This is a genomic window from Microcoleus sp. N9_A2, from assembly GCF_036701775.1.
Taxonomy (GTDB): domain Bacteria; phylum Cyanobacteriota; class Cyanobacteriia; order Cyanobacteriales; family Microcoleaceae; genus Microcoleus.
Genome location: NZ_JAUBRH010000053.1, coordinates 1 through 48,171, shown reverse-complemented (window position 1 = coordinate 48,171; position 48,171 = coordinate 1). Strand labels below are relative to the sequence as shown.

The following is a 48,171-nucleotide window of genomic DNA, read 5'->3' as shown; positions in this document are numbered from 1 at the left end:
ATTTAACAATTATTTGCAATAAGTGGAAATTAAAGCCGTCCTAGAAGGACGGGGCTTTAGACCCAATTTTTTGGTAATTACAATTTCCGCTTGTTGCTCCATCAAGTCTTTAGCAGTAAGTTGGTACAAAGGACTGCTATCGTCAATTGCGTGCATAACCGTCCAAGTTAAGGCAAAAATCGGAGAGTGACTCCGCACCAATTGCAAATCGTAAAAACGCCGCATAAATTCTCCTTCCGGTGTTACCTCGTCGCGGATCAAAGTAGCTCGCTGCTGCGCTTCTAAAATTTGGTTGAAACGCTGATTTGCCGTGCGGTACATCAGAGTCGGAACGCCGTTGAAAGGAACGATCACAGCTACGCGGCTGAAGATCACTCTAGCTGTTGGTCGAGAAAATCTCGAAAAAGCCAGTCCCGTCACCATCGCGACTCCCCACAAACCAAAAAGCGCTTGGATCGCGACTATAGTATTAGCGTAATCCGTGCGCGGATACATAGCGCCGTAGCCGATCGTCGCCATTGTTTGTACGCTGAAATAAAAGGCATCTTGGAAAGAACCCGGCCGTGCGTTAGCAATGCAATCTCCTCCCGCCAAGTAAGCTAAGGCAAATAAAGAATTTGTGACTGTATACGAAATAAAAATCAGCATGAAAAATCGCGGCCAAGAAAGAGTTAGCAGCCTGTGGTAGAGGTCGGCAAAATGCAGGCGAGGTACTCCCAACTTGACAATATTTAAGGGAAATTGTCCTTGGCGGCTGACTAAACGTGCCTGTTCCTGGCGGTTGCGGTGAATTTTCATTGCGATTTGTAACTCCGGCTGTTTCAATTTGTAACTATTGCTTTGAGCGGGAAAACTTATCCTTTAGACTGATGTTTGATTCCAAAAATTCGGATAAAAGCGGAGTTTAGAAATGGTTGAGCTTAACTGGCATGACTATCTCGTTATGGTTTCTTTTGTGGCTTCTATTGCGGGTCTAGTCCTGCTGGGTGATAATCGCAACTCGCAGCCAACGGACGATCGCACTTTGAGCGAAGAAATCCTAATCAAGATGAGCTTTACTTACTGGATAGTGTACTGCATCTCTTTTTTCGGGCTGAAACTTCACCTACCAGAGGATAGCTGGTTATTGCTCAGTTTGAAGCTGACTACGGTTCTTTCTTACTTGTTGACTGCTTCTAGCATACTCAGCCTGCCGCTGCAACGCATGGCTGTCCGACGAGTTGAAGATTAACAAAAGGTGTTTGTAGTGAGGACTTCAGTTCTTTCGATCGCGGTGAAGAAAAACTAAAGTCCTGACTGCAAAGCTATTTGAGTTATAACCGGGCAATAAGCTCACAGCTAGCTGTGAGCTTGTTTAATGGTTTATTATCTGAGGGATGCAGATTAACGCGCCCAAAATGGCTAGGGTCGATCGCACTCATGCTTGAAATTGCCACTCTGTTTCTGTTGTCCCTGGGCTGCGGCCATCTCATCGAGTATCCGTTGGCGAAGCCCACGCTGTACTGGCTTCCAGTCAGCGTGTGGAGTTGTCACCTAGTTAGGATTTAAAGCCTTTAGAGCTTTTCTTTTTCTCCTGCGGTTTGGACTTTGACTTATTAACTTCGCCTAAAGCTTCCTGAAATAAGTTGTGCAGGTGCTGGGGAACGCTGGCAATTTCCGGGAGTTCGGGTTCTAAGGGTTTTTTAAACTCTTGCAGCAGGGCATCTAAATCGCGATCGATCTGAAAGTCTGTACGTTCCAATACAGTTTGCAAAATTTGTTCTAATTTCGCTGGATTAACTTTAGCTAACTGTTGCCAAATCCAGACATTAATTGCAGGATCTTCTAGATAGTTACGCACCAGCTTTTCGTAACCGGGAACGGTTGAAAAGTCTTCGGCTGCTAGCAGCGCAGTAAATTGAGCGTAAGTAGACAAAAAGGTTTGTCCCCAGCGAGGATGAGAAAGTGCTGTCACCTGTTCGGCTTTCTTGAAGCGATCGGGCAATTCAACTTTCGGCATTACCATTTTTGAATTAGCATTGCTGTCGAGCATTACCTCAACTGCCTTAGCATCGGTACCTGCCGCCGCGATTGCTGCTGCTTTGACTTCTTCTCGATCGACTCCGGCATCTTCAACGATATCCGCCAGAGATTTACTTCCATCAACGCCGATATCAGCTAGGCGTTTTTTAGTGATGAATTCCTGAAATTCAGCCAACTGTTTATTCAGGTGATATCCCGATAGCGTTACTTCCTCACTGCCAAAAAATTCGGTAAAATCTTCATGGTAGTGTTCTACCGACTGCCAAGCTTGCTCTAACAATTCCGGGGCATCGCTGTACAGGTTCTTTTTGTGATGTTGCTTAAAATTGCCGATCGCCACCGCCAACTTCGGCTTGCCCAATTTCCCCATCGGTATCGGAGGGCCCGAGAGTATCCACCAGTCATCGGTGAGGGGAGCAATCCGAGCCCGCAAGATTTCTCCTAACTTAAAGCGAGACATTTCTGCAAGAAAATTAGGACTATTGGGTTTGACAATGTAGTGCTTTGCCGTCAGCCAGTTCATCAGTTCAAACCTGTCGGGGGAAAGCTGAGTGATTTCAAATAAGCCAGTGAAGCTTCTGTGCCCCCAACTTTCTAGCAAGCTGCGATCACTCTCGGTTAAATCCGGCTGACTTTCCGCAAATAGGTCGATCGGCGTTTTCTCTCCGACTTTACCTTCGATGGTAAAACTGTCAATCACTTGATTTTGCTGAGCAATGTCGTAGCGCTCACCAGTCGATCGAGCTGCAGCATAAGCTTCCAAAGCTACCGCCAACTCTCCCTCAGCATCCAGCACAAAGTCAATTAAATTTTGCTTGAGTGTCCAAGCTGTTTCCAACATTTCATTCACAATTTATACCAATTTTAGATGATACGGTTTGGGATTTTTAACAATTATCGGACTTAACACAACCGACGCTTTCACGCTCCGGCTGCGATTGAAGAAAGCGCATCGCGAATAAGGACTGAAATATGCGATCGATGCCTCAGTCCTGAATTAGTTTAATTTTAAGGCTTATAGTCAAAAAAAAATGCCAATTTTAAACCGGAGCATCCCGATGAGTGTAAAAAGCGTTTTTTAGGAGTGTGAACGTCCCGCACAGCAAAGCCTATACCTCTGTAGCGAGCAAGATGCTCGCACTCCTGTGAAAAAAAAATCTTGTTGAAAAATGCGATTTCAACTTAACCTAAAAATGCCCCTCTCGGATGTAGAGAGGGGCTCAAAATCCCCAAAAACTTCGCTAAACTCGCGTTAAAAACTGTGCCACCTATCAACAACAGTCCAAGACGCACCAACCGGATTTTTTTATCACAACACTTGGCGGCATTCCCGAACCAGGGTAAAAAACCCGGAACGATCGAGTTTATGTGCGTCCTAGACTGAAAAATACTTGCGATCAGCCCTTAGCGGCCGTCTTTGTCGATGTCGCCAGGAACAGCGCGTTCCACCCGATCCCAAGCGTCGCGCGTGGCGTGCTTGGCTTTTTCCCACTTCACATTAGACTTACCGCGATTTGTTTCGTAGTCACGCTGCAAATCGGGTTCGATCTCGTCGAATTTCTTACCACTACCGCCATAGCGGCTGTATCCCTCATAACCGGTGCGGTATGCAGGCTGATAGTCGTCGTAAGTCGCGCTCGTGTCAGCGTAAGGACGGGAATTGTAGTTGCTTTGCCAGTAAGCATCTTCTACCGTGGGGTCGATCGCCTCGGCCACACCTTTCCCCGCCAAACCGCCACTAAACGCACCCACAACAGCGCCGACAACTGCTCCTACAGGCCCGCCGATGGCACCGCCGATCGCAGCACCCGCAGCACCGGCACTCGCCGCACCAATACCCGTTCCCACTGGATGAGCCCCTGTTTCCCCCGACAGCGGGTCGAGGTTAGCATCAGGTTCATGTACCGTTTTTTTGTCATCGCTCATGATATTTTTTTCCTTTTATCTAACTGTAACTCTTAGTTAAATTTACCTTTGAAATTCATATCTATTCATCTGCCTTAAGGATGAAGCTGCTAGCTTAAAAACGAGGGAAATGAGAAAATACTTCTCCACTCACAAAGTAGTTTTATACGCTACTCTCAAACGATAAGGTGCGCCGAGGCGCACCCTAGATCATTATGTTCAAGTGAGTTCTGATCTCGGATCAATTGTGTACTCACGGAAGCTGTGTATTTACCAGCAACTTGAGTTAGATATAAATCTCTTGATTGATTTATTAGTTGCCCGTGACCTTTTCGATCAACTCTTCAGCTTTTTGAACTATGCCTTCTTGTGCGTGTTCTCCCTTGTACTCCTTTAAGCTTTCGTCGTAAGCTTTCTCAACCTTTGCAGGATTTTGAGAGGTTTTGACTATTTCTTCGTAAGCTGCTTGGGGATTGAGATCCTCGAAACTTTCTGCGGGGTCAGTAATTTTAGCTTCTGGCTGCGCTTGACTCCTGTCTTGACCTGCGTAAGCAGCCTGACTGGGTACTACCGCTAGACTTAGCAGACCAATGAAAGCCAGGGTACAGACCAGCAAAATGCTTTGGCTCAATCTTTGTCCTAGAGCTTTTAAAACCCGCTTCATATCAACTTCTCCTCGTATTTTTCCGCAAAAATTATGGTGTTTGTCGCTTCTTCACTGCGATCGCACATTGACAACCTTGTTTCAAGCGCAATCTTTGTCGCAGCTACCGCATCTAGAGCGAGCCAAAAGGGATGTTTCCCGTGACATCCCATATCTTAAGCGCCTGCTTGTTACTATTACTTCTACCAAAAGATAGATTAGTTAGACAAGCGGAACTCATCTCCTATGAGGGGCGATCGCAATTCCTGCGAGGAACCCTATCTCGGGGTTTTCCCATCATCAATTACGAAGCCCCTGACTCTTCTCTTGCGGCGCGTCTTTCGCGTCTTAGCAGTTCGGGCAAAAATCCCATTACCCAACATTTTAAAGTGCTATAAATAACCTAAGTGACTACAAAACAACCTGCTCTATGTCTAGGTTTCTGTTCTGCATAGCTCGTTCAAATAGCTCAGTAGAAAGAGCTTGTTCTACCGACCAAATCCCCGGTTTTTCCAGTTTACCTTCTAACATTAATTGAGCGATGCTGCCAGTACCAATGCCAGTAGCGACGGCAGCATTTGGGTGTACCGCTGTCGAGCAAACTTTAGCCGGTTGACCGTTTTTGAGACCGGTCACTTGCGATCGCACTGCCACACCAACCCCACTAAAACTATTAGTAACACTGGTCATCCCATAACTGACGTAGGAGAGAAATTCAATCACGGAGTTATTTTTTAGCCAGCTAGCAGGCCAATACTTAGCAACAAACCAGGTAAGGTGATTGTAAAGGTCGGGAGACGTACCGAATTTAGTCACAACTTTTTTTACTGGGAAAGTTTCGGGCAAAGTAATTGCTTCCGGCATATCGAACCAGTAAACCCCTGTTTTGCCGTAGGGTTCGGGAAATTCTATCGTTTCGCGATCGCTGTAGGGTTTTACTTGCTGCCACTTGCGATCGGCCCAAACCTCAAAAGGGGTTTGCAAACCTAAAAAAGTAGTTCTCATGACGGTAACGCCAGCCCCGCCAGAACCTCCGACTACATAACTCAAATGGATGTGTTCTGCTTCATCTAATTGTTCCACATCTCGGCGCACCATGCTGTTAGAAACACCGGGGAAAATGCCCGTATTAATAATAGCAGTAATCCCAGCATTTTTAGCAGTTTCACGCAATTCTAAAGCTCTGCGAGTAAAACTGCGGCTGTCGCTAACATCAGTATAATTAACACCTGCCTCGATGCAATTTTTCAGCACGCTGGCGTCTCGGTAGTGAAATGGCCCGGCACAGTGAACCACCAGGTTAGAGGATGAAACAGCTTTTTGCAGGGCAGCACTGTCTGCTAAATCTAAAGCTTGATAGTGCACCCTATCCGGCGGCAATCCCGGCCCAATAGAGCCTTCAGGGTTGCGCCCAGTAAGAGTAATTTCTGCGTCGGTATGGGTAACAAGGTCTTGGGCAACACTGCTGCCAATTCGTCCTCGGCCCCCGACAATCAAAACTCGGTTTGCCATCGCTAAAAAAAGGGTAACGCCATTTCCCATTTTCTCAACTTGGGGCCGGCGTTTTCATCCGCATAAAGTATGAATTGAGGAGAATGCGAGATGCAGGGGGATCGGCGGCGATCGCCCTGATCCAGAGAGGGGAAGCGACTTCTACCAGCGACTTGCCGTTCTGCTTTCATTAAAGGTTTGGCTGCGATACTAAGTTCAAAAATGCCTTCAGCGTTAACCCGTTCCTCTAATATTGAGGATTTGATCGAGGGAATATTTCCTCTAAATATAAGCTAATCCGCCTTTAAATTGCATGGTAAAAGAAATTTTCACTCTTGTGGAGTGGGCATCCTGCCCGCCCTCAAAATACAATTTAAATGCACAACAGCTTACAATATTTTAACTGATTTGATGGAACGCGAACCACCGCCACCGAGCGCGAAAGATGCACAGATTTAGAAAGGGTATTGAGGGCGATCGCAAATCGTTTTCCCTTCACAGGGAATCAACCAGAAAAAATTCTCGCACTCACAGACTGATAAATCAATACAAACAAACGCAGATAACGCTCCCATCTGCGTTTATCTGCGTTCATCTGCGGTTGCTAAAAATCTTACTTCTCATTACTCCGAAATACCGATTTAGCCGTAGATTTCAGAGAATTAGCCGCATCTGCTAAAGTCTGGGCGAAAGGCTGCTGGGAGTGCATAAAAACGCGAGCGGTATTGCGTCCCGGCATCCCGGAAATCGAGCCACCCGGATGCGTTCCCGCCCCCGTGAGATACAAACCCTCGATCGGCGTTTTGTAATTCGCCAACTCGGGCAAAGGACGGAAAAATATCATCTGATCCAGCGTCATGTCAACATGGTAATAATTCCCCTTCAAAGCCCCCAAACGCTCTCCCAATTCTGCTGGACTTTCGACCCGGCGGCCGATTATTGACTTCTTGATATTCGGCGCGTATTCTGCTAATTTATCGATGCAGCGATCGGCAACTTTGTTTTTGAGATCATCCGTCCAACCCGTACCGTGCTGGCCTGTTCCTTCAGCATTTTCGATCTGGTAAGGAGCAAAAAATTCAATCCAAGCCGTATGGTGTCCTGGGGGAGCCATTGACGGGTCTCTTACCGTCGGAAACACCACATACATCGATGGATCGGAGTCGGGAATTTTGCCGATTGAAGGCTCGCTGTGAGCAATTTCAACGTGTTTCACCGAGTCGGCAATCAACACAGAACCCATTAAATACTCGTCTCGATGGTTCCAGCGATCGAACTTTGGTATTTCATTGAGAGCTAAGTCTATTTTGAGAATAGTCTCGTTATTATTAACAATTTTTCGCTCCAATCTTTCCCGCAAATTCGGGTCAGCAGCATCGACATCGCTGTCATCCATTAAATGCAGAAACAAGCGCTTAGCATCAATATTAGAAATGACACCTTTTGTAGCGCGGTATTCCGTACCACCGGCAACTCGAACTCCTACTGCGCGACCGTTATCAACTAATATTTTTTCGACGTGCTGGTCGGTAAGTACGACACCCGAGTATTTTTTCACCACATTAAGCAGCGCTTGCACTAATGCACCCGTCCCTCCGCGCGGTCTTGCCATGCCGGGATTGTGCCTCATTGCCAGCATAATTGCGCCTACAGCCAGGGTTTTTTGCGAAGGAGGCGCGCCCAGTTCTGATGCTAATCTTGCGAGGGGTGCTTTGATAAATTCCTCGTCAAACCACTCATTGAGAATGTCCTCAGCGCTGGTGAGCATCGTGCGAATAAAGTCCAGCGTTTTGTCGGGGGAACCGATGACTGACAATAAATCTTTGATCTTTGAAATATCGTAGTTGCCCAGAATATCTATGATGGATTTTGGTGGCGCATTAAACATCGGAACCATTGCACCTAAAGCCCGCTGCCAAAAGTCTGTATATTCGGCATATTTTTTAGCATCGCGCTCGTTGTAGCGGGCAATTTCTGCACAAGTTTTTTCTACAGATTTGTGCGCTAAGAAATATTTGCCGTCGGGATGCGGACAAAAGGCAACTGGATCGCAGAAAAGATATTCTAAACCGTGTTTTTCCAGTTCTAATTCTTCTACAACTGGCCCTAAATGGATAAATTCATGGTCTATCGCGCAAAGATTGAATTTAAAATCCGGCAATTCGGGAATGGCAGCTTCGGTAGTTGCCGCGCCGCCGGGAACTGAACGTTTTTCTAACAAGAGGACAGTATATCCAGCTTTCAGCAGATAAGATGCACAGACGAGTCCGTTGTGACCTGCGCCTATGATAATCACGTCATACGTTTGCATAGATGAAGTTCTAGGGAGAGGATATTTTGCTTATTTTACAAATGTCAACAAGTTTGCTGTCTCTACCAATAGAAATAGATTCATTGTCAGTAAGCTGTTCTAGCATATTACAAAAGATGGAGCTTTGACAAACTACTGTTGTGCGATCGCCCTTATTTCTTCTTAACTTTACCAGAAAGAATTGGTTTAAAGCCTCTCCCTTTTAGGGATAAATTAAAAGAAGACTATTCATTACTTCAATCCTCTTCCTTCCAGGTAAAGGTCAACAGTCAACTGTCAACTGTCAATAAGTGACCGCCGTTCTCAAATCGCGCCAATATTCTACTCTATTTAGCCATTTTTATCTGCATTCACTTAAAAACTTAAGCAAAGGAAGTAAGAAGGAAGAAGCAACAGGAAAGGGAGCATAGGGAATAGGGAATAGAAACAGTTTTGAGATTGCTTTTTTCCTTGCAACACGGCGAGTGGAAGGAGTTAAGTCCTAGGAAAATTACTTACTCCACACTCAAAACTGCTAGCCAATTACCTATTAGTACATTGAGAGATATTACTTTAGTTGCTGGAGCGCCGCCTCAGCTTTTTGTACACCATCATTGTTGCCTTGCTGACGGTAAGTATCAATGGCTTGTTTAAAAGCTTCAATTGCTTCCGATTTGCGATCGCGCGCTTTGAGTGCCTTACCCATATTGTAATAAGCTTCTGCCCGGTTTGGATCAAGCTTAATCACTCGCCGAAAAGTGGTAATTGCTCCTAAAAAATCTTGTTTTTCCAGTTGAATTTCCCCAATTCCTGCGTGTGCTTCCACTAAATTAGGTCGCACCTCAATAGCCCGCTGATAAGCTATAAGCGCTCCGTCGAAGTCGTTTTGAGTCTGGAGAAGTTCGCCAATTTCTAGCTGCACTTCTGGGTTCCTGGGCTCCAATTTGGCAGCTTCTTCAAAAGCTACTAGCCCTTCGGAAGTATAGCCCGCACGCAGCAAAGCAGTGCCTAATTTTAACTGGACACCTGCTTGTTTGGGAGCGAGTTCGGCTGCTTGTTGGAGTACGGTGACAGCACTGGCAAAACTTCCCTGCTGGATCAATACTAAACCCATTGAAGAATAAGCTTGCCAACTTTTCGGATCGAGGGCGATCGCCTCTTGGTATGCTTTAAAAGAACCGACGTAATCTTTTTGCTGAAAGAGTACCACTCCGAGACCGATCCGGGCATTGACATTTTTGCGATCGAGCGCAGCGGCGCGGCGGTAAGCTGTGGCTGCTGCGGGATAGTTTTGCAAATTCGCCATAGCATATCCTAATGCGTATTGGAAGTCAGCATTGTTCGGTTCCAGACCGATCGCTTGTTGGTAAAATTCCACTGAGGCTTGATAGTTACCTTGACGCGCTTCTAAATAGCCAATACCAGAAAAAATGCGGGGGTTTTCCGTATCTAAACGTGCCGCTTCCTGATAAATGGTGATCGCCTTACTGTAGTCTCCTAAATCTACGAACTCGCGCCCTTGTCGCAGCAGAGCATCTAAATTTGAATTATTTTGAGGGTTGACTTGAACCGATGTTTCTGCTGAGAGCGCTATCTGCGGCGCTGCGACAGCGAATCCCGCTACTAGCAACGTACTGAATACCAAGAGACTTTGTTTGTGCACGGCCATTTGTTTCAAAGAGTGTGTGGAATGAAAGAGCGAGTTGCTGTCAGCTTGCCAAGCTGACAACTTATGGTTTACCAGGAATCTTTGAGCGGCGAGATGTAGTAAATCTACAGAACAAGACCCACTCAAAATTTTCGCGATTGAGGCCAACTGATGATTGTAACAACAACTGATATCATCCAAGGAGCAGAAATTCAATCTTACCTGGGAATAGTAACTGCTGAGGTTGTCTACGGCACCAACGCCCTGCGAGATTTCTTCGCGGGCATTCGCGACATCATCGGCGGGCGCACCGGCAGTTACGAGGAAGTGTTTCTCAAAGGACAGCGAGATGCCCTCGCGGAACTGGAAAAACGAGCCCAGCGCCTCGGCGCCAATGCCGTAATCGGGGTGGAAGTTGACACCGGCACGATTAATGTAGACTCGAGCGGGGCTTTGCTGCTGATTACTGCCGTTGGAACGGCTGTAAGATTGCGTTAAGCTGTATTTTCTGTATACGTCCGCATTTCCTGTATACATCCGGGAACTTTTCTAACTGGATAAAATAGTCCTGAGTCATCAGTCATCAGTCATCAGTCATTAGCTAATAGCGACTGGCTGAGGGCTGATGACTTTTTCGTTTCTTTCTTCAGACATAGAGACTGGTTATTTCCCCAGGCAGATATAGTTTTTATCAATCTCAGCCACAATCAATGCTTAGGTGAAAGATTGTTAAAAATTAAAGCAACTCTCAGAGGAAAAAAAAACCTATGTCATACGTAAATAGACCTGTGGATAACGTTGGTACCGAACCCGTGGTGGTAAATTCAGTGATGGAATACCATGATCGAGTACGTTGGGGCCCGATTTTTTCTGGTTTGGTAATTGCGATCGGCACACAACTGGTGTTAAGTGCATTGGGCGCTGCGATCGGGTTGAGCAACATTGCTAATTCAGGAGCTCCGCGCACTATTTCAGGGGACGTGGGTGCCGGCGTCGGAATTTGGTCAATTATCAGTTTGTTAATTAGCTTAGCCGTTGGCGGTTGGGTAACTGCTCGCGCTTGCGGCCCGATGAACCGCAACACAGCGCTTTTGAACGGAGCAATTTTGTGGGCAACTACCTTAACAATTGGCTCTTGGCTGTTAGCAAATGGCGTAGCCGGTACTTTTGGTGTCATCGCTGCCAATGCGGGAGAAGCAATTAATCAAGCGCAGCAGGGCGGGGTCGATTTGCCGAACCAAGCGCCTAACGTAACTGCTCAGGATACTCGCAATATTGCTGGTAATGCTGCGAAAGCTGGTTGGTCGTTCTTGTTCGGCTCGCTATTGGGTTTAGTTGCTTCGATGGTAGGAGCATCTGCCGGCGCGCGCACTCCCCGGAATTACTCGTAAGATGGAGTTTGGGCATTGGGCATTGGGCATTGGGCATTGGGTATTGGGCATTGGACATCAGGCATTTTTCTCGTTCCCAGGTAGAACCTGGGAACGAATAGAAGTTGACACTAATGGTACTCCGCACGCACCCTACAAATTAAGCGGTGAAGTATTTAGCCGCTGGGTGATAGGTGATAATTGCCGTAGTAGATTGTTCTGGATAAAGCTGTTCGCTTTCATCCATGTGCAAGTTTATACGATCGCACTTTAGCAATTCCAGTTGCTTGTACTGATCCGCCATATTCGGACAAGCAGGATAGCCGAAACTGTACCGCGAACCGCGATATCTCTGCGCTAGCATATCCCGAATATTGTCCGGTTCCTCGCTACCAAAGCCCAATTCGCGCCGAATCCGTGCGTGAGTCCATTCTGCCACTGCTTCCGCTGTCTGTACCGCCAATCCGTGAAAGTAGAGATAATCGGTATATTGATTGTTAGCAAATAGCTTTTGCGCGTACTCTGTAGCAACTTCTCCCACCGTCGCCACTTGCATCGGAAATACATCGATTTTACCCGATTCTTTCGGCGCGAAAAAGTCGGCAATGCACAGCCGGCGCGCCGATTTTTGCCGGGGAAATGTTAATGTCGCTGCGGGTGTTGCATTCACAGGCAAGATGCCTGTGCCACTTTCTTTTGTGGGGTGGGCATCTTGCCCGCCATTCATAATTTCCGGGTTGTACAAGTGCAAAGAATTGCCTTCAGATTGACAGGGAAAATATCCGTAAATTGCTTGCGGATGCAGTAACTTTTCAGTGATGATTTTGTCTTTCCACTCTTCCAATATGGGATAAACTTTCTCAGCTAAGAAAGCATCGTATTCTTCCCGCGATTGGTCTTTTGGCTTGCGGAACTGCCACTGTCCCGCCACTAATGCTTGCAAATCTAAGTGCCAGAAAATCTCCTCAAAGGGGATGTCTTCTCCCTGCAACAGTTTTGTTCCCCAGAAAGGAGGATTTGGGCGATCGATATCTGCAGCAACCGCTTCGGAACGCTTGGTATCAATCACCACCGGAATGTCTGCTTTTTCAGCATCTTCTACAGCAGTTTCTGCCGAAATTTTAGCTGCTTTCACCGCCTTATTTTCTTGCCCTACTTCATCTAAAAATCCTTGCAAATCTTCCCAGTTACCAGCAGATTTGGCTGGCATGAGTTTCTCCATAAAGTGCAAGTCTGAAAACGCATCTTTGCCGTAAACAACTTTACCTTTATAAGTATTTTGGCAATCTTCATGCACAAACTTGGGAGTCAAAGCTGCGCCGCCCAAGATTACGGGAACGGTTATTCCTTTCTGGTTGAATGCTTCCAGATTTTCCTTCATGAATGCGGTTGATTTTACCAGCAAACCACTCATCGCAATACAATCTGCTTTGTGCTTTTCGTAGGCTTCGATGATGTTGTCAACCGACTGTTTAATTCCCAAGTTAATCACTCGGTAGCCGTTGTTTGATAGGATAATATCAACCAAGTTTTTGCCGATGTCGTGAACGTCGCCTTTAACAGTCGCGATCAGGAATGTGCCTTTGGCATTATCCCCGGATTCTGACTTTTCCATGTACGGTTCTAAATAGGCAACGGCCGCTTTCATAGTTTCTGCTGACTGCAATACAAACGGTAGCTGCATTTGTCCCGAACCGAACAATTCTCCTACTACTTTCATCCCGTCTAGCAAGAAGGTATTGATAATTTGTAGGGGCGGATAGGTTTCTAAGGCTTTGGCGAGTTGGATGTCGAGTCCAATTCGTTCGCCGTCGATGATGTGCTGCTTGAGGCGTTCTTCGACCGGGAGGTTTGCGTCTTCTGTCCGATCGCGCTTGGTAGTTTTGCCAGCAAACACCGTTGTCAGGTCGCCCAAGGGGTCATAAACGCAAATATCGCCGTCAAACTCCCGTTCGTCGTAGATCAGTTTACGGCAGATTTCTTGGTGTTTGGGGTCGATTTTGGCGATCGGCAAAATCTTGTTGGCGCTGATAATTGCCGAATCCATCCCCGCTTGCATCGCTTCGTGCAAAAACATGGAATTGAGAACTTGCCGCGCCGCCGGATTCAAACCGAAGGAAATGTTAGAAACTCCTAAAATTACGTGACAACCAGGCAATTCTTGGCGAATGCGGCGGATCGAATCGATAGTAGCTTTGCCGTTTTTTCTGTCTTCTTCAATCCCCGTGGAAATTGGCAAAGCCAGGGTGTCAAAAAAGATTTCTGAGGGTGGAATTCCGTAGGCGACGGCGGCGTTATAGGCGCGTTGGGCGATCGCAAATTTTTGGTCAGCAGTACGCGCCATCCCCTCTTCATCAATCGTCCCGATCACAATCGCCGCGCCGTATTTTTTCGCCAAATCCAAAACTTGATAAAAACGCGGTTCTCCATCTTCATAGTTAGTGGAATTAAGCAAACATTTGCCGCCTGCAACTTTCAAGCCAGCTTCCATCTTTTCCCACTCAGTGGAATCCAACATTAAAGGCAGAGTTGCATTAGTCACAACGCGGGAAACTAACTCTTTCATATCGCGCACGCCGTCGCGCCCGACATAATCAACGTTGACATCAAGAATGTGCGCGCCTTCTCGCACTTGTTCCCTAGCCATTGCTACTAAACCGTCCCAGTCTTCGGCATTCAGCAAATCGCGGCATTTTTTAGAACCGCTGGCGTTGAGTTTTTCGCCGACAATTAAGAATGAGTTTTCTTGTTCATAGGGTTGAGCACTATAAATTGAGGATGCGGATGGTTCCCAAGTAATTTCACGAATTTTTGGTGTCAGAGTTGCGCCGATTTCTGATAGTTGTTGGATGTGATCGTAGCGGGTTCCGCAGCAGCCGCCGATGACTTGCACGCCTAAGTCTTCGACGAAGCGCATCAAGGCCATTTTTAATTCTATTGGCGTGAGTTTGTAGTGCGCGTGGCCGCCAATGTTTTCGGGTAAACCAGCGTTGGGAATGCAGGAAACCACGAAGGGTGAATGTTCGGACAGGTATTTGACGTGTTCGGCCATGCGATCGGGCCCGGTGGCGCAGTTTAATCCTAAAATATCTATGGGATATGGCTGCAAAATAGCTAAAGCGGCGCTGATGTCGGAACCGACTAACATTGTGCCGGTAGCTTCCATTGTGATGGATACCATTAACGGAATCCGCGCACCTTTTTTCTTAAATACTTCTTCAATCGCATTTAATGCTGATTTAATTTGCAGCACATCTTGACAAGTTTCGACAAGAAATAAGTCAACGCCACCGTCATAAAGTCCTTCTGCTTGTTCGGCAAAAGCGGCGGTGAGTGTGTCAAAATCAATGTGTCCTAATGTTGGCAATTTGGTGCCTGGGCCGATCGATCCTGCGACAAATCTCGGCTTTTCTGGCGTGTCAAATTCGGCCGCGATACCCTTGGCGAGTTCGGCGGCAACTTTGTTGAGATAATAGGCTTTGTCTGCTAAATCGTACTCGGCGAGAACGATGGAAGCAGCGCCGAAGGTGTCTGTTTCGATGACATCGGCCCCTGCTTCGAGGAATCCCCTGTGCACGATGGCGACGGCTTCCGGTTTGGTGTGCACGAGATATTCGTTACAGCCTTCGTATTCTTTGCCGCCGAAGTCTTCTGCGGTGAGGTTTTGGACTTGCAGGTTGGTTCCCATTGCGCCGTCGAAGACGATGATGGGGCGCGAGGGGTGGTGGAGTCGATCGAGGAATCTGCTATTCATCAGCGGTAAAAAGACGTATGTGCTATATATTTACAATTTTATCTATTGTGCAATATTCTCAACAGTTATGCGTATGTTGGGGAACGACTGATGACGGAAGGATTTAATGCTGCTGACAATAGTTCGATCGCACCTGTAATTTTACCGATCGCCCTGGATTATTGTCAAAATTTGGCTGCGGGCGATGCTGCGGGGGGGAAAACGGGCCAGTAGCGAGGGTTTTTTTCGCTTAACTGTTGAGGAATTTGGCGAAAATGCGATCGAAATAATTAAACGAGTGATGTTAGGGGCGATCGGATTCTCGGCTGTCTCGTAGTTATGCTGATAAGTACGATCGCGATCGCTACCCCTGGCACTTGCCATTGTTTGAGTGTTTATTCTACGAATGGACGGTATTCGCTTATATCCCAATACGGTTTACTTAAGGCTTTTTGACGAATTTCTTAAGTTAACCATATTGCGGTAGGGGCGGCTTGGGCGAGCGAATTTATGAAATAATCGACTGTATCAAGGCAAAACCCGCCCTCTTAAGTAAACCGTATTCGCTTATATCCCATTGGTTGTTCCTCATAACTTTTTGAGAGTGTTTACGGCGGCAAGGTTAGTGTTGAACATTGCCAGATTCACATTACATTAGTCAAAGTATAGGGTGGGCATTGCCGACTCTAAATGCTATGTTTTGCTGCCTTGGTTGATGGTGTTTGAAAATGTTTAATTGGTAAGATTCGATTCATCCTAACACCCACATCCCGCAGTTCTGGATGACTAAGGGTTTTCATACATTCACTTTAGACAAAAATTCTGTGCCTATTTTTTATAATTTTAGTATCCCAAATTTCGCAGGTCTTTAAACATGATTGATGGTTATAAATTCTGTTTAAAAATATGGAAAATGTGGGTTCTAAGAGCGCTGCTGACGACGTTTTGTACGTCCATCAAAGTATTCTTGCTCTACTTATGCTATCGCTTCAGCAAAAGTAATTAAATCATTCTTGATGACGTTTTTCTCTAGAATTACCAGAAAGAATTGGTTTAAAGCCAATTCCTTCTGGTAAAATAAGTGAGAAAGCTTAATTCAAATCCTGTCATCCCGATTATAAAATTAAATTGGATATTCCCGAGCAAGTGAGTTTGTTTTGGGCGATCGTCCGGCTGTATATATTTGTGGTTGGGATAAATTAATGGATCGGGCGATTCCCTACGGGATAGCTGCGCTTCACGGGCGTGTTAATTTGCCTTTGCTAAAAAAATCAACTGTAGCGACTGTTTTGGCAGAGGGAATTAGAGAATAAGGTGTAAAGAATCACAGCAGCAGTAGAGAGTAGCCAACAAGTCTTTGCCTTCTCCCTCTGTGATGATTTGGAACAGTGTTTAATCACAGGTACTTGCTCAATGCTGAGAACTTTGACCAAGGTTTGAAACCGGAGGCAAGTATAAATAATGAAATAATTCTTAAATATTATAACTTTATTAAGATTTACATCTTGAGATAGATGAATTAATAGGTGAATTAGCTTATATTATAATAGAAGTTAATTGTTAGCGTTTCTAAAATCAACCCTAAAACCGGAGGATATTCCAATGCAAATCAGTGGCAAAGCCTTCGGCTCCTGCTCTCGCTGCGAAACAGTACCCGCAAAAATAGAGGGCAGCGGAGGTCTATACCTGTGGTTTCCAGTATCGCACACGCTGAACAAATTTATTTCTGCACTGGCGAAGGCTAAACTTGAATTCCAGCTTTTAGAAGAGAGCAAGTGTTTATACGTTATCCTTGAGGGAATAGCGAGAGAAAATTTTAGCACCCTAGCATCATCGGTGCTGACAACTCAAGAGTTGAAAGAGACAAAAGTTTTGTGGATGCCCGAAGTTGAACAGCCAAAACTTAGCGATTTTTATCGCAGCACTACATTAGACTCTTTTATTAATTTGAGTAACTCTGATTGGCTGTTAGATTTATTGTCCGAAGAACGCATTACTACACATTTTCAGCCCATTGTTTATACCTCAGATACTTCTAAAATTTTTGCCCACGAAGCGCTGCTCCGAGGAATTGACGAGCAAGGAAACTTAATTTATCCGGGTCGGATTTTTGCCCAAGCAGAATCAGCAGGCCTAATTTTTCAACTAGATGTTTTAGCCAGGACTCGCGCTATCTACGAAGCCCATGTGTACGATCTCAAAGAATTACTTTTTATTAATTTTTCTCCAACTTCAGTTTACGATCCCGCTACGTGCCTGCGAAGAACAGTACAGGCTATTGATGAAGCGGGAATTCCTCACAGCAATATTGTTTTTGAAGTAGCCGAATCTCAGCACCCTCCTGATATCGATCACTTGATTAATATTCTGAGGTTTTACCGAGAAGCTGGATTTTTAATTGCCCTGGACGATTTCGGCAGCGGTTCTTCTAATTTAAATTTGATGCACCAACTGCGTCCAGATTTTATTAAGTTGGATATGCAATTGATTCGCAACGTCCATCAAGATTATTATAAGGCACTCATTACGGAAAAGATGTTAGAAATTGCCGCTCAATTAGAAATTAAAACTGTTGCTGAAGGTGTGGAAACTTTGGAGGAGTTTGAGTGGGTGCGAGAACGGGGAGCAACTTTGGTCCAAGGTTATTTGATTGCTAAGCCCACTTCTCCGCCGATCGCCGTTACCAGCTATATTGGTGCTAAACCACTACCTATTTCTGCTTAAAAGGTTTCCAGTTGCGATTTGGCGCTACCTTTTGCTCGTACCCCGGCAGAGGCTGGAGACGCATATCGGGAGGAAGAGCCTCCATTAAAATGAGACAACTATTTGGAGGCATAGCCTCCGGATATTCATTACCAGGCTATGCCTGGTAACGAGAAGAACTAGCATTTTAAACGCTCAAATTGCGCCGCAGAAAGCTTTCTAAGGATTCCATTCTCATGCCGTAGATTGATTCCAAGTTTTGCACTTCTTCGGGAGTGCAGAAATACTCGTTACCCAGCAATACCCGCAAAGTTCCTAAGTCTTTTTGAGCTTGAGGATTCAATAAACCCAAGGCATTTCTCAAACCGTCAAACACCATCAGCGGCGGGTTGATTACCATCGGTTCGCGATTGAATAAGCGTCCAAAAATGCGGGGAATGTCATCCCTTGTCAGCACATCCTGGCCGCCAACTGCTAAAATTTGGTTGCGGGCGCCTTCGACTGTTGGCGAGTCTGCGGCAATCTTTGCTAAGTCGTCGGTACTGACAACAGATGTGCGGTTTTTACCATCGCCAATCAGCAGGTAAAGTCCGGTTTCTCGAAATCTTTCTGCTAGTGGTAACAAGCTGGAAGCAAAACCGGCAGGCCGCAAGATTGTATAATTCAAGCCGCTGTTTTGCAGGTATTTTTCAACTTCTCGCTTGGCTTTGAATACTGCGGAATCTTCGTATCCGCGATCGACTCCCAGTACCGAAAGAAAGACAAAGTGCTGCACTCCGGCTTCTTTGGCGCAGTCGATTAGTTCTATGTTAGCGCGGTAGTGTACTGCTTGAACGTCGCCGCCGGTGCCGTGGGTGCTGATGATGTACTGCACTCCTTGGCAGGCTTTTTTAATATCTTTGTCTTGTTTCAAGTCGCCGATAAAAATCTCGGCGCCTCTGTTTTCTAGTTCTGAGTAGCGAGAAGCGAGGCGAACAAATGCGCGGACAGGCTTGTCTTGCTGTCTGATTTCTCGTACAATTCGGCGGCCTAGTGCGCCTGTTGCTCCGGTTACTAAGAACATGATTTTTAGTTGTTGGTTGTTACTTACATCTTGCACCTTTCTCAAGAACAGGCAAGATGCCTGTTCCACAAAGAGTGAATTTTCTTCTGGAGTGGGCATCCTGCCCGCCCATCCAAGGCTTATGGAGAATGGGGCAAGATGTGAATTGTTATTAACCTTATAACTTATAAATCAAATTTCGACAATTACGGGGGCGTGGTCGCTGGGTTTGATTAATTTTCTGGGAGCAATGTCTATTGTACAGTTTTTTGCTTGTTCGTACAGGGGAGGGCTGAGATAATGGTGGTCGATTCTCCAGCCGTTGTTGCGGGGAAATGCTGCGGCGCGGTAGTCCCACCAGCTATAATGACCTCCTTCTGTGGTGAATTTGCGAAAGGGGTCGTTTAATCCTAATTCTATTATTTCTGTTAGTGCGAGGCGCTCGGCTACTGATAGGCCGACGGAGTTAGCATTGGCTTTGGGATTGTGAATATCTCGATCGTCCGGGACGATGTTGAAGTCGCCGCAAATGCACAGGTTGGGCGAGTTGTCTAGTGCTATTTTGAGGTATTCTTGCAGCAATTTGAGCCAGTTTAGCTTGTACTCATATTTCTCGCTGCCAACTTCGGAACCGTTGGGAACGTATACGCAAATAATGCAAATATCGTCTATAACCCCGGCTATTAGGCGTTTTTGTTCGTCAAAAATACCTGTGGTTTCGTCGCCGAGAAGGGGGGCAAATCCGGTGCTGATTTGCGTTAGGGGCGATCGGCTGAGAATGGCGACGCCGTTGTAGGATTTTTGACCTGAAATGTAGCAGTTGTAGCCGAGGTTGATGAAGGGTTCTAGGGGGAAGTCTTTGTCTGTAACTTTGGTTTCTTGGAGGCAAAGAACGTCTGGGGAGTTTGTTTGCAACCAGCTAGTAAGGTGTTCTAGGCGGGTGCGGATTGAGTTGACGTTCCAGGTGGCGATTTTCATTTTTTGCTTGTTATATACTCTCTGATTATTGGCCCGATCGTAAAGTGCGATCGCCCGTTTTGTTTTACTGTTTCAACTAATGACCGTCGTCCTAAAGATTGCATGACTTTCAAGAGTTCTGGCGGTGATAGTTGCAGGTTTTCTGGTATTTTTGAGATGTCGGCTGGTTCGATCGCACTTGCTAGCCAAGAGATAACTTGTTGTTCGGATGCGGTTAGGCGATCGCACTGCTGCTCCAATAGTGATTCTAAGTCACCTAAGAATAGGGTATCATAGGAGAGGAATTCGGAAACGCTACCGCCGAATAAGTCTTGAATCATAGTGGCAACTATATTTAACCATAAGGGATTGCCTCGGTAAAGGTCGATTAGTTCTGACCATTTCTCCGGTTCTGCTAAACCTTTTTCTCTGAATATTTCTTGTGCTTCCGGGCCTAAACCGTTGAGTTGCAGCGATTTACAGGGGCGGTTTTCGCCTTCTAAGGCGGCTATTTCTCTGGGTTTTTCCCAACTCAGGAGGATTAGGCAACTGTTGTGGGATGATTCTGTTATTTGTTTGAAGAATGTGCCGTAATTTTCATAGCCTGGTTGGTAGTTTCCTGCGAGTTGTTGGCTGCTGAAGATGGTTTGGATATCATCGAGGATGATGAGACAGCGGTGCGATCGTAAATATTCTAGTAGGGGCAATCCCCCTGTGGTTGCCCTTTCTTCGGGATAGGGGGCGGGCACGGTGGCACCGCCCCTACAGAATTTAATTAAGTCGGTTTGGAGTGGTGCGAGGAGTGGCGCGTTGCGGAGACTTCGCCAGATTATGCGATCGAATTCGTGTTGAATTTGTGGGATTAGTTGGAGTGTAAGGGCGGTTTTGCCAATACCGGATAAGCCTAAAATGGCGATGAGGCGGGTGTGGTTTTCCAAAATCCACTCTTTGAGGGTGGTGAGTTCGGATGTGCGGTTATAGAATAGGTTGGGTTCTGGTGCGTCGCCTAAGTCTAAATGTACTTTAGGTTCGGAATTGCTGGTTTTTTCGTTAAATTTATCTTTGTCTTGCGGTTCAGGTTGTGAGACTTCTGGGGAGTGCACATTTTCAGCGGAGATGTTGCCAATATGGATGCAGCCATTCCCGACGAGTGAGACAATATTAGAAGCTTGTAAATTTTCCAGTTTAGCTCTAAAATTGGCTTTACATAATTGCTGATCATCTAATGCACTTGAGATAATTTTCCACAATTTGAAGCCTACTTCTTTAACATATTTTTCTGAACGGTGGTGTTCCTGTGCAATTTCCTTATATTTTTGATTGTCCCAAGCGCCGCGCAGTATAGCTTTTTGCAGACTATCTAAGTGTTTTCCTGTAGTAGTTAAAGCTAGATGGTCTGTAAATTTTAAGGCTTCTTCAACGTCCATCAGTCACTCATATGCAAGGGGTTGACCTGATTGTAACCTAACTAAATATGACTTTTTTCGTAGCAACTAACTAAATGTGACTTTTTATGACCTAGTTGGGATGGAAAAAACTACTAAATATGACTTTTTATGGCTTGAAAATTTTTGGCAATTAGGAAATAATTTATACTTAAAGCAGAAAATATTAGGCTCAGCGCTAGTTGTATCTACCTGTTATGACACAACCGAATATTCTGGAACTCGCGAAACAGGGAGATGCAAAGGCGATCGCGCTTCTGCTGAACCGCCAGCTACAAGCCAAGGGCATCACCGCCGCAGCTTCCCTTAAGGATGGTTGTTTACAGGTGATGCTGGAATCTGCAGAAGCGCCTAGTCAGCAAGTTTTGGCCCCGTGGGTGAGTAAGTCGATCGCTGGTTTGGGGGCTGCATCGATTGAGAAAGTCAAGGTTTACGGGCGACAGACGGGGGCGAAGGTGCCGGCGTGGAGTCAAGAGTTTGAAGTGGCGGGGCTAAAGTTGCCTGTTACGGATTTTACAGAGGGGCGGGCAAGTTCTAGTGAAAATACGGAGTCAAATCAGCTTAGTTTTAAGGAACGGGCTAAGCTTGGGGATGTGGAGGCGATCGCATCTCTGTTAAATCTTCCGTTACAGAATAAGGGGATTAGTGCGACTGCGAGTTTGCAAGATGGTTGTTTACAGGTGATGCTGGAGGGCGATCGGGTTCCTGATGAGGAGGCTTCTATCAGGATTGTCCGCAGGGAGTTGACGAATTTGAAGGCGGGGGCGATCGCTTCTGTGAAGGTTTACGGGCAGCAGGTGGGTGAAGATTTCCCGGTGTGGAATCGAGAGTTTGAGCTAAAGGCAGAGGTTAGTTCAGATTCCAAAAAATTATCAACAGATAAATTTTCCAATTTGACTGATCTATTGAATCCGATTATTGATTTGCTTAGAGAACGAAAATTTAAAGAATTGTTAGACATCGGCCAAAATTATCTTAATGAAAATCCCGATCGTCAAAAACGTTTGATTGTAGTAGGAGTTATTGTCTTAGCAACTCTAACCTTTAAAGGAATACCTTTTTTTGGTTTCAATCACAATATTAAAGGCTCACTAACACTCAAGGATGACTTCTTCGGTGGAGTGGGTCAGTTTTGTAATGGAAAAGGAGGTTACGGGGATATTAAAAGTGGTAGGCAGGTGCTAGTAAAAGATCATAAAGGAGAAACTATTGCGACTGGAGAGTTAGGCATAGGTAAAATAATATCTGATAACCACTGCCAATTTTCTATCGAAGTGAATGGTATAAGAAAAGCAGAGTTTTACACAATTCAGATCGGTAGGCGAGGCGATTTGACATATTCATATCAAGAGATGGAGGATAAAAACTGGGAGCTAAACGTGTCTTTGGGTGATTAATTAATAGTTAAAGGAGAGTAAATCATGTCAGATTTAGAGTACCTTGTAAACGAACTGCCCCAACTTGCTGATAGTATGAAACTTACTATTGGCAACTCTAGCGATATTAGACGGGAAATAGAGCGAATTAGCAACATTCAAAATAAACTAAATATTATTGAAAATAAGCTTCAAGAAGTATTGGACAGTGAAAAATTTAATAAAGGAGTTCTTGGCGCAATCCCTTTCTTCGGAACAATAGCCAGCTTTTTTATTCCTGGTGGATTTTTAGTAGATGCACTTCTCACGGCAGGGAGTAACTTACTTGCTGAAAAATTGGGCGAGCCAGATAAGGAAACGTCTCTTGCTGACTTAATAGAAAATGTTGAAAACTTAATTGATTGGGGCGATGGTCTAAAAAATATAGCCGAGAATATTTTAAATGATTCACAATTATTGCTCCAGCTAGAATTGGAAAGGAAATCTCTAAGTCTCCCTGAAGAAGTAAGGCAAATTGATGAAGATTTAAGAATTCACATAGACTTTGATGAAGAGCAAAGTTTAAGGCAACAGGTTCAGCAAATAAAGGTAGCTCAAGAACAGCTAAAACAGGTTCAGCCAAAACTGGATAGTATCGTACAAAATCTTGAACGTAATGTCGAGCCTATTGAGCGCATAAAAGCTTTTATATCTTACTTTGGGGAATCAGTGTTTGCGATAGAATGGTTTGATGAAGAGCATGGGCTTATTATCTCTTATGAGGGTCAAACTACAACATTAGGAATTATCTTGAATGAATGTGTATCTTTAAAAGAAAAAGCTAATGCTTTAATTGACCGGGCTAATAGGTTAAGAGGAGAGGCTGAACAATCTCTTAAGCACCTAGAAAAAGAACGCCGTCGCAAGGAACAAAAAAAACCTAGTCGTAAGCAAAGTGAAAGATCCACACAGACAGGAGAATCTCTAAATTCTATTGACCGTACCATGTCTTCAGAGCAAAGACGCGGGGGTAGAAGTGGCTGGATACTGATACTATCCACACTGACTCTAGGAGTTTTGGGTTTTGTCGGCTGGAAAACTACCTTTCAAATTTCACCGAGTCAGCAGACAATACCAAATTCGGGAATTCCTCTAAATGTTGGAGAGCAAAAAACAAATTCTGAAGCTTCACCCACCTTAACACCGACTCCTCAGCCAGACCCAACAGCAACAAATTTAGCAGCAGCTCAAAAACTAGCAATGGAAGCTGCCGTTATGACTCAAAATCCACCTCATCCACTAGAAAATTGGCAGCAAGTACAAGGGAAGTGGCAGGAATCAATCAAATTGTTAGAGGCAATTCCAGACAATTCGCTTGTTGCAACTCAAGCTCAAGAAAAGCTAAGTGTTTATCGAACTAACTATCAGGCGATTACTAATAGAATTGTCACTGAACAGAAAGCAGCCACTAATTTAGAAGCTGCCCAAAAACTAGCAGGGGAAGCTGCCCTCATGGTGAATAATCCACCTCATCCTAAAGAAGTCTGGCAGAATGCTCAATCAAAATTGCAGCAGGCGATCAACTTGTTAAGTTCTATTCCTCAAGGTACATTTGTGGAAGCTCAAGCTAAAGAAAAGCTTGCTGATTATCAGAACAACTACACGCTAATAAGCAACAGAATCAAAACTGAAGCTCCTTGATTTTATCCATATTACCAATTAAGTTTTAAATTACCAGAGATTAAGCCCGCTCCCTAGCTGCTGATATCCTAGTTACTACAAAAGCGCGATCGCCCTTACATCCCAAATTGTCAAAAAGCGCGATCGCGCCTCTTCCCCTGTACTTGCAAAAAAATTACATCCAAGATAAACTAGGAAATAGAAACTAAGCAACCTCTGATGCTGAAAGCAAAAATATAATGAAAACTAAAAGCTTCACAGTCATCATTTACAAAGAAGAAGATATGTACATTGCCGAATGTCCAGAAGTCGGCACAATTGACCAAGGCGAAACCATAGAACAAGCGATCGCTAATCTCAAAGAAGCTACAAGGCTCTATCTCGAAGAGTGTCCTTTACCCGACGAAATCACTCCCAGGTTTGTAACTAGCATAGAGGTTAGCTATGCCTAGGTTGCCCAGAATATCAAGCCTAGAAGTAATTCGCGTACTAGAGCGTTTAGACTTTTATCAAGCCAGACAAACGGGTAGCCACGTTGTCCTTAAAAAGCCTCTTCCAGACGGAGAAATTGTTTGCGTTGTGCCACTCCACCGCGAGTTAAAAATTGGTACTCTCAGCGGTGTTCTAAAGCAAGCAAAGGTCACACCTGATGAGTTTATAGCTAATTTATAAGAGAGAATAACCGGGTTTCCCAGTAGATGAGTTTTTGTAGCTTGTAGGGGTCGATCGCGAGCGTAATGAAATAACGATCGCCCTTACATCCCAAATTGTCAAAAAGCGCGTGAAGCGCAGCTATCCCGTAGGAATCGCCCTAACTATTTTATTAATTAACCTACTTTAATGCGACAGCTAACTGGAACCCCAGTTTATCTAGTAAAACTATCAAAGCATAAATTTCCTCGCCCCCACTCTCAGACAACATTCGATCGAGTTTCTCATATATAAATTTAGCTTCCGTCGATAACTTATTCATCTGTAAATAAGCATCCACCACATCTTTAAGTCCTGCTCGCAGTAATTCCGGTTCTGGTTTTTCTGACTCTAATTCCAACATAACCTCGATATAGCTAGCAGCACTTTCAGGGTTTTTCAGAGAAGAAATCAAGTATTCGTGGTAGCTTCTACTTGTTGGCACTTTGAGTTCTTTCATAATCTCTCCAATATTTTTTAGCTTGACTAATATCTTGCTCTTGACTGCTTTTATCACCGCCACATAGCAGCAACACAACTGTTAACCCGATTTGTCCAAAATAGATCCGATAGCCAGGGCCATAATCAATCTTAAGTTCATAAACTCCGGCTCCTACTGAGCGATAATCTCCCAGATTGCCTAGCTCAACTCGCCTGAGTCGTTTCTTGATTTTAGATACAGTTTTCGTATCTTGAAAGGAATCAAGCCATCCTTCAAATGGACTTGTCCCATCGGCTTTCAGATAGTTCTGTACTTCTCGTGGTTGAGCTTCCATAATTTTAACACAGGCGATCTGGATTTTAAGGGGAGTGGTAGCGTGTCGCTACTTTTTTAAGCCTGATAACTCAAGTGCAAGTCACCCACAATCGGTAATTCAAATACATTACTTTCTCGCAACCGCTTTGAGAAAAACATAACTTCCAGATTTTCAATTTCCTCCGTGTCAGGATTGAGACGAGCCACAATTCCATAGTCTAGTTCTTGCGATTCTTGCTCTGCATAAGGCGAACATTTATTGACGTACAAAATATCCCTAATAGCATCGTATTTAAAAGTTAATTTTTTTGCCATATTATCTCTCCTTGGGTAACATTTTTTGTTAAGTAAGCTGTCACGATCCAATAGCGCTGTGTGGGATCTGTATCATTCACAACAGCTACTACAACATACCTACCCTTGCGACCCTTACCAAACTGCTGTGAAAATAGAAGAGTATTGCCGAAACGTAAATCACATCGAACCTCATCTGGGTCAGCTAGAGTTTTAGCAATTCTTTCCTGATAAGATGGTAGCAAATCGGGATGTGTCTCGACAATATGTAGTTCTCGTTCTTCAGTGAGTTAAACCTCACTATCGAGATATGGACAGAAAAATTGTGTTGTCACATTCCTCCATTCTTGCCAGTCCTAGTTACCTAACTTTTAGATTACCATAATTACCTGATAAGTTTAGCGATCGCCCTTACATCCCAAATTGTCAAAAAGCGCGTAGGCGTAACCAGCCGCAGGCAATGGGCGCAGCATCGCTATGTCTGTAGCAAATCCCCATCAGTCAACAGTTGATACTAGAAAACATCAGTCTAAAAAATACTTGACAGTGAAAATATAGCGGTGTATTATAGGAGTAGTGCAAACAATTAAAAACATGAGACTAAAAAGTTGGGAGTCTCCCCGCAGTGAGGGTAGAAACTCCAAAGGTAAAGGCGGCTCAGCCAGGGCTCGGCAACTCAAAAAGCAACAGCAAACTCTGCGAAAACAGTTAAAAGCTCAACACGATCGACAAAACACCAACAAAACCACCAACAAAACCATCAAGGGAAGGAAACCGATAATTCCTTCCCTTTTTTTGTATCTTTCCGCCACTCAATCCCGCTGAATGTTCGGACAAATCGTGCTAGTAATGCTCGCCTGCGAGGGCTGCTCTTGCCAGCAGTTGAGAATGCCTTGCAACTCCCTCTTCAAAGTTTCTAAGGCAGCAATTTGCACGGAAATTTCCTCTACCTTAGCCGTGAGATGCTGCTTCGCTTCAGAGCAAGGCAACTCTCCCCGATCGCGAACCTGTAAAATATCCTTAATCTCCTGAAGGCTCAAACCCAGAGTCTGAGATCGTTTAATAAACGCCAACCTGTTGAATACGGTTTCGCCAAACAAGCGATAACCCGCGGGCGATCGCTTTACCGCAGGAGACAGCAAGCCCATCTCCTCATAGTAACGAACAGTTTTCACCGACAAACCACTACAGGCAGCTACAGAGCCAATTTTGTACAGTTTCTCGGCAACAGAAATATTCATAAACCAAGCATCCAAGATCGAAAGACTTTCTTGCCCTATCTTTTAGTGCCTCAGATCCAGGGAGTCGATCGGCACATCGCCCAGTCACCATTGCCCAGTAATCTTAATAAGGAGGATTTTTTTTAGACACGTTAAGCACGGGCAACTGAGGTCTAGAAGACTGAGGAGGAAGATAGTATTCGGGAGCAGGTGCGGGTTGTTCGGCTCCAGAGCGGTAAAATTGCCACCAGCGGAGAGCCATCGCCACCCCAGCGGTGCCCAGCCCAAAAGCCAATAAAGAGCCACTCGCACCCATGCTGCCGATGGCTGCATCGACAACGCCCACTGTCACAACAAAGCTGGTAATTGGTTCTCTACGGTAAGCTGACCTCAAAAGTCGCGTCCACGAAGCATTCATTTGGTTTTACTCTGTTCTATATTTATTTACAAGCTCTAAAACTTAGAGTTGGCGGAACGATCGGGATTTCTAGCTCAAATACTAGCTTCACCTAAATTAATCTTCTCGCCTGTGGGGAATTGTACGGGAGCGAGGCAAAATTGCCAAGCTTGTCAAATCAAAATTCCACCCCATATACACCTCCAAAAGCCAGCTATTGCATTCGGGAACAGATCTCTCTCGGCGGAGAAGTCGCTGGGCTTGTTTGTAATTAATATTTTAATCAATTCCCGAATTTGTCGCGGTCAGCACAAGTCACACCCGCTGCCGTTCGAGTCAAGACAAAGTGTAAGGCTGACCGCGCCATTGCTAAAATTAGTTGAGACCTAACCAGGACAGCAAGCCCTGGCCTGTGACATACTCGATAATTAAAGTTAAAGAAAAACCGATCATCGCGGCTCGACCGTTAAGGCGTTCCGCGTAGCTGTTGAAGCCAAACTTTGGCTGTTCCAGTTTGGGAGTGACCGTGGGTTGTAGTTGTGTCATTGCTTTGGGTACCTGGCGATCGACGCTATTCAAATGTGAAATCCAATGTTAGTTACAAATCTTAAACATTGCTACTTCTATTATAAAGAGGGTTAACCGCCGTCAACCGTCCCCGAAGAGAAAAAAGTGCTGCCAACTAATGCCAATTAATTATACCCGCTCAAAATATGACTAATCAGTTAGATAACGATAAGCTTCCTGTCGCCGTACAGCGAGTTGCCTTTGCCCTTCGTACAACAGGCTGGGTTTGCTTCTGGGTACAGGTAGTGCTAGGGGTGGTAGCGGCGATCATTTTGCTCTTTGCCATCCCCTTCGCGCTCCCCAGGGCTAGCGCCGCTGCGGGTTCCACCAGTGCTGGCACCGGCGGGGGCGTATTTTTTGCCATTTGTGGGCTAGCCGTACTCGCTTACAGCGTATATCGCTCTTTCCGCTTCACCCGTTTGTCGAGACAACTGCGATCGCCCGCTAACGCTGTCCGCCCCAAAAAAGCAGACACCATCAAAGAGGTGCGGCTGGCACTTTTTAGCAACTTGTCAGGAATGGTGCTGACGCTGATCGGCGCAGAAGCCATCAGCGGCACCCTTTTAGCCAAATCTCTAGCTCAGCCGCAAGCCTTGTTCGGTGCCGCAGTTGATGTGGGCCGATTTATTCAGCCGCTAGATATATTTGTGGTACTCGCCAATACTCACGCCACTGTTGCCCATTTTGTCGGGATTTTCGGGGCTCTTTGGTTGCTCGATCGCATCCACAAGCAATAGAAAATTGGTCAGTGGGAATTGCGCCTCTCCCACTCTCCCACTCTCCCACTCTCTCACTCTCCCTCACTCTCTCTCACTCTCCCACTCTCCCCCAACCGACATCCGGAATCACTGCCAACCTGTCGAAGAACGTACTCAGATACCTTCTACCAAGACAACATGAATATCATGGCACTGAAACCCGAGGCTTATTTTGGGGTGACAGATCACCCAACTATTGAAATTTCTCAAGAAAGTTTTCGTTCTGTCCTAGGTCAAATAGAAGCTGAACTCCTCTGTAGCGACACCTATAGCCAAGCTCTAGCTAGCCTGCAAACAATGTTGGGCGAAGCAGCCTCCGCTGCCGAAATTTTAATTAGAGCAGTTAGCAGAGAAGCCGTCAAGCTCGCATTCGATCGATTTCCCAAACAAAACAAAATTGAACCGCAAGTAGCCGAACAGACTTTTGCTGCTTTAAGTCCCGCCATTGAGACGGTGACAGAAATTCAAGAATTGGAGCCACCAGTAGCTGCTCCTGTCTTCTATTGGCGCAGCGCTACTGTGGAAGCGCCACCCCAAACCGAGTCCGAGACAGAAGAAAATTCCGATCGAGAAACTAACATTTCTGAAGACAGCAAACAAGCGCCCCAAGACGAAATTAAAGTCGAGTCGGCTCCACCTGCAACTGTTATCGCCCCCGGAAAATCCTTCCCAGGGTTCGGTTTTCCCAAGAAGCCGAAAAAACTCACCAAGGAAGAAGAAGCAGCTTTAGCCGTCCAACAGCGAGAAGAGTGCCTGCAGGAGTTGGGTAGAGAATTGCGTAAGGGACGGCAAATTCGCTCGCTATCCCTGCAGCAACTCCACAGTCAAACTCTCGTGCCGCTGCACCACATCGAATCGATCGAAAATGGGGAAATCGACAAACTGCCCCAAGATATTTACGTTAGAGGTTTTATCCGCAGACTTGGCGACGCCTTGGGACTAGACGGCAGCGCTATGGCGAATGCTTTGCCCAAACCCGCTCCGAGTCCAATTCCCAGTATGTATGTGTCTGTTTCCGATTCCGACTCAGGCGAAGGCTTTCAAATGCGTCCGGTGCATTTGTACATCGGCTACACCGCTTTGATGGCTGGGGCTGTAGGGGGTTTAGGTTGGCTGTCGCAGCAACCCGTGGTGCCAGGAGCACAGGCAGCACCTCCAACGCAGGTGACACCGCCAGCCTCAGTTGCACCGGCTCAGAAGACCCCAGAAAAAGCACCTCAACCGGGCTTGAAGAAGTCTAATAACGGGGGAATGATTATGGGGGCTGACATGGCGCCGCCGGAGGTGATTTTTGGTTAGTGTGTGTCGGGCGATCGATCGTCCGACAACTCTCTTGGTGCAGGTGAACTCGGAAACCGATTTCCGAGTTCACCTGCATAGGGATACTTGCTTGAAGAAATAAGTCCTGGAGAGCAATCACGGTGGAGATTTTAGTTAAATCCCCGATTTTCATCCATCTGTAGAGTCAATTCTAAAATCTTTAATCTAAAATCTTTAATCTAAAATCGCCCGCCCGTTTACCCAAAGTGATTTTTTAACTGCATCAGGAAACCCGATATGTGCGATAAACTATCTATTTGACCACTCCTAAAAGAGGTTTCCGATAAGATGAGTTCCCCAGCCACCGCTGCTTTCTCCGATCTCGATCCGCTATCGACTCACTCGCCAACAGTCACGAGTTTGGCGGCACCAGACAGTGCTTTGGTAACGGCGGCTCAACTGCCAAAAGCATCTTGGACAATAGAAGATAGTGAGAAACTCTACCGAATTCAAGGTTGGGGCGAACCGTATTTTTCGATCAATGCAGCCGGTCACGTTACAGTGTCTCCCAAGGGCGATCGCGGCGGTTCCCTCGACTTGTGCGAACTGGTAGAATCCCTGAAACAGCGAAATTTGGCTTTGCCCCTGCTGATTCGATTTTCTGATATTTTGGAAGACCGGATCGAGCGCTTAAATTCGTGTTTTGCCAGAGCGATCGCTCGGTACAATTACAAAAATGTTTATCGCGGTGTCTTTCCAGTAAAATGCAACCAGCACCGACAATTAATTGAAGATTTGGTGCGTTTCGGTCAACCCCATCACTTCGGGCTCGAAGCCGGATCGAAACCGGAATTAATGATAGCTTTGGCTACCTTAAAAAACCCAGGCGCTTTGTTAATTTGCAACGGTTACAAAGACCGCGAATACATCGAAACGGCTATTTTGGCGCAGCGACTAGGGCAAACTTCCGTAATTGTGCTGGAGCAAATAGAGGAAGTAGAACTCGCAATCGTCGCGAGCAAAGCATTAGGAATTAAACCAATTTTGGGAGTGCGAGCAAAACTCACTACCAAAGGCGTTGGCCGCTGGGGAGGTTCCACGGGCGATCGGGCAAAATTTGGCTTGACAATTCCTGAAATTATGCGTGCAGTCGGCGAACTAGAAAAAGCTGGAATGCTCAATTGTTTGCAGTTACTGCACTTCCACATCGGCTCCCAAATTTCCTCAATTAGCGTCATCAAAGACGCCATTCGAGAAGCCAGCCACATTTATGTAGAATTAGCTAAATTGGGAGCTAATATGAACTACTTGGACGTAGGCGGTGGACTCGGCGTAGACTACGACGGGTCTAAAACAAACTTCCACGCTTCCAAAAACTACAATATGCAAAACTACGCTAACGACGTAGTAGCGGGAGTGAAAGATGCCTGCGACGAGCGCAAAATCCAGGTTCCAATTATCATTAGCGAAAGTGGGCGGGCGATCGCATCTCACCAATCAGTGTTAGTTTTTGACGTACTCGGTACTAGCGATGTCCCCAGAGAAGTACCCGAACCAGTAGACGAAAACGCCCACCAAATTCCGCGCAATCTCTACGAAATTTACCAATCTATCAGTCCAGAAAATTACCAAGAAGTTTATCACGATGCTATCCAATTCAAGGAAGAAGCAGTCAGTTTATTTAACTTAGGCTATTTGGGAATTGCGGAACGGGCAAAAACCGAACAGTTGTACTGGGCTTGCTGCGATAAAATACAGAAGATCGCGCGGCAGAAAGAATACGTATCTGACGATTTGGAAGACTTAGAAAAGGTGATGGCGTCCATTTATTACATCAACTTATCTGTTTTTCAGTCAGTACCGGACAGTTGGGCAATTAACCAATTGTTCCCTATTATGCCAATTAACCGACTCGACGAAGAACCAACTCAACGCGGTATTTTAGCCGATCTTACCTGCGACAGCGACGGCAAAATCGACCAATTTATCGATTTGCGAGATGTGAAGTCGGTTTTGGAACTGCATACTCTCAAACCTGGAGAACCTTACTATTTGGCGCTATTTTTGGGAGGTGCTTATCAAGAAATTATGGGCAACCTTCACAACTTATTCGGCGATGCTAATGCAGTTCACATTCAGCTAACACCTTCTGGCTATCATATCGAACACGTTGTGAAAGGAGACACTATGAAAGAAGTCCTCAGCTACGTACAGTACGATTCAGAAAATTTGGTTGAAAGCATCCGCCGTCAAACAGAAGCAGCTTTGCAGCAAAATAAAATTACTCTTTCCGAGGCCCAACTTTTGCTGCAAAATTACGAGCGGAGTCTCAGCCAGTATACTTATCTTCAGTCTTAAAATGTAGGGTGCAACTGAGATGTTGCACCACTGTCAATAAGCCTTTTATGAACAGGCTTTCCGGCCTGTTCCACAAGAAAATCTACTCTTTGTGGAACAGGCCGGAAAGCCTGTTATTGAGAATGGTGGAAGATGTGAGGTGCAACCTAAGCACAATACCAGAATTAAAAGCTGAGATCATAAATGTAAAAGTAGGGTGCGCCTAGCGCACCTTACCTTGAGCAATTAGCAATTATTCAGCATGGCCGAGAATTTCTGCGATCGCCCGCCGCTCTTCTCCGTGGTGAGTCGGTAAAACTTGGCGAGCGTCAGTAATCAGCCAATCGAGAGCCGCCGCTTGCAAATCGATCGCAGCCCCGGTTTTATCAACGCAGTAGCGCCCGAACACCAGTTTATCAACCAACCGCACCTCCGGCCCCAAACGGGAATACTCAAAAATCACGCTGTTTTCCACAGTTGCGCCACTGCAAAGCCAGCAATTTGGGCCAATCATTGTCGGCCCGACAATTTTTGCTCCATCCTCAATGATCGTCATCCCGCCAATGTAAACAGGCCCAGTAATATCAACCTTATCCCAGTTGACAGCTACATTCAAACCAGCGTAAATGCCGGGGCGCACTTCAATTCCTGGAATCGAAACATTTTTAACTTGTCCGAGCAGCACGCTCTGAATTGCCCGCCAATAGTCAGGAACTTTGCCGATATCCACCCACTCAAAGTCCATGCTAATCCCGTAAAAAGGCGCGCCTGCTGCTACTAGCGCGGGGAATAACTGCGAACCGATATCGTATTCCTCGCCCGAAGGAATGTAATCGAATATTTCCGGTTCAAAAATATAAATACCAGTGTTAATGTCGGTACTCAGAGCTTCCTCTACAGAAGGTTTTTCTTGGAAAGCTTTAACTTTGCCAGACTCGTCTGTTACCACCACTCCGTAACTGGGAACCTCCTCGCGGGGAACCGATTTCATAACAATAGTAGCGATCGCCCCTTTTTCCCGGTGCCACTTCACAGCAGCAGTCAAGTCCAAGTCAATCAAAGCGTCGCCGCACAGCACCACAAAAGTATCGTCAAAAAACGGCGAGAAGTCCTGGATTCGTTTCATGCCACCAGCCGAACCGATAGCCTCTCCAATCATTTTTCCGTCCTCAATTCGCCCTTCAAAAGAATAGGCAATTTGTACCCCAAACTTTTGACCGTCGCGGAAGTAGTTTTCAATCACGTCTGCCAGGTGGGAAACGTTGACCATAATTTCGTCAAATCCGTGCTGGCGGAGCAATTCAACCAAAAACTCCATCACTGGCTTTTGCAGGATGGGAATCATCGGTTTGGGTATTGTCTGAGTAATAGGACGGACGCGAGTGCCTTTACCGGCCGCCAGAATCATCGCTTTCATTATTAACTTCCTCAACCCTCTGTTAATTGATATAAACTCAACAATTAGATGCTAGCGGTTGCGATCGTCGAAGCGATCGATCACAGCAAAATCCTGACCTGTTTATAGGCGACATCGTACCAGGCTATCAATCATTTATTCCGAATTTACCTGGATTTAAGAAACCAGGTATCGGGAATCAGCAAGAACTTCACACTCCCGCTCTCCGCATTCGGGACTCAGCAACAGAATGCCAGAGAGCGAGATTCTGCCTAGAATCTTAACCGACGCAGTGGCATAGTTATTAGACCTCTTGCAAAAAAAATCTATGTTACAATTAAAGGTTTTGAGTTTGAGACCCACGAAGCTCACTCATAATTGTCAAGTGCTGATATAACCTGCAATCTGCTCCACTTAAGCCAAACGTTTGATTATAGCATAAAATTATTTTGCAAGAGGTCTATTAGTTTCCTCCGAGAACCTAATACCCTGCAAGCTCAAAGCGCGCGGATTTTGAGGTCTTGGTAAAACTCCTCTTGAAGCAACTCTACTTTAGACTGAGCCGATAGCAGCAACAACGCCCAAAAAATACCCACGCGGTCATGATTTGGCAAGTGAACTTCCCCACTAGATACCGGGTGTTCTGGGTTGACAGGAGAGTTCAAGTCGTTATGGTGCCAAAGCTCTAGCAATTTGTCCAAGTCCAGCCAACCCTCGTCAATTTCCTGGCCCCGCTGAGCCAGAAACCGTTCGAGTTCACTAGCAGTTTCTACAAGATTTTCTTGGTGAGCTAGCTCAAAGATAGCCTGGGCCGCTTGCGATCGCATTTTGGAGGTAGGGCGGCGGCGGGGGGTAACTGTCTGCTCCATTGCTGCTTTCATTAGCTGCAACTGCTCAATCAGTTCTGGGAGTGTCACCGGGCGTTTTTGCGGTAGTTGAGCTACACCGCGACGGCGCAATTGCCGCTCTAAATGCTGCGGCAAATGTCGCCCGCCTGAGTGTTCTGCGTCTTCGAGGGCGGCTTCGTCCAATTCGGGATTTGGCGGGGGTTCTGAGAGGACAATACTTTCTGCTTTGAGCAAAACCAGCATTGAAGCGTACAAAAACGCTTGGCCGGAGTGGGACAAATCGGAGAAATCCGAACTCTGATCTGCATCGCAGGCGTTCGTAAGCTTGCTCAGACATCGATCGAACACTTCAATTACCTTAACGTCCCAAGGATCAATTTCTCCCCGTTCGGCTAGGTCAATTAAAATTGCGATCCCCTCTGAAATCGTTTCTAAGCCATCTTGGTCTCGGGAAACGGCCATTCGATTTTATATTTTAGATTTTAGATTTTAGATTTTGCCTCTCGGAAAACGAGAGAGCATATCAAGTTAATTGGCGGTCATTTCAGCAGTTGTGCCCTCAATGGCTGCTATTTCTAAACTTATCGGTTCTGCACTTTCTAACAAAGGTTGTTTGCCTTCTACTTCGGCTTTATAGCGTTCAAGATTTTGTTCTAATTCCTGAATCCGCTGCTCTTTTTCGCGAACTTGGCGGAGTTGTTGGCGCGACGCGAGGGTTCGCTGCAGTCTCGACCACAGACTGAACAGCCACGCTAGAGTTGCCCCTAATCCGGTCGCTACAATTAGTTCTACGCATAGTGGAGCTTTAACTTGGACGCCTTCGATAACTTGAATCGCGACTGGCTGTGTATTTTCGATGCTGAAAAATACTAGAGCCAAGCAAATCAGAAAGATGAAGAAGAAATTTAGCGCTCGCATTTTCTCTGTTCCTAATTCTCAATTCAGGTTAAGCAAATTATTTACCATTTGTCAACTGTTTCTTGAAAGATATTCTCAGTTCTTGTGATAAGATCAAATCCGGTGAATTAACCATAATATCCGGGGAGGGGCGGGTTTATTGGAGTTCTGAGAGTTGATTGAAGATATTGGTTAACCCGCCCCTCTAGGACATATCCTCTTTAGGTTTGACCGATGTTTTGCGGTTTCTTGCCGATTAAGAGTGCTGGCAATATTTTATATTTCAAAGCAATGCCTGCGGCTACAAACAAGGAAATAATCAGCGCCCCAATTCCTACCGGGCTGGGAATCCAGAATATCGCCTCCAAATAGTTAACTTCTCCGGGTTTGAGCTTCCAAACTAACTGTTTTCCCTGCTGATAGCTTTCGGGAACCAGCGCACCGGCGACAGTTTCAATACTTTCGGCACCCCAAGGCGTGTTCAAGCTAAAGTCAAGCTCCAAAAGTCCCCCCGGACTCAGCAGCAGACTGCCGTTAGAAGAAAGCAGTGAAAGAGAGCGCAAATCCAATTCCAAACTCAACCGATTTCGCAGCACCAATAACAAATTATTCTGCTTGACACTAAGGTGAGATTCAAACTTCGGCAAATCGGTTTCTAGCGGACTTGCAACCCGAGATTTTGCGGTTTGTGCGATCGGATTGTAAAATTGGTTAAACTTGTCTTCTAACTCAGCGCCATTATTGAAAGGAATCCTGACTAGAACTTCTGTATCAGAAAGCCGTTTAGTTTTCCCATCCAGCAATCTCACCCGTTGTTCTACGCTTTTCAACCAATCTGCAACTGTTTCGCTGCTGAAACTCGTCAACCTTTCCCCGAGTTTAATGTGCTGCACGATTTCGCCGCGAGTTTGACTCTCAAAGTTAACTCCGACATCGTACTGAACACAGCCAGTCACTAGAGTTAAAAGACACAAGACAAAAGGTAAAAGAAAGAAAAAGTTTTTTTCCCTCTTCCCAGTTCCATCCTTGACAATTTCCTGCTTCATTTTACCTTTTTTCCTATTTTTACCTTTAAACCGCTTCTAAAAACCTGAAGAACTCATTCAACTGTCAACTGTCAACTGTCAACTGTCAACTGTCAACTGTCAACTGTTTAAGGTACAACCAATAGTCCGGCAAGGGTTGAAACCCCTGCCTCAAAGCTCAAGTCATCTCAAGAGGACTGAAGAACTCATTCAACTGTCAACTGTCAACTGTCAATTGTCAACTATTTAAGATTGCCTCGAAGCTACACCCAACTGTTGAAACAGCATACTCGGCAAATATGCCGCACCGCCTACCCATTCGGCTTCGCTGCTTAAATCTGCCAAATTTTTAAAGGCTTCAAAAATGCTGCCTGCCACCATTGTATTCTTGACGCGACCGACAATTTTGCCTTTTTCTACTTTGTAGCCTAAGTCCAAGTTGACAGAAAATTCGCCAGCTAACTGATTGGATTGGCCGGCACCTAAAACTTGCTCTATTATCAGGCCTTCGTCCATGCTAGCAATCAAGTCTTGGGTGCTGGTATTTCCTGGGGAAATGCAAAAGTTAGTCAAATCAGGGCCCGGGCGCGACAATCCGCCGCGAAAACCGTTGCCGGTTGATTGTACACCGGCGCGAGCGGCCCATCTGCGATCCCAATAAAATCCGGTGACGGTGCCTTTGTCTATCAAGGTTTTGCGGGTGGTGGGTGTACCTTCGTCGTCGAAGGGACAAGCAGAAGGGCCGTAGGTGGGGTCTTCAAAAAAGGTGAAGCGTTCGTCAAATAAGGTTTCGCCGATTTTGTCGGCTAGGGGAGATGCTTTTTGGACTACTGCTTGACCTGAAAGGATTGTATCAAAGAGGCTGCCTAATGTGCTGGCGGCGGCTCTGGGGGTAAATAAGACTGGGTAGGAACCGCTGGTGATGCTGGCTGGATGTTCGGCGAGGCGGTATTTTTCGAGGAGTGATTGCAGGATGCTGTTGGTGTCCAGGGGTCGATCGCGCGCAACATCGTAACTGTATGCTTGCATAAAGTCTTCTCCTTTGACCAAATTTCCGGCGATCGTCCCGCTGACTATTTGGCTGCTTCTTTCGGCATACACATCTCGCGTCGTGGCAATTTTGACGCGGCCGCTGCGGACGTGAAAGCCTACATCTACCATAATATCGGGATTGTAGGCGTGAACTTGCTCAATGAGGTTTTTGCCGTTTTCGACTAATTCGGCAGTTGTGGGCGGAGTGTAGGTGGTTTCCGGGCCTTTTAGGTGGAAGTTGGAGGCGAGTTCAAATTCTGCGGGATCGCCGATTTCGGCAGTTTGAATGGCTGCATCGACTAAATCGTCTATCCGCGTTAAGTCGGTGGAACTAGCAAAGCCGATTTTGCCTTTGTGAATCAGCCGGAGTGCTACGCCTTGCAGTGCTTTGGTTTGCAGGGATTTGAGGCGATTGTTTTCAAATTCGATCGGCGTGTCTTGACTCGACAGGTAGTATACTTCAGCGGCATCGGCTCGCTGACTTGCCAATTTCAATATCTGTTCTATGGTGGAATCGCTCACAATAATCGCCTTTCTGGTTGGTCTTTGTTTTATTTTAGCGATTTTGGGTGTGGCCAGAAACCGGGTTTTTTCCCAAAATATCGATACACCGCCGAAAAACTGCGAAAAACCCGGTTTCTTTGATTTTGGGTACGGCCAGAACTCGCAAAGACTTAGAAACCTGGTTTTTACTGAGAAGACGCGCTGTAGCCGACTGATTCGCAAAAAAAACCGGTTTCTCGACACCCGCGCGTAAAACCATCCATCGCTTGATAGAATTCATCTTCCGAAGCATTTTATAGCGCCCAAACTTTTCCCTGGCTGGAAGAACAAGTTAACAGTTATTCACCTATCGAATGCTAGTGGCTAATATTCATCCCCCCCCGACCCAAAAGCCAATAGGTCATCATTTCTCCTCTTCCCTTGACCTGGATCGTACCCCTTGGCTCTAGTAAGTATTTATGCTGTAATTTGAGATAAGTCGCATCGGAGACTTGAATGTATCCCGGTTTACCGTGGGATTCCATCCTTGAGGCGATATTCACCGCATCACCCCAGAGGTCATAGATAAATTTCTTAATCCCAATTACTCCCGCAATTACAGGCCCGGTATTAATCCCGATCCGAATTTGTAGAGATTCCCCAAAAATATTCTCCACCTCTTGCATATAGGCGTGCATATCCAACGCCATGTTGGCGATCGCTTCGGCATGATCCGTTCGAGAAACGGGTAAACCACCAACTACCATGTAGGCATCCCCAATGGTTTTAATTTTCTCTAAACCATACTTTTCAGTGAGTTGATCGAAGGCAGAGAAAATTTGGTTCAAACCTGCTACCAATTGCATCGGCTCTATCCGAGCCGAGATCCCAGTAAAACCTACGATATCCGCAAACAAAATCGTGGCTTCTTCAAAATGTTCAGCAGGGGATTCATTAGTTCGCATGAGGCGATCGGCAATTTCCGCAGGTAAGATATTCAAAAGTAATTGTTCTGACCTTTCTTTTTCTTGGCGCAGTTCTCCAGTTCTTTGCTCCACTCTATCTTCCAACTCTTCATTTGCCAAATGGAGGGCATCTAGAGAATCCTTCAGTTGTTGGGTCATGCCGTTAAAAACGTTGGCTAATTTGCCAAGTTCAACAATGGAACTAACCTCGACTTGTTGGTTGAGATTGCCCCCAGCGATCGCTTCCGAAGCAGTGGTGATCCGCTCCACAGGACGGATAATCCGGCGAGCGGTCAGAATACCCAACAAAATTGCCAAAATCAAAGTTGCTAAACAGAGCAGGATTGTAGTCTGAGTATTGGCATTAATTTGATCCATAAAATCTGCTTCTGGAATAGTCACTACCACCAACCAGTCAATACCTTTACCATCTCGAAAAGGAGCGACTTGGACGAAATAATTTTTAGCAGCGACGGTAAATTTCAGTTGATGAGATGCTTGGATATTTTGAAAATCCTGAAACTGCTCTAGCAAAGCTTGACTCGCTTTTTGGGTGATGGCATTGCTACTATTGACAACCTTGAGTCGTTCAATTCGTTGTTCTGGCAGTTGGACAACCTTTTCTGGGTAATATTGAAAGGGCTTTTCCCCTGTAGAGGTGGCCATCATTTCTCCAGAACGTTCCAGAATAAAACTTTGCCCAGTTTTACCGATTTTGAGTTTACTTAAAAAATCCCCAAACATTACCAGATTTAAGCTTGTCATCCACACTCCTTGCAGCTCTCCAGTCTTGGTATATATGGGTTTGCCAGCGGCAATGTATAGGTATTTACCTGTAATGTGAGGATACAGTTTTGCCCAAACAGCTTGCTTTTGCTGGACTGGAATTTTATAGTAGGGGCGTTTGCGGGGGTCAAAGTTAGGTTTCCCGGCGTTGATAATTTCCTGGCGTTCCCCTTCTGGACTGGCGGTATAGGTAGTCAAAGTGTGGTTATTTTCTACCTCCGAAGTACGGATGACGATCGCGCCATCATCCTGCCGCTCACCAGCAAAAAACTCCTGATTGGGGGTAACAAAAGCTGCGGCAGCAATAAGGGGAAAGGCAGGGAGTTGTCCCCATAGAAACTTCTCTACGTCTCTCCCATTATTAAGATTGATGCGGTTTTGGAGCAGGGCTGCATCATAGTTTTCAAAGGATTGAAAGGGAATAGCAACCAGATAAGTTAGATTTTCCTTGATGCGATCGCTAGTATCATTCCGCAACTGAGTAGCTACATCATTTACTGCTTTTTGACCGTTTCTATAGGAAAGATAACCAACAACAGCCACTGCTCCAACTGTTTGGACAACAAATGGAACAATTAGTAGTATTTGTAGGGGAATTTTTCTAAAAAGTCCAGGTGATAATGGCATCCTTAAGAAGCTTTGGCAAGTAATGTTGCCATTACGGGACAAAAAATAACCCTGAGCGATAGATCGAACTGTTGCTGCCTATTTTGTCATGGACGATCAGAAATGCTGAATTTTGATACAATTTTTTACACTCAGTAAGAGCAACCCCTTGCTAAGGGTTGGAAATTAATATTTTTTCACCGTATAAGTAGATAGGCCCTGTAAAAAGGAACTATGTAAACGATTGTCAAGTATTGAAATGCGCTAAGCGCGGCTGGCTTAGGGTTGTTTGCATTAAGTAGAAGTTAGCCTAACTTAGCCATACTAAAGAGCAAACAATTATAATTGTTGCAATTAACGCCACCCAAATAAACTGATTATCTTTCGTATTAACCTGGCTCAAATCAACAGGTTCCGGTGCAACTAATTTGGGTTTGGCGTACTTGATATCAGCCTTGGGATTGGCTTGAAAACTGATTGATTGATTTTCATCCAAAGCTGCTAAATCGGGGATTTTCACCATCCATTCGGGAGGGATGGTGAGTTTGGGGGCTTCGAGTATGAACAGCAAGCGCTTGGCTTGCTGGCGGGTTTCTTGGCGGGGATGGCGGGTGAGTTTGCGGCAAAGCTCGATCGCCCTTTCTGTATTGCCAGAGGCTTCGTAGGCTGTCACTAGCCACATCTGCACCTCGCCGCCCAACCGGGAATTGCGATCGACTAAACCGGTAGCTGTTTCTAAACTCTGCACAGCTTGAGCATACCGGCCACTCTCAAAAGCTACTTGCCCAGCTTGGTACTCAGTTTGAACTATTTCTAACTTTTCTGAAGTCACGAGCACCCACCCAATTCACAAATATTAATTCCCGAATTCCCCAAACGCTAGAATTCGCTGTTGTGTTGCGATCTATTCGATTCTGCATCCCGTTTTGAATCCAATAGCTCAAATCGGTCTACTTTAATGACAGGGGATGATCGGTTGGCCCCAGTGTTGCGATCTTGCCAGCGGTCGAACTTCAACGAACCCTTGACACCAATCAACCGACCCTTGCGAATATAGTCAGCAGCTATTTGTGCATCCTTGCCCCACAGTTCCAAATTGAACCAGTCTGGCTGATCGCTGCTCTTGGATGTGCGGTTGACTGCCAGCGTCAATCTGCACTTAACTGTACCCGACTCAAAATACTTAACGTCCGGGTCGCCGCCGACGCGGCCTACTAAAGTCACAACATTAAGACTCATAAACTTTTTTTGGGAATGTGGTCGATCGGTGATGTAGTTAAACAGTCCATACGCGCACTAGCCTCCAAACTGAACTTGGAACAGCGCTTGTGAGGCTTCATCCTGATTGTACACCCAGTTACCAGAACATATTGATGGTGGATGATTGGCTCGGGGGCGCTCAACCTGAGCTCGACAATGTACATTTCTGACTAGACTCAGGATGAAAAACGTAATAGAATCCACCTCGGTTACACTTTTGTAACAACATTATTGCACACAATAGTATTTTAGTTTTTGGGGGGGGGTACGAATCAGTGGGTCTTCTCAATCGATTTTCGTTATCTAGAGATATGGGTATCGACCTCGGTACTGCTAACACGCTCGTTTATGTATCGGGCAAAGGTATTGTTCTGCAGGAACCTTCTGTAGTGGCGATCGACCAAGATTTAAAAATACCGCTGGCTGTTGGAGAAGAAGCCAAAAAAATGCTCGGCCGCACGCCAGGGAACGTCATAGCACTGCGCCCGCTTCGCGACGGGGTAATTGCAGACTTCGATACGGCGGAACTGATGCTCAAGACTTTTATCCGCAGGGTTCACGAAGGCCGAAGCTTAGTTTCGCCGCGGATCATTATTGGCATCCCCAGCGGTGTCACCGGAGTCGAGAGGCGTGCTGTCATTGAAGCGGCGACTCAGGCCGGTGCTAGAGAAGTACGGTTAATTGATGAACCCATCGCTGCGGCGATCGGGGCTGGACTGCCTGTTGCTGAGGCGACTGGCAATATGATTATAGATATCGGCGGAGGTACGACGGAAGTTGCGGTTTTGAGTTTGCAAGGTACGGTGATCAGTGAGTCTGTGCGGGTAGCCGGCGACGAACTCAATGAGGCGATCGTCCAATACATGAAAAAAGTTCACAATTTGGTCATCGGCGAACGCACTGCTGAAGAAATTAAGATTCAGGTAGGTTCTGCATATCCAACTCCAGAGGATGACGACGTAATGATGGAAGTGCGGGGCTTGCACTTACTGTCTGGTTTGCCGCGAACTGTTACTATCAAAGGCCCAGAAATTCGCGAAAGTATGTCGGAACCGCTTTCAGTAATTGTGGAAGCTGTCAAGCGTACTTTGGAACGCACCCCCCCGGAATTAGCAGCAGATATTATTGACAGGGGAATTATGCTGGCTGGTGGTGGGGCGCTGATGAAAGGTTTAGATACTCTGATCAGTCACGAAACCGGAATTGTCACTCACGTAGCGGCCGATCCGCTGTGCTGCGTGGTTTTGGGAACTGGTAGGGTATTGGAAAACAAACAGTTGGAACGGGTTTTCAGCGGGCAGTCGTCGCGCAATATGTAGTTAACAAATTTGGGATTGTGGATTTAGAAATACGGCTGCAATCTCAAATCTAAAATCCTGACTTAACAATTTGAGATTAATGAAATTATGCTAAAAAATACATTCCGAAAGTGGTGGGATCTGCGGCTGCAAATTGCTCTTCTAGGTTTAGCTGTAACTGCGGCTTGGGGAGTTCGACAAACACAAGGTGCTGCAGTATTTGAAGTTTACAATTGGGTGACTCGTCCGTTTCACGCCAACGGCTCTGGGCAAGAGGAACTCATCTCGGCGCGCACTCAAGAATTGCAAGCGCAGCTATTAGAAGTAGAAAATCAAAATCAGAAGCTAAAAGAGCTTTTAGGTTACGTTTCTGCTAAGAAACCTAAAGGGATTGTAGCTCCTATTGTTGGCCGCAGCGCCGACCACTGGTGGCAGCAAGTAACCTTGGGGCGCGGCAGTAAGGATGGCATCAAAACAGATTTTACTGTCATGGGCCCGGGCGGTTTGGTAGGCCGGGTTGTCAGCGTGACTCCTAATACTAGCTTGGTGCTGTTAGTCAGCGACGCTACGAGTCAATTGGGTGTGGGAATTACTCGCAGTCGCAACATGGGTTTTATGCGCGGGAAAGGCGGAAATCAGGCTGTGATGGAGTTTTTTGAGAATGTTCCCAATGTCAAGCCTGGGGATGTGGTTTCAACTTCTTCTTACAGTCAGTTGTTTCCTCCTGGTTTGCCTGTGGGAAAAGTGGTTTCGGTGGATATGAATAAAACTCCGGCTCCAGAGGCTGTGGTTGAGTTCTCTGCACCGATGAATTCTCTGGAGTGGGCGGTGGTTTACCCGCACTCTAAGCAAGCCGAACCGAAGGATTCGCAGACTCAATCTTCAGCAGCATCTGAGGGAGCACAGCAACAATGAAAGCTTTATCTCGGATGTCTTCGCGATCGCGCCAATTTCTCAACTTCGGCGTTACATTTGTTTCTGTGATGCTGTGCATACTGATATTGCCTACTCGGCTGCCGGGAATGGAATTGCTGGGAATTGGGCCGAACTGGCTGTTAATTTGGTTGGTAGCTTGGAGTATTAAGCGGAAACGTACAGTTTGGGGAGCTGCTAGCATGGGCTTGGTTTTGGGGTTTCTTCAAGATGCGTTGACGGCTCCTGATCCCACCCACGCTGTGAGTCTAGTTGTTGTAGGAGTCTTAACAGTTGTTTTGCAGAAAACCTGGTCGATTCCGGCAGATATTGTTGAGAGAGATCCGATTCCGATCGCGCTAATTGTGTTTGGGATGGCGGTGGTAGCGGAAACGGTGATGGGGCTGCAATTTTTTGCTATGGGCGATCGGGCTTTACTGGAAATTTGGAGCTATCACCAGCGAGTGGCTTTGTGTTCTGCTATTCTTAGCAGTCTTTGGGCTCCGGTGATTTATTTTCCTCTCAATCGCTTGTGGGAAATGACCAGGAATGTAGAAAAGCCTTAGTCATTAGTCAACAGTCAACAGTCAACAGTCATCAGTCATCAGTCATCAGTCATCAGTCATTCGTTAACAGTTAACAGTCAACAGTCAACAGTCAACAGTCAACAGTTAACTGTAGTCATTCTACTATTACTTGTTGGCCCAAACCTAATAAGTGATGAACGGCAATAATTAAGTCGCTGAGAATGAAATTAGGCTGGTGCTTTTGCAGTTGATGGCGGCTGCGAATGCCGCAGGTAACGGCAATTGTAGGTATTCCCAATGCTTGTCCCGCAAGGATATCTGCTTCGGTATCTCCGATCATCCAAGCCGAACCGAGAGATGACTCAAATTCTTCTGCAACTTCAGCCAACAATTCAGTTTTTAAGGCTGTATAGTTGTGATAGGCAGCATCGGGCATCTGAGTGCCGCGAATGCTGGTAAACAGTCGGGCTAAACCGTAATTTTGCAACAGTTGAACGGCTTGATTTCTCGGCCGCAGGGTGACTAAAATCAGCCGCACGCCGCGGGAGTGCAGAAGTGCGATCGCCCATTGCACTCCCGGCTGGATGCGATCTAAGTGCAATAAGTCTGGCTGATTGACAATCTGACTGACGCATCCGAGAAAAACGTGAATTTCTTCTCCCCACAAGCCGGAACTTTTGGCTATTTCAGCATCGGGTACTCGGTTTTGTTTCATTTGCCAAAACTGCTGTTTGCTGAGGATTTGAAGGTTGAGGTTGATTCCCCTAGCAAGATAAGCTGCTTGAGTATCGGCTAATCCCTGTTGATAGGTGGCATAGTAGCGATCGGACACATCGACTATGGGCCCGTCTAAATCGCAAAATACCGTCATCCAGGGAGACGAGTCAGCCTCTGATGGTAGCTTGTACTGAAGGTTTTCGGAGTCTTGGGCGACAGCAGTTAACATAAAACGTTAAGTAAATCAAGGGAACTATACATTTCTTGACTGTAGCAAAAAATGTATAAGTTATAATACATAAATTTTAATGAGTTTATTAAAAAAACCTATTAATTTTTTGAGGATGGGGCTCAATAAAGGCGATCGATCAAGCCGGCGCGTCGATAAAATTCAGGGAAAAAGTGATTTTTGTGGCTGTTAATATGTGCTTTAGCCATTAAAGTTTAGAATTAAGTTTTTAGTCTTTTGTAATTTACCCATGCTCAAACAAAGCGATTTTGTTAGGAATCCAGACACTAATCGAGTAGAGGTGCTTTCCGAAGCACTGCCTTACATTCAACACTTTGCCGGCCGCACGATTGTGGTCAAATATGGCGGTGCTGCGATGAAAGATAGCACTCTCAAAGACAAAGTTGTTCGGGATATTGTGCTGCTAGCTTGCGTGGGGATGCGTCCGGTTGTGGTTCACGGCGGCGGCCCGGAAATTAATATTTGGCTGGAAAAATTGGGCATTGATCCACAATTTAAGGATGGTTTGCGGGTGACTGATGCGGCGACAATGGAAGTCGTAGAAATGGTTTTGGTAGGAAAGGTAAATAAGGAAATTGTTTCCTTAATCAACCAAGCTGGTGGCAAAGCAGTGGGATTGTGCGGCAAGGATGCCAATCTGATTCAAGCTCGTCCAGATGGCAGGGAAGGAATTGGATTTGTTGGTGAAGTCAGTGGCGTGAAAATCCAGATTTTGGAGTCTTTGGTTAACAGCGGTTATATTCCGGTGGTTTCGAGCGTGGCAGCCGATGAAAACGGTCAATCTTACAACATTAATGCTGACACGGTGGCTGGAGAAATCGCGGCTGGTTTGGGAGCAGAAAAATTGATTTTGATGACTGATACTGCGGGAATTTTGGAGGATTATCACAAGCCGGATACTCTGATTGCTAAGTTGGATATTCAAGAAGCGAGACAGTTGGTTGAGTCGGGAGTTGTGTCTGGGGGGATGATTCCGAAGGTTAATTGTTGTGTGCGGAGTTTGGCTCAGGGTGTGAAGGGCGCTCACATTATTGACGGGCGAATTCCTCATGCTTTGCTGCAAGAAATATTCACGGATGCGGGGATTGGCTCGATGATTGTGGCTTCTGAGTTTAGCGCGGGGAAGTTAAGGAATAAGTAAGGGGTAAATCCTAGCGTGGGGAGGGCAGGTGCGTGAAATGGGTAAACTCGCTGCGATCGCGTATATCCTAACTCAACCTGCCCCTATAAAGCTTAAGAAGGTACTTCTGGCAAATGACTTCAACTAATTCTAACCGTTGTTGAATTTCAGCTTTTCTTAAACTATGATCAAACACTTTAGAGTTTTGGATTCTGTTGCGATTCTCAAGCCGATTTCCAATACGCGATTAGCGCTAGTGGAACCAGAATACGCATCTATTTCTAGTTTGCCAGTTGGACTTGTGGGAACTATTGTTGAAGTGTATGATACGGGAAAGGAATCTCAGTATTTAGTGGAATTTGCTGATAGTCAAGGGATTGAATATGCTATGGCTATGTTGAAAGCTGATGAAATTTTAGTTCTGCAATATGAACTTGCATTTGCTTAGTTATGTGAGGAGCACAGAAGTTAGATAAAGGCGATTCCCTACGGGATAGCTGCGCTTCACGCACTTTGGGAAGGAAAGGGCGATCGCACTTTAGTTTGGTACTTAAATCGCGCGATCATTTAACGTGCAGTTTCAGCTTGAATTTCTCGAATAATAGTTGAAATTTCTTCTGCTGACTCAAGGTGTCTAGCGAGAACTTGAGCAGTTTTGTCCAGCAAGCGTTCTGAAAAGACTTTAGCTAAGTCTTCCCGTAAACCTTGCCCTATATAAAACTTAAGCAATGCTTCTACAGACATATCTCGATTTGTGGCTATTTTATCAAGTGATGCTGTCGGGGCGACAAGTCACCTATAACGCTGATAGAATAAGCCTCATAGCTCTTATGCCTTGTTGATAATTAGGTAGTTTATGTGGATACAAAGACATTAATTCAACAACAACCAGCCAATTACTAAACATCGAATCGACCCATGATTCACCCCAAAGTCCCATATAAAAAGTGCTATGACGTGCATATTTTCTGTGATTTTCTGTTTTTCTACTTAGATATTCTTGAACTTGCTTTGACTTAATTTCAATCCCTTGGATTATACTCTTCAAGTATGCTAGTGACAACAAAATTAGGTAGTGCTTTTATGTAAAGGATGGAGGATAATACCTCTATGTCCAGTCTTTTGAGGAGTCTCATCATGAAACCCTATCTGATTTGTCCCACTTGTGGTTCTGACGATGTAATGAAAAATGGGATGACTCGTCGGGGCAAACAAAACCACAAATGTCGCGACTGTGGTCGGCAATTTGTCGAAAATCCTCAGTGGACAGCCAAAGACACCGACACTTTGGCAAAAATTGAGTTATACCATTTTTTTAAAGATGTGATAGAGATAAAATACCGCCAGACATTGATAATTACGTCTTTGAGTTTTTACATAAGTCTTGCATAACTTTAAAAAAATGGTATTACTTCTGCTGGAGCGGATTTCCCTCGCTGGTATTGCCCGAGTCATGGGCGTTTCTGAGAGCTGGCTCCTTGCATT

Annotated in this window: 47 protein-coding genes and 1 pseudogene; 18 read left to right on the top strand and 30 right to left on the bottom strand. The window is 45.6% G+C overall.

The window, feature by feature from the left end:
* Window positions 1-9: 9 nt before the first annotated feature.
* On the bottom strand, window positions 10-798 hold the full coding sequence (locus QUA44_RS23810; protein WP_333254946.1) for an ion channel: 789 nt from the start codon (window positions 796-798) through the stop codon (window positions 10-12).
* Window positions 799-910: 112 nt separating this feature from the next.
* Here QUA44_RS23810 and QUA44_RS23805 point away from each other — a divergent pair, with 112 nt between their 5' ends.
* On the top strand, window positions 911-1,231 hold the full coding sequence (locus QUA44_RS23805; protein ID WP_333039230.1) for a hypothetical protein: 321 nt from the start codon (window positions 911-913) through the stop codon (window positions 1,229-1,231).
* A 306-nt stretch (window positions 1,232-1,537) separates the two neighbouring features.
* Here QUA44_RS23805 and QUA44_RS23800 read toward each other — a convergent pair whose 3' ends face one another.
* The 7 genes from QUA44_RS23800 to QUA44_RS23770 form a co-directional block, all read right to left on the bottom strand.
* Window positions 1,538-2,863, bottom strand: coding sequence for a hypothetical protein (locus QUA44_RS23800; protein WP_445243693.1), 1,326 nt, complete (start codon window positions 2,861-2,863; stop codon window positions 1,538-1,540).
* Between the two features lie 563 nt (window positions 2,864-3,426).
* Window positions 3,427-3,948 carry a hypothetical protein gene (locus QUA44_RS23795; RefSeq protein ID WP_333254941.1) on the bottom strand — a complete coding sequence of 174 codons (522 nt, stop codon included), beginning with the start codon at window positions 3,946-3,948 and terminating at the stop codon, window positions 3,427-3,429.
* A 292-nt stretch (window positions 3,949-4,240) separates the two neighbouring features.
* Window positions 4,241-4,591: a hypothetical protein gene (locus QUA44_RS23790; protein ID WP_333254940.1), complete on the bottom strand. Its 351-nt coding sequence runs from the start codon at window positions 4,589-4,591 to the stop codon at window positions 4,241-4,243.
* Between the two features lie 390 nt (window positions 4,592-4,981).
* Window positions 4,982-6,082, bottom strand: a complete 1,101-nt coding sequence (locus QUA44_RS23785) for a saccharopine dehydrogenase NADP-binding domain-containing protein (protein ID WP_333254936.1) — start codon at window positions 6,080-6,082, stop codon at window positions 4,982-4,984.
* A 2-nt stretch (window positions 6,083-6,084) separates the two neighbouring features.
* Window positions 6,085-6,252, bottom strand: coding sequence for a hypothetical protein (locus QUA44_RS23780; protein ID WP_333254934.1), 168 nt, complete (start codon window positions 6,250-6,252; stop codon window positions 6,085-6,087).
* A 422-nt stretch (window positions 6,253-6,674) separates the two neighbouring features.
* The gene (gene crtO / locus QUA44_RS23775) at window positions 6,675-8,372 is read right to left on the bottom strand and encodes a beta-carotene ketolase CrtO (protein WP_333254932.1); all 1,698 of its coding nucleotides are present in this window, start codon (window positions 8,370-8,372) and stop codon (window positions 6,675-6,677) included.
* A 547-nt stretch (window positions 8,373-8,919) separates the two neighbouring features.
* Window positions 8,920-10,020, bottom strand: a complete 1,101-nt coding sequence (locus tag QUA44_RS23770) for a tetratricopeptide repeat protein (protein ID WP_333254930.1) — start codon at window positions 10,018-10,020, stop codon at window positions 8,920-8,922.
* Window positions 10,021-10,170: 150 nt separating this feature from the next.
* On the opposite strand from QUA44_RS23770, the gene QUA44_RS23765 reads away from it, so the two are divergent.
* On the top strand, window positions 10,171-10,497 hold the full coding sequence (locus tag QUA44_RS23765) for a YbjQ family protein (RefSeq protein WP_172184303.1): 327 nt from the start codon (window positions 10,171-10,173) through the stop codon (window positions 10,495-10,497).
* Window positions 10,498-10,766: 269 nt separating this feature from the next.
* Window positions 10,767-11,390, top strand: a complete 624-nt coding sequence (locus QUA44_RS23760) for a hypothetical protein (protein WP_333254928.1) — start codon at window positions 10,767-10,769, stop codon at window positions 11,388-11,390.
* A gap of 139 nt (window positions 11,391-11,529) precedes the next feature.
* Here QUA44_RS23760 and metH read toward each other — a convergent pair whose 3' ends face one another.
* Window positions 11,530-15,123 (bottom strand): methionine synthase, encoded by a 3,594-nt coding sequence (gene metH / locus QUA44_RS23755; protein ID WP_333254927.1) that lies wholly within the window; start codon window positions 15,121-15,123, stop codon window positions 11,530-11,532.
* A gap of 141 nt (window positions 15,124-15,264) precedes the next feature.
* Window positions 15,265-15,486, bottom strand: coding sequence for a hypothetical protein (locus tag QUA44_RS23750; protein WP_333254925.1), 222 nt, complete (start codon window positions 15,484-15,486; stop codon window positions 15,265-15,267).
* Between the two features lie 773 nt (window positions 15,487-16,259).
* On the opposite strand from QUA44_RS23750, the gene QUA44_RS23745 reads away from it, so the two are divergent.
* Both QUA44_RS23745 and QUA44_RS23740 read left to right on the top strand, forming a co-directional pair.
* A complete protein-coding gene (locus tag QUA44_RS23745) occupies window positions 16,260-16,415 on the top strand; it encodes a hypothetical protein (RefSeq protein WP_333254923.1) in 156 nt (51 codons plus the stop codon).
* Window positions 16,416-16,704: 289 nt separating this feature from the next.
* The gene (locus tag QUA44_RS23740) at window positions 16,705-17,826 is read left to right on the top strand and encodes an EAL domain-containing protein (RefSeq protein ID WP_333254921.1); all 1,122 of its coding nucleotides are present in this window, start codon (window positions 16,705-16,707) and stop codon (window positions 17,824-17,826) included.
* 166 nt (window positions 17,827-17,992) lie between these two features.
* Here the strand turns inward: QUA44_RS23740 and QUA44_RS23735 are convergent, their stop codons facing one another.
* The 3 genes from QUA44_RS23735 to QUA44_RS23725 all read right to left on the bottom strand — a co-directional run bounded on the left by QUA44_RS23735 (window position 17,993) and on the right by QUA44_RS23725 (window position 21,231).
* Window positions 17,993-18,868, bottom strand: a complete 876-nt coding sequence (locus QUA44_RS23735) for an SDR family oxidoreductase (protein ID WP_333254919.1) — start codon at window positions 18,866-18,868, stop codon at window positions 17,993-17,995.
* 171 nt (window positions 18,869-19,039) lie between these two features.
* Window positions 19,040-19,825: an exodeoxyribonuclease III gene (xth, locus tag QUA44_RS23730; protein ID WP_333254918.1), complete on the bottom strand. Its 786-nt coding sequence runs from the start codon at window positions 19,823-19,825 to the stop codon at window positions 19,040-19,042.
* Window positions 19,822-21,231 carry an NB-ARC domain-containing protein gene (locus QUA44_RS23725; protein WP_333254916.1) on the bottom strand — a complete coding sequence of 470 codons (1,410 nt, stop codon included), beginning with the start codon at window positions 21,229-21,231 and terminating at the stop codon, window positions 19,822-19,824. The genes xth and QUA44_RS23725 overlap by 4 nt, the downstream gene beginning before the upstream one ends.
* Window positions 21,232-21,446: 215 nt before the next feature.
* On the opposite strand from QUA44_RS23725, the gene QUA44_RS23720 reads away from it, so the two are divergent.
* The 4 genes from QUA44_RS23720 (at window position 21,447) to QUA44_RS23705 (ending at window position 24,956) form a co-directional block, all read left to right on the top strand.
* Window positions 21,447-22,646 carry a hypothetical protein gene (locus tag QUA44_RS23720; RefSeq protein ID WP_333254915.1) on the top strand — a complete coding sequence of 400 codons (1,200 nt, stop codon included), beginning with the start codon at window positions 21,447-21,449 and terminating at the stop codon, window positions 22,644-22,646.
* A 24-nt stretch (window positions 22,647-22,670) separates the two neighbouring features.
* Window positions 22,671-24,305, top strand: a complete 1,635-nt coding sequence (locus tag QUA44_RS23715; protein WP_333254913.1) for a hypothetical protein — start codon at window positions 22,671-22,673, stop codon at window positions 24,303-24,305.
* 218 nt (window positions 24,306-24,523) lie between these two features.
* Window positions 24,524-24,736, top strand: a complete 213-nt coding sequence (locus QUA44_RS23710; RefSeq protein ID WP_333148509.1) for a type II toxin-antitoxin system HicB family antitoxin — start codon at window positions 24,524-24,526, stop codon at window positions 24,734-24,736.
* Complete coding sequence (locus tag QUA44_RS23705) at window positions 24,729-24,956, top strand: type II toxin-antitoxin system HicA family toxin (RefSeq protein ID WP_015174173.1); 228 nt, start codon at window positions 24,729-24,731, stop codon at window positions 24,954-24,956. Before QUA44_RS23710 ends, QUA44_RS23705 begins: the two co-directional genes overlap by 8 nt.
* 160 nt (window positions 24,957-25,116) lie before the next feature.
* Here QUA44_RS23705 and QUA44_RS23700 read toward each other — a convergent pair whose 3' ends face one another.
* The 6 genes from QUA44_RS23700 to QUA44_RS23675 form a co-directional block, all read right to left on the bottom strand.
* On the bottom strand, window positions 25,117-25,434 hold the full coding sequence (locus QUA44_RS23700) for a transcriptional regulator (protein WP_333254911.1): 318 nt from the start codon (window positions 25,432-25,434) through the stop codon (window positions 25,117-25,119).
* Window positions 25,406-25,750, bottom strand: coding sequence for a type II toxin-antitoxin system RelE/ParE family toxin (locus QUA44_RS23695; RefSeq protein ID WP_333254909.1), 345 nt, complete (start codon window positions 25,748-25,750; stop codon window positions 25,406-25,408). Before QUA44_RS23695 ends, QUA44_RS23700 begins: the two co-directional genes overlap by 29 nt.
* A 56-nt stretch (window positions 25,751-25,806) precedes the next feature.
* Entirely contained in the window at window positions 25,807-26,046 is a 240-nt protein-coding gene (locus tag QUA44_RS23690; protein ID WP_333254907.1) for a DUF2283 domain-containing protein, read from the bottom strand.
* Window positions 26,047-26,837: 791 nt separating this feature from the next.
* Window positions 26,838-27,266 (bottom strand): heavy metal-responsive transcriptional regulator, encoded by a 429-nt coding sequence (locus QUA44_RS23685; RefSeq protein WP_333224123.1) that lies wholly within the window; start codon window positions 27,264-27,266, stop codon window positions 26,838-26,840.
* A 103-nt stretch (window positions 27,267-27,369) separates the two neighbouring features.
* On the bottom strand, window positions 27,370-27,663 hold the full coding sequence (locus QUA44_RS23680; protein WP_333046352.1) for a hypothetical protein: 294 nt from the start codon (window positions 27,661-27,663) through the stop codon (window positions 27,370-27,372).
* 354 nt (window positions 27,664-28,017) lie between these two features.
* On the bottom strand, window positions 28,018-28,188 hold the full coding sequence (locus QUA44_RS23675) for a hypothetical protein (RefSeq protein WP_172186391.1): 171 nt from the start codon (window positions 28,186-28,188) through the stop codon (window positions 28,018-28,020).
* Window positions 28,189-28,355: 167 nt separating this feature from the next.
* On the opposite strand from QUA44_RS23675, the gene QUA44_RS23670 reads away from it, so the two are divergent.
* The 3 genes from QUA44_RS23670 (at window position 28,356) to speA (ending at window position 32,585) form a co-directional block, all read left to right on the top strand.
* Window positions 28,356-28,946 (top strand): DUF3611 family protein, encoded by a 591-nt coding sequence (locus tag QUA44_RS23670; RefSeq protein ID WP_333254903.1) that lies wholly within the window; start codon window positions 28,356-28,358, stop codon window positions 28,944-28,946.
* 168 nt (window positions 28,947-29,114) lie between these two features.
* On the top strand, window positions 29,115-30,266 hold the full coding sequence (locus QUA44_RS23665; protein ID WP_333254901.1) for a helix-turn-helix domain-containing protein: 1,152 nt from the start codon (window positions 29,115-29,117) through the stop codon (window positions 30,264-30,266).
* Between the two features lie 309 nt (window positions 30,267-30,575).
* Window positions 30,576-32,585 (top strand): biosynthetic arginine decarboxylase, encoded by a 2,010-nt coding sequence (speA, locus tag QUA44_RS23660; protein WP_333254898.1) that lies wholly within the window; start codon window positions 30,576-30,578, stop codon window positions 32,583-32,585.
* A gap of 232 nt (window positions 32,586-32,817) precedes the next feature.
* On the opposite strand, the gene QUA44_RS23655 is transcribed toward speA, so the two are convergent.
* The 8 genes from QUA44_RS23655 to QUA44_RS23620 all read right to left on the bottom strand — a co-directional run bounded on the left by QUA44_RS23655 (window position 32,818) and on the right by QUA44_RS23620 (window position 41,841).
* Window positions 32,818-33,981, bottom strand: a complete 1,164-nt coding sequence (locus QUA44_RS23655; protein WP_333254896.1) for an NDP-sugar synthase — start codon at window positions 33,979-33,981, stop codon at window positions 32,818-32,820.
* A gap of 476 nt (window positions 33,982-34,457) precedes the next feature.
* Window positions 34,458-35,270 carry a segregation/condensation protein A gene (locus QUA44_RS23650; RefSeq protein WP_333254895.1) on the bottom strand — a complete coding sequence of 271 codons (813 nt, stop codon included), beginning with the start codon at window positions 35,268-35,270 and terminating at the stop codon, window positions 34,458-34,460.
* Between the two features lie 66 nt (window positions 35,271-35,336).
* The gene (locus QUA44_RS23645; protein ID WP_333254893.1) at window positions 35,337-35,726 is read right to left on the bottom strand and encodes a LapA family protein; all 390 of its coding nucleotides are present in this window, start codon (window positions 35,724-35,726) and stop codon (window positions 35,337-35,339) included.
* Between the two features lie 200 nt (window positions 35,727-35,926).
* A complete protein-coding gene (locus QUA44_RS23640; protein ID WP_333254891.1) occupies window positions 35,927-36,751 on the bottom strand; it encodes a DUF3153 domain-containing protein in 825 nt (274 codons plus the stop codon).
* 225 nt (window positions 36,752-36,976) lie between these two features.
* Window positions 36,977-38,284, bottom strand: coding sequence for a metallopeptidase TldD-related protein (locus tag QUA44_RS23635; RefSeq protein ID WP_333254889.1), 1,308 nt, complete (start codon window positions 38,282-38,284; stop codon window positions 36,977-36,979).
* Between the two features lie 338 nt (window positions 38,285-38,622).
* Window positions 38,623-40,623, bottom strand: coding sequence for an adenylate/guanylate cyclase domain-containing protein (locus tag QUA44_RS23630; RefSeq protein ID WP_333254887.1), 2,001 nt, complete (start codon window positions 40,621-40,623; stop codon window positions 38,623-38,625).
* Between the two features lie 289 nt (window positions 40,624-40,912).
* Window positions 40,913-41,434, bottom strand: coding sequence for a tetratricopeptide repeat protein (locus QUA44_RS23625; protein WP_333254885.1), 522 nt, complete (start codon window positions 41,432-41,434; stop codon window positions 40,913-40,915).
* 47 nt (window positions 41,435-41,481) lie between these two features.
* Window positions 41,482-41,841 (bottom strand): single-stranded DNA-binding protein, encoded by a 360-nt coding sequence (locus tag QUA44_RS23620; protein WP_333246150.1) that lies wholly within the window; start codon window positions 41,839-41,841, stop codon window positions 41,482-41,484.
* A 332-nt stretch (window positions 41,842-42,173) separates the two neighbouring features.
* Here QUA44_RS23620 and QUA44_RS23615 point away from each other — a divergent pair, with 332 nt between their 5' ends.
* The 3 genes from QUA44_RS23615 (at window position 42,174) to mreD (ending at window position 44,638) form a co-directional block, all read left to right on the top strand.
* The gene (locus tag QUA44_RS23615; protein WP_006632285.1) at window positions 42,174-43,181 is read left to right on the top strand and encodes a rod shape-determining protein; all 1,008 of its coding nucleotides are present in this window, start codon (window positions 42,174-42,176) and stop codon (window positions 43,179-43,181) included.
* An 87-nt stretch (window positions 43,182-43,268) separates the two neighbouring features.
* Window positions 43,269-44,075, top strand: coding sequence for a rod shape-determining protein MreC (gene mreC / locus QUA44_RS23610; RefSeq protein ID WP_333254883.1), 807 nt, complete (start codon window positions 43,269-43,271; stop codon window positions 44,073-44,075).
* Window positions 44,072-44,638, top strand: coding sequence for a rod shape-determining protein MreD (gene mreD, locus QUA44_RS23605; RefSeq protein WP_333254881.1), 567 nt, complete (start codon window positions 44,072-44,074; stop codon window positions 44,636-44,638). The genes mreC and mreD overlap by 4 nt, the downstream gene beginning before the upstream one ends.
* 115 nt (window positions 44,639-44,753) lie before the next feature.
* Here the strand turns inward: mreD and QUA44_RS23600 are convergent, their stop codons facing one another.
* Entirely contained in the window at window positions 44,754-45,545 is a 792-nt protein-coding gene (locus tag QUA44_RS23600; RefSeq protein ID WP_333254879.1) for an HAD family hydrolase, read from the bottom strand.
* Window positions 45,546-45,795: 250 nt separating this feature from the next.
* Between QUA44_RS23600 and argB the strand changes: the two genes are divergently transcribed.
* Window positions 45,796-46,707, top strand: a complete 912-nt coding sequence (gene argB, locus QUA44_RS23595; protein ID WP_333254877.1) for an acetylglutamate kinase — start codon at window positions 45,796-45,798, stop codon at window positions 46,705-46,707.
* 163 nt (window positions 46,708-46,870) lie between these two features.
* The gene (locus tag QUA44_RS23590; protein WP_333254875.1) at window positions 46,871-47,134 is read left to right on the top strand and encodes a DUF4926 domain-containing protein; all 264 of its coding nucleotides are present in this window, start codon (window positions 46,871-46,873) and stop codon (window positions 47,132-47,134) included.
* 119 nt (window positions 47,135-47,253) lie between these two features.
* On the opposite strand, the gene QUA44_RS23585 is transcribed toward QUA44_RS23590, so the two are convergent.
* The gene (locus QUA44_RS23585) at window positions 47,254-47,430 is read right to left on the bottom strand and encodes a hypothetical protein (protein ID WP_333254873.1); all 177 of its coding nucleotides are present in this window, start codon (window positions 47,428-47,430) and stop codon (window positions 47,254-47,256) included.
* A gap of 348 nt (window positions 47,431-47,778) precedes the next feature.
* On the opposite strand from QUA44_RS23585, the pseudogene QUA44_RS30785 reads away from it, so the two are divergent.
* A pseudogene (locus QUA44_RS30785) lies at window positions 47,779-47,928 on the top strand (transposase-like zinc-binding domain-containing protein); the annotation flags it as partial.
* Window positions 47,929-47,988: 60 nt separating this feature from the next.
* Here the strand turns inward: QUA44_RS30785 and QUA44_RS23575 are convergent.
* Window positions 47,989-48,171: hypothetical protein (locus tag QUA44_RS23575; RefSeq protein ID WP_333309964.1), on the bottom strand; the 183-nt coding region annotated here is incomplete at its 5' end.

Coding starts and splice junctions, on each gene's coding strand:
- QUA44_RS23645 (WP_333254893.1), bottom strand. CDS start 35,726: ATGCGAGCGCTAAATTTCTTCTTCATCTTTCTGATTTGCTTGGCTCTA.
- QUA44_RS23680 (WP_333046352.1), bottom strand. CDS start 27,663: ATGAATGCTTCGTGGACGCGACTTTTGAGGTCAGCTTACCGTAGAGAA.
- QUA44_RS23705 (WP_015174173.1), top strand. CDS start 24,729: ATGCCTAGGTTGCCCAGAATATCAAGCCTAGAAGTAATTCGCGTACTA.
- QUA44_RS23620 (WP_333246150.1), bottom strand. CDS start 41,841: ATGAGTCTTAATGTTGTGACTTTAGTAGGCCGCGTCGGCGGCGACCCG.
- QUA44_RS23675 (WP_172186391.1), bottom strand. CDS start 28,188: ATGACACAACTACAACCCACGGTCACTCCCAAACTGGAACAGCCAAAG.
- QUA44_RS23710 (WP_333148509.1), top strand. CDS start 24,524: ATGAAAACTAAAAGCTTCACAGTCATCATTTACAAAGAAGAAGATATG.
- QUA44_RS23720 (WP_333254915.1), top strand. CDS start 21,447: ATGACACAACCGAATATTCTGGAACTCGCGAAACAGGGAGATGCAAAG.
- QUA44_RS23790 (WP_333254940.1), bottom strand. CDS start 4,591: ATGAAGCGGGTTTTAAAAGCTCTAGGACAAAGATTGAGCCAAAGCATT.
- crtO (WP_333254932.1), bottom strand. CDS start 8,372: ATGCAAACGTATGACGTGATTATCATAGGCGCAGGTCACAACGGACTC.
- mreC (WP_333254883.1), top strand. CDS start 43,269: ATGCTAAAAAATACATTCCGAAAGTGGTGGGATCTGCGGCTGCAAATT.
- QUA44_RS23780 (WP_333254934.1), bottom strand. CDS start 6,252: ATGAAAGCAGAACGGCAAGTCGCTGGTAGAAGTCGCTTCCCCTCTCTG.
- mreD (WP_333254881.1), top strand. CDS start 44,072: ATGAAAGCTTTATCTCGGATGTCTTCGCGATCGCGCCAATTTCTCAAC.
- QUA44_RS23690 (WP_333254907.1), bottom strand. CDS start 26,046: ATGGCAAAAAAATTAACTTTTAAATACGATGCTATTAGGGATATTTTG.
- speA (WP_333254898.1), top strand. CDS start 30,576: ATGAGTTCCCCAGCCACCGCTGCTTTCTCCGATCTCGATCCGCTATCG.
- argB (WP_333254877.1), top strand. CDS start 45,796: ATGCTCAAACAAAGCGATTTTGTTAGGAATCCAGACACTAATCGAGTA.
- QUA44_RS23795 (WP_333254941.1), bottom strand. CDS start 3,948: ATGAGCGATGACAAAAAAACGGTACATGAACCTGATGCTAACCTCGAC.
- QUA44_RS23685 (WP_333224123.1), bottom strand. CDS start 27,266: ATGAATATTTCTGTTGCCGAGAAACTGTACAAAATTGGCTCTGTAGCT.
- QUA44_RS23585 (WP_333254873.1), bottom strand. CDS start 47,430: ATGTCTGTAGAAGCATTGCTTAAGTTTTATATAGGGCAAGGTTTACGG.
- QUA44_RS23800 (WP_445243693.1), bottom strand. CDS start 2,863: ATGTTGGAAACAGCTTGGACACTCAAGCAAAATTTAATTGACTTTGTG.
- QUA44_RS23785 (WP_333254936.1), bottom strand. CDS start 6,082: ATGGCAAACCGAGTTTTGATTGTCGGGGGCCGAGGACGAATTGGCAGC.
- QUA44_RS23670 (WP_333254903.1), top strand. CDS start 28,356: ATGACTAATCAGTTAGATAACGATAAGCTTCCTGTCGCCGTACAGCGA.
- xth (WP_333254918.1), bottom strand. CDS start 19,825: ATGAAAATCGCCACCTGGAACGTCAACTCAATCCGCACCCGCCTAGAA.
- QUA44_RS23750 (WP_333254925.1), bottom strand. CDS start 15,486: ATGGCAAGTGCCAGGGGTAGCGATCGCGATCGTACTTATCAGCATAAC.
- QUA44_RS23700 (WP_333254911.1), bottom strand. CDS start 25,434: ATGAAAGAACTCAAAGTGCCAACAAGTAGAAGCTACCACGAATACTTG.
- QUA44_RS23615 (WP_006632285.1), top strand. CDS start 42,174: ATGGGTATCGACCTCGGTACTGCTAACACGCTCGTTTATGTATCGGGC.
- QUA44_RS23725 (WP_333254916.1), bottom strand. CDS start 21,231: ATGGACGTTGAAGAAGCCTTAAAATTTACAGACCATCTAGCTTTAACT.
- QUA44_RS23740 (WP_333254921.1), top strand. CDS start 16,705: ATGCAAATCAGTGGCAAAGCCTTCGGCTCCTGCTCTCGCTGCGAAACA.
- QUA44_RS23735 (WP_333254919.1), bottom strand. CDS start 18,868: ATGTTCTTAGTAACCGGAGCAACAGGCGCACTAGGCCGCCGAATTGTA.
- QUA44_RS23590 (WP_333254875.1), top strand. CDS start 46,871: ATGATCAAACACTTTAGAGTTTTGGATTCTGTTGCGATTCTCAAGCCG.
- QUA44_RS23630 (WP_333254887.1), bottom strand. CDS start 40,623: ATGCCATTATCACCTGGACTTTTTAGAAAAATTCCCCTACAAATACTA.
- QUA44_RS23810 (WP_333254946.1), bottom strand. CDS start 798: ATGAAAATTCACCGCAACCGCCAGGAACAGGCACGTTTAGTCAGCCGC.
- QUA44_RS23715 (WP_333254913.1), top strand. CDS start 22,671: ATGTCAGATTTAGAGTACCTTGTAAACGAACTGCCCCAACTTGCTGAT.
- QUA44_RS23805 (WP_333039230.1), top strand. CDS start 911: ATGGTTGAGCTTAACTGGCATGACTATCTCGTTATGGTTTCTTTTGTG.
- QUA44_RS23640 (WP_333254891.1), bottom strand. CDS start 36,751: ATGAAGCAGGAAATTGTCAAGGATGGAACTGGGAAGAGGGAAAAAAAC.
- QUA44_RS23665 (WP_333254901.1), top strand. CDS start 29,115: ATGGCACTGAAACCCGAGGCTTATTTTGGGGTGACAGATCACCCAACT.
- QUA44_RS23765 (WP_172184303.1), top strand. CDS start 10,171: ATGATTGTAACAACAACTGATATCATCCAAGGAGCAGAAATTCAATCT.
- QUA44_RS23655 (WP_333254896.1), bottom strand. CDS start 33,981: ATGAAAGCGATGATTCTGGCGGCCGGTAAAGGCACTCGCGTCCGTCCT.
- QUA44_RS23695 (WP_333254909.1), bottom strand. CDS start 25,750: ATGGAAGCTCAACCACGAGAAGTACAGAACTATCTGAAAGCCGATGGG.
- metH (WP_333254927.1), bottom strand. CDS start 15,123: ATGAATAGCAGATTCCTCGATCGACTCCACCACCCCTCGCGCCCCATC.
- QUA44_RS23600 (WP_333254879.1), bottom strand. CDS start 45,545: ATGTTAACTGCTGTCGCCCAAGACTCCGAAAACCTTCAGTACAAGCTA.
- QUA44_RS23650 (WP_333254895.1), bottom strand. CDS start 35,270: ATGGCCGTTTCCCGAGACCAAGATGGCTTAGAAACGATTTCAGAGGGG.
- QUA44_RS23770 (WP_333254930.1), bottom strand. CDS start 10,020: ATGGCCGTGCACAAACAAAGTCTCTTGGTATTCAGTACGTTGCTAGTA.
- QUA44_RS23760 (WP_333254928.1), top strand. CDS start 10,767: ATGTCATACGTAAATAGACCTGTGGATAACGTTGGTACCGAACCCGTG.